Annotated in this window: 39 protein-coding genes (1 of these 39 running past the window's edge); 17 read left to right on the top strand and 22 right to left on the bottom strand. The window is 42.2% G+C overall.

The genetic code is table 11. From position 1 onward, the window contains the following. The 3 genes in view from N477_RS05195 to N477_RS05185 are tightly spaced (at most 29 nt apart) and all read left to right on the top strand, a layout consistent with a single transcriptional unit that may run on beyond the window. Positions 1-751, top strand: the 3' portion of a protein-coding gene (locus N477_RS05195) for a cellulose binding domain-containing protein (RefSeq protein WP_063360495.1). Its footprint begins 1,046 nt before the window's first position; only the last 751 of its 1,797 coding nucleotides appear in the window; its start codon lies beyond the left edge, outside the window; the stop codon is at positions 749-751. 12 nt (positions 752-763) lie between these two features. Then, positions 764-3,934: a DUF1592 domain-containing protein gene (locus tag N477_RS05190; RefSeq protein WP_063360496.1), complete on the top strand. Its 3,171-nt coding sequence runs from the start codon at positions 764-766 to the stop codon at positions 3,932-3,934. Positions 3,935-3,963: 29 nt separating this feature from the next. Next, complete coding sequence (locus tag N477_RS05185) at positions 3,964-5,190, top strand: DUF1552 domain-containing protein (RefSeq protein ID WP_081216338.1); 1,227 nt, start codon at positions 3,964-3,966, stop codon at positions 5,188-5,190. 495 nt (positions 5,191-5,685) lie between these two features. On the opposite strand, the gene N477_RS05180 is transcribed toward N477_RS05185, so the two are convergent. From N477_RS05180 to N477_RS05155, 6 genes are all read right to left on the bottom strand, one after another. Further along, positions 5,686-6,681 carry a transposase gene (locus tag N477_RS05180; RefSeq protein ID WP_196760583.1) on the bottom strand — a complete coding sequence of 332 codons (996 nt, stop codon included), beginning with the start codon at positions 6,679-6,681 and terminating at the stop codon, positions 5,686-5,688. A 211-nt stretch (positions 6,682-6,892) separates the two neighbouring features. After that, positions 6,893-7,636: a class I SAM-dependent methyltransferase gene (locus N477_RS05175; protein WP_063360497.1), complete on the bottom strand. Its 744-nt coding sequence runs from the start codon at positions 7,634-7,636 to the stop codon at positions 6,893-6,895. Between the two features lie 1,102 nt (positions 7,637-8,738). Beyond that, complete coding sequence (locus tag N477_RS05170) at positions 8,739-9,029, bottom strand: hypothetical protein (RefSeq protein WP_063360498.1); 291 nt, start codon at positions 9,027-9,029, stop codon at positions 8,739-8,741. A gap of 332 nt (positions 9,030-9,361) precedes the next feature. After that, positions 9,362-10,006 carry a DJ-1/PfpI family protein gene (locus tag N477_RS05165; RefSeq protein ID WP_063360499.1) on the bottom strand — a complete coding sequence of 215 codons (645 nt, stop codon included), beginning with the start codon at positions 10,004-10,006 and terminating at the stop codon, positions 9,362-9,364. Positions 10,007-10,070: 64 nt separating this feature from the next. Then, a complete protein-coding gene (locus tag N477_RS05160; RefSeq protein ID WP_231098051.1) occupies positions 10,071-10,625 on the bottom strand; it encodes an HAD family hydrolase in 555 nt (184 codons plus the stop codon). 209 nt (positions 10,626-10,834) lie between these two features. Beyond that, on the bottom strand, positions 10,835-11,335 hold the full coding sequence (locus tag N477_RS05155) for a lipocalin-like domain-containing protein (RefSeq protein WP_063360500.1): 501 nt from the start codon (positions 11,333-11,335) through the stop codon (positions 10,835-10,837). 783 nt (positions 11,336-12,118) lie between these two features. Between N477_RS05155 and N477_RS05150 the strand changes: the two genes are divergently transcribed. Together N477_RS05150 and N477_RS05145 are read left to right on the top strand one after the other, a co-directional pair. Next, a complete protein-coding gene (locus tag N477_RS05150; protein WP_155731802.1) occupies positions 12,119-14,833 on the top strand; it encodes a hypothetical protein in 2,715 nt (904 codons plus the stop codon). Positions 14,834-15,241: 408 nt separating this feature from the next. Further along, entirely contained in the window at positions 15,242-17,824 is a 2,583-nt protein-coding gene (locus tag N477_RS05145) for a M1 family metallopeptidase (protein WP_063360502.1), read from the top strand. Between the two features lie 241 nt (positions 17,825-18,065). Here the strand turns inward: N477_RS05145 and N477_RS05140 are convergent, their stop codons facing one another. Both N477_RS05140 and N477_RS05135 read right to left on the bottom strand, forming a co-directional pair. Continuing rightward, a complete protein-coding gene (locus tag N477_RS05140) occupies positions 18,066-18,248 on the bottom strand; it encodes a hypothetical protein (protein WP_063360503.1) in 183 nt (60 codons plus the stop codon). Positions 18,249-18,436: 188 nt separating this feature from the next. Beyond that, a complete protein-coding gene (locus tag N477_RS05135) occupies positions 18,437-19,033 on the bottom strand; it encodes a hypothetical protein (protein WP_155731801.1) in 597 nt (198 codons plus the stop codon). Between the two features lie 217 nt (positions 19,034-19,250). On the opposite strand from N477_RS05135, the gene N477_RS05130 reads away from it, so the two are divergent. The 3 genes from N477_RS05130 (at position 19,251) to N477_RS05120 (ending at position 22,185) form a co-directional block, all read left to right on the top strand. After that, on the top strand, positions 19,251-20,153 hold the full coding sequence (locus N477_RS05130; protein WP_081216340.1) for a formylglycine-generating enzyme family protein: 903 nt from the start codon (positions 19,251-19,253) through the stop codon (positions 20,151-20,153). A 110-nt stretch (positions 20,154-20,263) separates the two neighbouring features. Then, on the top strand, positions 20,264-21,166 hold the full coding sequence (locus tag N477_RS05125; RefSeq protein WP_081216341.1) for a formylglycine-generating enzyme family protein: 903 nt from the start codon (positions 20,264-20,266) through the stop codon (positions 21,164-21,166). A gap of 104 nt (positions 21,167-21,270) precedes the next feature. Next, positions 21,271-22,185, top strand: a complete 915-nt coding sequence (locus N477_RS05120; protein WP_081216342.1) for a formylglycine-generating enzyme family protein — start codon at positions 21,271-21,273, stop codon at positions 22,183-22,185. 16 nt (positions 22,186-22,201) lie between these two features. On the opposite strand, the gene N477_RS05115 is transcribed toward N477_RS05120, so the two are convergent. Together N477_RS05115 and N477_RS05110 are read right to left on the bottom strand one after the other, a co-directional pair. Next, positions 22,202-25,009, bottom strand: a complete 2,808-nt coding sequence (locus N477_RS05115) for a hypothetical protein (RefSeq protein ID WP_063360505.1) — start codon at positions 25,007-25,009, stop codon at positions 22,202-22,204. A 218-nt stretch (positions 25,010-25,227) separates the two neighbouring features. Next, the gene (locus N477_RS05110; protein WP_063360506.1) at positions 25,228-25,863 is read right to left on the bottom strand and encodes an ABC transporter substrate-binding protein; all 636 of its coding nucleotides are present in this window, start codon (positions 25,861-25,863) and stop codon (positions 25,228-25,230) included. A 241-nt stretch (positions 25,864-26,104) separates the two neighbouring features. Between N477_RS05110 and N477_RS05105 the strand changes: the two genes are divergently transcribed. Further along, entirely contained in the window at positions 26,105-26,626 is a 522-nt protein-coding gene (locus N477_RS05105) for an acyloxyacyl hydrolase (protein WP_063360507.1), read from the top strand. A gap of 36 nt (positions 26,627-26,662) precedes the next feature. On the opposite strand, the gene N477_RS05100 is transcribed toward N477_RS05105, so the two are convergent. The 4 genes from N477_RS05100 to N477_RS05085 are packed head-to-tail and all read right to left on the bottom strand — an operon-like array spanning position 26,663 to position 33,437. Next, complete coding sequence (locus N477_RS05100) at positions 26,663-27,670, bottom strand: zinc-binding dehydrogenase (protein ID WP_046356489.1); 1,008 nt, start codon at positions 27,668-27,670, stop codon at positions 26,663-26,665. Between the two features lie 38 nt (positions 27,671-27,708). After that, the gene (locus tag N477_RS05095) at positions 27,709-29,127 is read right to left on the bottom strand and encodes a TolC family protein (protein WP_063360508.1); all 1,419 of its coding nucleotides are present in this window, start codon (positions 29,125-29,127) and stop codon (positions 27,709-27,711) included. Between the two features lie 2 nt (positions 29,128-29,129). After that, on the bottom strand, positions 29,130-32,258 hold the full coding sequence (locus N477_RS05090; RefSeq protein ID WP_063360509.1) for an efflux RND transporter permease subunit: 3,129 nt from the start codon (positions 32,256-32,258) through the stop codon (positions 29,130-29,132). Positions 32,259-32,267: 9 nt separating this feature from the next. Beyond that, positions 32,268-33,437, bottom strand: coding sequence for an efflux RND transporter periplasmic adaptor subunit (locus N477_RS05085; protein ID WP_063360510.1), 1,170 nt, complete (start codon positions 33,435-33,437; stop codon positions 32,268-32,270). A gap of 124 nt (positions 33,438-33,561) precedes the next feature. Here N477_RS05085 and N477_RS05080 point away from each other — a divergent pair, with 124 nt between their 5' ends. Continuing rightward, a complete protein-coding gene (locus tag N477_RS05080) occupies positions 33,562-34,509 on the top strand; it encodes a LysR family transcriptional regulator (protein ID WP_063360533.1) in 948 nt (315 codons plus the stop codon). A 44-nt stretch (positions 34,510-34,553) separates the two neighbouring features. On the opposite strand, the gene N477_RS05075 is transcribed toward N477_RS05080, so the two are convergent. Beyond that, complete coding sequence (locus N477_RS05075; protein ID WP_063360511.1) at positions 34,554-35,087, bottom strand: dihydrofolate reductase family protein; 534 nt, start codon at positions 35,085-35,087, stop codon at positions 34,554-34,556. A gap of 78 nt (positions 35,088-35,165) precedes the next feature. Between N477_RS05075 and N477_RS05070 the strand changes: the two genes are divergently transcribed. The 4 genes from N477_RS05070 to N477_RS05055 all read left to right on the top strand — a co-directional run bounded on the left by N477_RS05070 (position 35,166) and on the right by N477_RS05055 (position 39,704). Then, positions 35,166-35,729, top strand: a complete 564-nt coding sequence (locus N477_RS05070; RefSeq protein WP_063360512.1) for a TetR/AcrR family transcriptional regulator — start codon at positions 35,166-35,168, stop codon at positions 35,727-35,729. Between the two features lie 164 nt (positions 35,730-35,893). Further along, positions 35,894-37,792 carry a serine hydrolase domain-containing protein gene (locus N477_RS05065; RefSeq protein ID WP_063360513.1) on the top strand — a complete coding sequence of 633 codons (1,899 nt, stop codon included), beginning with the start codon at positions 35,894-35,896 and terminating at the stop codon, positions 37,790-37,792. 98 nt (positions 37,793-37,890) lie between these two features. Then, a complete protein-coding gene (locus N477_RS05060; RefSeq protein WP_063360514.1) occupies positions 37,891-38,985 on the top strand; it encodes a sensor histidine kinase in 1,095 nt (364 codons plus the stop codon). Next, entirely contained in the window at positions 38,973-39,704 is a 732-nt protein-coding gene (locus tag N477_RS05055; RefSeq protein WP_063360515.1) for a LytR/AlgR family response regulator transcription factor, read from the top strand. Before N477_RS05060 ends, N477_RS05055 begins: the two co-directional genes overlap by 13 nt. Positions 39,705-39,789: 85 nt before the next feature. On the opposite strand, the gene N477_RS05050 is transcribed toward N477_RS05055, so the two are convergent. Then, the gene (locus tag N477_RS05050; protein WP_063360516.1) at positions 39,790-41,850 is read right to left on the bottom strand and encodes a winged helix-turn-helix domain-containing protein; all 2,061 of its coding nucleotides are present in this window, start codon (positions 41,848-41,850) and stop codon (positions 39,790-39,792) included. Between the two features lie 171 nt (positions 41,851-42,021). Here N477_RS05050 and N477_RS05045 point away from each other — a divergent pair, with 171 nt between their 5' ends. Beyond that, on the top strand, positions 42,022-43,269 hold the full coding sequence (locus N477_RS05045; RefSeq protein ID WP_063360517.1) for an alpha/beta hydrolase-fold protein: 1,248 nt from the start codon (positions 42,022-42,024) through the stop codon (positions 43,267-43,269). A gap of 77 nt (positions 43,270-43,346) precedes the next feature. Here N477_RS05045 and N477_RS25890 read toward each other — a convergent pair whose 3' ends face one another. Next, entirely contained in the window at positions 43,347-43,520 is a 174-nt protein-coding gene (locus tag N477_RS25890; RefSeq protein WP_155731800.1) for a hypothetical protein, read from the bottom strand. A 176-nt stretch (positions 43,521-43,696) separates the two neighbouring features. On the opposite strand from N477_RS25890, the gene N477_RS05040 reads away from it, so the two are divergent. Next, positions 43,697-44,887 (top strand): DUF418 domain-containing protein, encoded by a 1,191-nt coding sequence (locus tag N477_RS05040; RefSeq protein ID WP_063360518.1) that lies wholly within the window; start codon positions 43,697-43,699, stop codon positions 44,885-44,887. 51 nt (positions 44,888-44,938) lie between these two features. On the opposite strand, the gene N477_RS05035 is transcribed toward N477_RS05040, so the two are convergent. The 4 genes from N477_RS05035 to N477_RS05020 all read right to left on the bottom strand — a co-directional run bounded on the left by N477_RS05035 (position 44,939) and on the right by N477_RS05020 (position 55,346). After that, positions 44,939-47,710 carry an Ig-like domain-containing protein gene (locus N477_RS05035; protein WP_063360519.1) on the bottom strand — a complete coding sequence of 924 codons (2,772 nt, stop codon included), beginning with the start codon at positions 47,708-47,710 and terminating at the stop codon, positions 44,939-44,941. Between the two features lie 121 nt (positions 47,711-47,831). Then, complete coding sequence (locus N477_RS05030; RefSeq protein WP_063360520.1) at positions 47,832-50,474, bottom strand: glycosyl hydrolase family 18 protein; 2,643 nt, start codon at positions 50,472-50,474, stop codon at positions 47,832-47,834. 24 nt (positions 50,475-50,498) lie between these two features. Then, positions 50,499-52,109: a lytic polysaccharide monooxygenase gene (locus N477_RS05025; protein WP_063360521.1), complete on the bottom strand. Its 1,611-nt coding sequence runs from the start codon at positions 52,107-52,109 to the stop codon at positions 50,499-50,501. A gap of 66 nt (positions 52,110-52,175) precedes the next feature. Next, positions 52,176-55,346 (bottom strand): glycosyl hydrolase family 18 protein, encoded by a 3,171-nt coding sequence (locus tag N477_RS05020; protein WP_063360522.1) that lies wholly within the window; start codon positions 55,344-55,346, stop codon positions 52,176-52,178. Positions 55,347-56,006: 660 nt separating this feature from the next. Here N477_RS05020 and N477_RS05015 point away from each other — a divergent pair. Then, complete coding sequence (locus N477_RS05015; protein WP_063360523.1) at positions 56,007-56,474, top strand: DM13 domain-containing protein; 468 nt, start codon at positions 56,007-56,009, stop codon at positions 56,472-56,474. A 692-nt stretch (positions 56,475-57,166) separates the two neighbouring features. Here the strand turns inward: N477_RS05015 and N477_RS26255 are convergent. Further along, positions 57,167-57,671 (bottom strand): hypothetical protein (locus N477_RS26255; RefSeq protein ID WP_196760582.1); only part of this gene is annotated, 505 nt, incomplete at its 5' end.

Raw genomic sequence — 57,671 nt, 5'->3', positions numbered from 1 at the left:
AACGATAAACTTTAAAGGCGATGAATCTTCTGATTTAGACGGTGATACACTCACATTTAGCTGGGACTTTGGAAACGGACAGACTTCAAGCGAGCCAAACCCTACTTATATTTATGAAGAAAAAGGCACATTTAGCGTCACGTTAACGGTCAACGATGGTGTTATAAGCACAGTCAGCGATCCAGTCTCTATTCAAGTTTCAGAACCTGAGGCGCCGCCCATCAGCACGCCATTTATATTAGACCCTCAAAGCTCTCATCTTTACTTTGTATCGACCAAAAAACAGCACCTCGTTGAATCACACACATTTAACGATATCAGTGGCAGTATTACACCTGAAGGGGTAGCAAGATTAGCCATTGACCTGAGCAGTGTAGATACCGCTAACGACACCCGTGATGGCAGAATGAAAGAATTTTTATTCGATACCGAGTCATTCCCAACCGCTGAAGCCCTGCTTGCTATTGATTATGCTGCGCTCGTTGCACTTCCTATTGGTAGCACTGAAATGCAATCCATCTCAACCACACTCAATCTCACTGGCGTTATAAAAGAAGTGAACGCTGATGTCGTTATTCGACGTCTTGCAAACAATAAAATTATGGTGCAAACCCTAGCACCAATTGTGCTAGACGCCACAGACTTTGGTTTAGAGCCTGGAATTGAAACACTCAGAACATTGGCAAACTTATCGGTGATCAGTTACGCAGTGCCCGTGAGTTTTAACCTTGTTTTTGAAGCGCAGCAATAGGAGGGAAAGAAGATGAAACGCAATACATTAACACGCTTTTTTACCTTGACTGATACTTGGTCTCATACGCCTAAAATCGCCAAGTTCGCTGCCTGTTTAAGCCTACTAACCAGTGCTTCTTTTGTTCAAGCGGCACAGTGTTCCTTCACCATTCCAGACAATTGGAACAACGGCTTTAAAACAGAGATTGTCATTGATAACCCGTCAGATCAGGATCTCAATAATTGGTCCATCGAACTTACATGGGATCAAGGTATTTCGCTGCAAAACAGCTGGAATGGTGATTTCAACTGCCATGATACAGGCTGTACCATTTCGTCACAAAGCCATACCATACACGCCAATCAGTCATTTGGTTTAGGCTTTGTTGCCAATAAAAACGGCTTAACTGGTGATGTCACCATGACCTTAAGTGGTGATATTTGCACAAATTCAGAGCCCACTACGCCACCGGATGATGTAACTGAAACGGGTTTATGGCAACTTGATAGCACCGCGTCTTTACTGAGTTATGTGTCAGTAAAAAAAGAACACGTTGCAGAGTTAAATCAGTTTGTTACACAAAACAATGAAGCCCCCGCTCTATCTGGTAGTATCGACGCCGATGGTAACGTAAAACTGGCCGTTGATCTAAGTACTATTTCGACTGGTGTGGATATTAGAAACAGTCGAATTTTAGACTTACTCTTTGAGACAGATTTACTGCCCGTCGCTTACTTCAGTGCTCAAATCGACACTGCATTGTTAAGTAATTTAGAAATTGGCCAGCCCGCTATTCAAAATGTGACTGGTGAAATGAGCTTACATGGCATCAACCATCAGATGACGCTTGATGTGTTGGTTGTCAAACTTGCTTCAGGTAAAGTCAATGTCAGCACGGTTTCACCCATGATCATAGATAGCAAAAGCTTTGAAATGGACTATGGCATAGAAGCTTTGCGTGTTGTTGCCAATCTATCAAGTATTGGTGAATCTGTACCTGTCTATTTCAACCTGACTTATTTGACTGCTGAGCAAGACAGCTTTGAGCCAGTTGCTATGGCAGAAAAGCCAGCGGCTCCCACAGAGCTCAGTGCAAGTGTGCTGTCCATCGATGCCAAAGCACAATTAAATTGGCGTGATAACAGCAATTACGAAACCAATTATCTGGTGCGCTTCAAAAGCTTGGATGGACGTTGGCAAACGGCTGCTGAGCTGGCATCAAACTCAAGTTTTTATGAATCAGGGCTACCTGAATCAGGCGAGTTCGATTACAAGGTCATTGCACTCAACAATTCAGTACCTTCAGAACCAAGTAATATTGAGCGTATCGTTGTCACACAAACAGATCCTGTCGCCCGAGGTATGCAACTATATCAAACGGGATGTGCAGGTTGTCACGGCTCAGAAGCAGGTGGTTTAGGATCATTCCCAGCGCTTGATACTGAACGAGATATACAAACGATGATTGATACCATAGTCACTACCATGCCTTATGGCACACCAAGTGCGTGTGATGAGCAATGTGCGACAGATATCGCGGCGTATCTGCAAACTCTTTGGCCTGCACCTTTGACCTGTGATGTCGGTGTTGCCCCCGTGGCATATGGGGCAAGACAGCTGAAGATTTTAACCCAAACTGAGTACCAAAATACGGTCGAAGACTTGCTTGGTGTTAATTTTGAGGTATCTGATGGCTTATCCCCAGACTCTCAAATTGGCTTTTTCATCAACAATACCCATGCTAGCGTGCAACCTTCTAACTACAGCAATTACCTGTTAGTAGCTGAAGAGCTTTCACAATGGGCCGCTGAGAATAACTTTTCACCAGCGCTAAACTGCGATGCGGTTAATGAAGACTGTGCAAATCGCTTAGTGGATGAACTTGCACCGCAAATCTTCCGTCGCCCATTAACGCAAGATGAAGCACAAAACTACAAATTGATAGCAACGGGCTTTTTCCACAGTGGAGATATTGAAGCTGGTATGAAACTCGCCTTAGAAGGATTACTGTCTTCACCGCAATTTATTTATCGCCACGAATTAGGCGAACCTAATCCTGATAACTCAGAACTTGATGCAGATGCCTTCGAGTTGACGTCATGGGAAATGGCGACTTTCTTGTCATACACATTCACGGGCTCCACACCTGACCAACAACTCTGGCAAGCAGCTGAACGTGATGAGCTTCGTGATGAAGCCAACATCATTGCCCACGCTAGCCGTCTAGCTGACAGCGCTAAGTCTGTGCTTGGTGACTTTGTGGGCAGTTGGCTTGGCACAGGTAATTTAGAAGTGGCAACCAAAGATCAAACCGTCTACCCGGGTTTTGCACAATTGGTCCCAGCCATGAAAGCAGAAATGAACGAGACCTTCTCGTACATCATGACCCAACCTGATGAGAAGTTCAGCTCGCTTTATACTGCAAACTTCACCTTCGTTAATCAGTTACTTGCAGAGCACTACAATATTGCAGGTGTCACTGGCGAAGAGTTACAAAAAGTCGATGCAACTGAACGCGGTGGAATCTTAGCCAATGGGGCATTTATGGCGCGCTGGGCTGAGGTTGCCGAGTCCCACCCTATTTTGCGCTCAGTACGCGTGCGCCGCCGTATGCTGTGCCAAGATCAACCCGATCCACCAGCAGGTACCTTTGAAGCCAGAGAACAAAGACTGGCAGAACTCTCTGATATGTTGCAAGACCCATCCACCACTAACAAGCTTAAGTATCACAGCTTAACAGAAGGTCAGCCTTGCTCTGCTTGTCACGAAAAGTATATCAACCCAATGGGATTCGGCATGGAAGACTTTGATGCCGTGGGCAAAATCAGAAGTGCAGACAACAATGGTAATACCATAGATGCATCCGGTACCCTATTCGCCCCCGAGAAATACGCAGAAGTCAGTGAGTCCATCCCATTTAATGGTGCTAAACAACTAGGTACCGTGATAGCAGATCTGTCATCAGCCCAAAGTTGCTTACCACAGCAAATGTTCCGCTACGTCATGGGCGTAGGTCACGACTCACTCGACCCTACTAGCGACGAAGACAGACGCCTATCCGAAACAGAAAAAGTCGGTTACATGTGCGAAATAGACACGCTCACAGATGCCATGATGCAAAACAGCCCAAGAGCCATGTTGGAGAAGTTTGGTTCATTGAAATCTGTCCGTTATCGCAAAGCTTGGTCCAGAAATGAATAGTGCGGGTCACAATACAGAAGGTTAATAAAATGAAAGACGAACATTTAAATAACATGATGATGTCGCGCCGCAGACTACTAAAAGTGTTTATGGCATCGGGGATTTCTACCGCCCTGATCCGCACTTCGCCATTAGTATCGGGCCTGTTGTTTGCCAGAGATGCAGATGCGCAAACCGCAGGGCTGCCAAATAAAACCGTTTCCATTTATATACCTGGCGGGTCCATATCATCTCTTTGGAACCCAACAGGTAGCGGTGAAAATATGCAGTTGGGCGTGATGTCCGCAGGCTATGAACCGGTCAAAACAGAATGTAACTTTATGGTCAACATGTCACATTCCAACGCAGGACACGGCCGTATGCCAATTTTACTGGCACAAAACTGGGGCAGCGATAGCTATGACGTGACAATGGGTAATGCACTTGGGCCTAACTTGCCGTTTCGTTATCTTAACTTGGGTGTGCACAGTAATGGTCAAGGACAATTAACCAAGGACAATCGCAACCACTTGCCGTTCCAAGAAAACCCGTTCACCGTATTCAAAATGGTGTTTGGCAGTGCACAAGGCAGCAACAGTAAAACGCCTATCATGAATGCGCATATGTCAGCAGCCAATGCGATTAAAAACCGATTGGCCGGTTATGAAATACAAAGGATGAATGACCACCTCGATGCGATTTCAGATACTCAGCGCCGTTTAGATGATCTATACGGCGGTGTATCTTGTGGCATCGCACCGGATAACACTGAGTTTCCTTTAACCTTTGATACCTTCAGCCAACAAGCTCGTTTGCAAGCAGATATTGCCGTAGCTGCCCTGCAATGTAACTTGACAAGCTCGGTATCATTGGCATTTGGTAACCATCAGGCAGAATTCCGTATTCCTGAATTAAATTTCCAAGGCCACTATCACAATGCGATTCATGGCGGGAGCAACGGCCAGCCGAACTATCCGTACTACACTGAGATGCGCAGCCACTTAGGTAGTCTAAGCGCGTACTTAATCCAAAAGCTAAAATCAGCAGGCATACTGGATAGCACCGTCGTATTAGAAACATCAGATATGGGACACGCAGATAAACATTCTGCCAACCCATGCTCGTACCTTATTGCTGGCGGTGGTGCACGTATAAACCGAGGCGTAGTCAGTAATATGGGGTCAGGTTACAACCAACATGATGTGCTGCATACAGCTGCTAAAGCGTGCGGTGTTGACCTTGGATTTGGCAAGGAGATCCCTGGGATTATTGTTTAATAGGTGATGACTTTATAAGCCCCTTTGATTAGGGGCTTATTCATTTGCTTAGCATCAATTGTTCAGTTAACTAGAATTACCAAAGCCATCTTTTGTCAGAGAACAGTGACAAACCAAAATAAATAGATAAGCGAAAAAACACAACATACTCACATGGCACTTTTAACAGAAAAACGATTGTCTGATATCTTTTATCGTCCCTAGTGATTGACTTTGATTAGGTGGGGAATTTGTTTTTATCAAAAAAATTAATGGAGAACTTGCTAAGTATCGTTTGGATTATACACTTCAACACCTTTTCCATTTATTAATAAAAACGGACAGACACTTTTAAAAAATAAGATAATCAATACAATGTATTTAAAAGTGAAACCTGTATTACAAAAAAATCATCAAAAACTCACTATGTGGAATACATAAGTTTCATTTAGGAATATTTTCATTTTATAAAGTGAGGAAAATCTAGGTAAGCAATAAGGCTAAGACCACTATTTACTAGCCAACCCCCTTATACCAATTCACATCATTTTTAGCTGCATGCGCCCTTAATACAGTTCGCGAACCTGCAAAGTTGCCATAGTGATTTCCAAAATTTTGTACTCTATCCAACCAAGCCGCTTCTTCAATTTTCAGTGATACCAGAATACTGGGCATGCTCTTTGGTATATACCCCTTCTTTTTAGGGTGAACATGACGGCCCGTCCAGTCAACTAGTTCAAGGTAGTCCATCAATGTGAAAGGTAATGTGTGTTCGTGCTCTGTTTTGCCAAACTGTTGTAGTGATTTCGGTTGCTTCGCTTGGTAGCCAGTTTTGTTATTTTGATTTGATTTTTTTGCACTTTCTTTGCTGTATTGGAGATGCTTTATACGCTCTTTAATCGATGTAAAGTCACTCTCCTCTAGCTTGTTTGTCACGTTCGCTCGAATTGGGTTTAAATCTACATAAGCCATGCAGCTGAGCAACGCAGTTTCATCTAGCAAGGCTTGTGATTTGTACCTTCCTTCCCAGTATTTACCTGTACAGTTGTCTTCTTTATTTGCTTCTTTTGCAATGTATTCATTGAGGTTTTTCATAAACCAGCTAATGTCATACAGCCTTGCTCGCCACTTTTCAACTAACTCAGACACGAGCAGCAGCTCCGCCTCACTAAGAGCATCACCGTTTATTTGTCTATCAATGACTGGACTACCTTTGTATAACTTGTACCACCTAGCTATCACCTCATTATCTGACCAACAAATTGCTTGCTTTCTATTCACTTTAACAACCAAATGATAGTGATTACTCATAATGGCATAAGCCGTTATTTCAATGGCAAATACGCTACTTAACAGCTTTATCCGCTCTACCAGCCATGTACGCCTATGGTCAAAGTTTTTACCTGTGTATTCATCTTCTCCACACAAAAAAGCACGGCGTACACACCGTGCTATTAAGTGATAATAAGACGTTGACGACAAGTCAATCAGTGCTTTCCTTGCTCTTGTCATATCTATTCAATTCAACTTTAACTGGATATTTAAACAGTAGTCAAACAACATGATTAAAGCAATAAATTTATGTCTGTCCAAAATTGCCCCCAAAATTGCCCTCCCTGTGCGTCACCGGTCTAACAATCAAAAAGTTATCATTTGTAACGGTATACCAAAAGAAGAAAATTTGTGACTGTCCAATGTTATTATCCAATGTTATTACCTGTGACTACATTTTTCGCTTTTTAAATCGGTAAGCAAATCGGTCTTGTAAACCTTCAAAATGTCCCCAAGGCTTAGTGTGATCATCTTGCTTATTTCTTAATACTTTGGTTTCACCATCAAACACAAAACCCGCTTTTTCCATTTCAGCTTTAACGAAATTCTCTCCAATCCGATGAAGATCACCTATATTAGCCAGCCCTGAATCAGGTTTGGCAGCGTTATCTAATATAATCACACTACCACCAGGCTTTAATGCTGCTTTTAAATTAGTTAATAGCTCATCACTCATTTCGTTATTCAGATACATATCATGCAATACAAAAAAAATGATAATTGCATCTAATTTATCGGATTGGATTTTGTTCTCAGTAAGCACCTTTCCATGTTCATTTAAAGAATGCTCTCTAAGAGAAATAACATTTGGGAGTCTATTGTTTTCAAGTCGTTCTTTTTTGTATAGAAAGTGTGCGTAGACTTTACCTGACTTACCCACTAAAAATGACAATAGCTCAGTTGTATATCCGCCCCCAGCACCAAGTTCAAGGACTTTATCGCCAGCTTTTATTTGAGTAAAAGGAAGAATATCTATTGGTTTTCGCTTCTCATCGTAAGCGAAGTCACTTTTTAGTCTCTCTGGGTTGTTAACCACCCCCTCATATACATTGCTAGCATTAATTTGAAAAGATAATGAAAAACCTAACATAATGAGTGATATAATGTTGAATAGCTTAACCTTACTTATTTTCATTTATTATTCCTTATTTTTTATTTCGTAAGACAGTAATTAACAATCACTTATATCTATACCTTAACAAAGTGCCAGTAAGCTTCAAACAAAAACAAGTAGCACCCTCACATATTTTCCTTGTCTTTTTATTCAAAAAATATACAACTCTTTTTCTTAGAGGATAATTTTAGAAATTAATTACATCTCAGATTGGTAGGCAGAGGATTATTACCAAAACTCTCTCGGACACAACCCTTCCGGTCCCACCTCTGGCACAAAGAAGGTTTTGCGAGGAAGAAAATTTGTGACTGTCCAATGTTATTCCAATGTTATTCCAATGTTATTCCAATGTTATTCCAATGTTACTCCAATGCTATTTCAATGTTATTCCAATGCTATTCCAATGTTACCTCAATGTTACCTCAATGTTACCCCAATGTTATTCACTGATTAGGGCTAAGTGAGTTATGGCTAACAGTATAAATGGAGCTGCAACCCCAAGCGAAAGGTGACTGTGCAAAATATTAGAGCCTGCATCAATCTATATGGTTTCAAAGGTTCTGAGACAACTTACAACCGCACAATCAGTTGACAGAAGACATCCGATGAAGTGGTAGCGGCGCCAGCTACGGAATATGTGATGTAATTAGCTCTACTCGCGATGATACTGTTGGTGGCACATTGAAAAGGGATAGGTGATGCTGCCGGAGTTCAAAAAATAAACCATGAGCAAACACTAAGGCTGCACAATTTTTCTGGAAATCATATCTTTGTCATGAAAATCGTTTCAGGTTTAGTAGATACGGATGCTGTGCATGACTTACTTAATAATTTCAGCCAGCTTATTTATAAAGTATAACCATAATAAATGGATAAGCTGAGATACAACAGTCTGAGCAGAAACTTTTTATAAACAGGGATATATGTCTGCCTTAAACTTATTCCGATTATGAAAGCAAACCAACACATAGAAAACGTAATTTAATTAGCACCAATAAATTATCAACTATTTTGATAATATTGGTCAAAAAAAATCGTTACATTTAACCTGATAGACATGTAATAAACATGGCCATTGGTAATGGCCATGTTAAGTATTAATGCGAGATTAATCTAACTTTGCTTAAAGTCGACCGTAAGAGTACCACTGAGTGTCAAAAGTGTATATTTTTCCATTTATGTGAATTGGACCTAAACACTGAATATATCCCTTATGACGATATCTGATCATATATCCCTGAATTTCAACATGAGAAGCTGACACATTGTTCATAGACATCGGTGTAGAACCTGCATACTCATATTGGCAAGTTGTAATTGGGCCATAATAAGAAGTAGCGTTTACAGAAACTTCGTCAGATGCTGATACTGCCAGCGATGATAATAACAATAATGGTGCAATATATTTTTTCATTTTTATTTCCTTATTTTTTTATGATATCCACTCAAGATATCCATTTAAAAAATCACATAATAAAAAAATAAAATCAACACATGGCATTTCAAAAAAAATAACATCAAAAAACAACAACCTATAACCTATGCGAAAATAAATAACAAATAAAAACATAGATATGCAATTATAATTTTTCACAATAAAAAAGAACACTTTATTGGTGAACTTTTTGTTACTCTTAAAATTGAGGCTCCAACTGGCGGTTAGGGTAAATAATTTCTTTTTTCAGCCATGTATAACACACACATACGTACTCATTAATAGCGCAATAATCTAGGCAGAGTACAATGTCACGCGCTATGTGTCTCTCTTAACGCTGAGTTCTGTTCATTTGCCAATTCAGCTGAATGAATAGTTGTGGCAATCAAGTCTTCAAAAATGGCGAATTGGCCAGCTGGGATCAGTTGGTTTTGGATATTTCTCCGTTTGTTTGCATCAAATAGCCGCTCTGCTAACCAACCAATTAAATATACCAATGAAAGGCAGCCTCCGGCAGTGGCTATGTTTCCATTTATGACAAGTGGTAAGTCCTGAACGTCTCCTCCCATACTCTGTAGAGTAGGCTTCGCATCTGGGTTTGTAGTCAATGGCTTGTCTTTTAATAACCCAAGTTCATAAAGTATAAAGGCACCCGCGCAAATCGAGCCAATTAGCTGCTTAGTCGGGTCAAGCACTAACTCTGACATAAATTCAGCATCTTTAATCGCTGCGGGAATACCCCGCTTGCCACTGGTGAGCAGCACTACATCTTTGCTCTCAACTTCTGAAATATGTCCATCAGTTTTCACCGTAATACCAAGTTGAGAGCTATGCTCAGGGTTAGTGCCAAGTATACTCACTGTCCAACTATCGGATGTACGACCTAGTAAGTCATACATAAGAAAAAAGTCCACATCTGTGAAATCATCAAACAATACAACACCCACTTTATACATCAAACTTTATCCTTTTCGCTTCATTTTTGGTAAGCGCAACTATAAGCTTCCTTTTAATAATCAATTACAGGCCAATATATTTTAGTATTTCTCTTGGCTTTTTAAAATTCATAATTGACTGGTTATGTTCTAATTTATTCCCTACTAAAACAAAGTTAACTCCCAGCTCTTTACACGCTTTCAAATCCCAGCAGCCATCTCCAAAATATGTAAACGATACTTTTTCTTCTCTAACTGCTCTTTTTTCAGCAATTTTCATAATCTCGATTCTTGAATAATGATCATTAGCAGATGCAATAGGGATATTGGATGTATCAATACCAGCAGATTCCAGTTTTAAAATAGCACTTTCGTACCAACCACCAGTTGCAAGTGAAATGACAACATCATCCATTTCTTTTAAGTTAGAGATAAATTGACGAGCACCAGGTATTTCAAAGACTGGGTTATTTTCAATTCGAGTTTGTATTATAGATAAAAAAGCACGCTTAATATGCTCAGAGATACGCTCACGACTTTCAATATGCTCTTCTTTAAAAAACTGATTAAGGATCCCACTATCTGTGACATGTTCATAACGAGACCAATTAGTATCAATATCAAACATTATATGTTTCAAATTACATCTCCTTTGCTTTACCCCCTAATCCATTATATTTACTCGAGTTTATATAGCCTTGTTATAAGTGACTGGCACAGCTCAATATGATTACATACTCTTTTAAAAATTTTATTTTTACCCAAAGGTAGATAACCAAACCATGCTATTTAATGAACAATACTAAGAGCACCTAAACTTGTTATTTTTGTTTATATCGCTTTTAGTGTTTATTTAATACGTTTGAAAGTTGCACGCAAGTATCCATCTTGCTCCCCTAAACCCAGCTTAACCAGCGGGTAGGCCCCTTCTTGGATCATAGTGTCTCCAATTATCGTAACTTTAAAAGGAATGGATACCCCCTCATAATTTGGAAAACTGGAATAGTCAATATGTTCAGTCAATATATTATTCTCGTAGCTATAGCGACCCAACGATCCCCCAAAATTATCAAACGCGACCGCTTTTTGTTCTTTGGTTAATTGATATGAGTTAAATCGAGGCCGATTAGTACCGATACTTGAAAACGCAAAATGACTATCCGTAAATATTTTTATCATTTCACGACTTTTACCATCAAAAGTAGTGTATTTCTGGTCACCTATAACGAGTGTTTCAAGTTCTAGTTGCCATTCACCTTCAAGGGTATCAACTTGACTGTTATTGTTTGTAGCTTTACATCCGCTCAATAATCCTGCTGCTAGTACTAAAGTAAATAAAATTCTCATCATTCATACATCCATATTATTTTATACCATGATTGTAAGCATTTAATCACAAGACAACATCATAATTCACCCACAGTGTTAGCCTTGGCTTTTACAAGGTGAGGAAAAAGCCGGAGCCATAATTTAGTTTATAAAATAACAAAACAACAGCGACTTAAGCGAACAAACATAACACAATTTTCATTTGTTTAGATACCCATAAATAATTTGTCCTGCTGTCCTATATTGAAGACTACCGTAGTGCACAGCCATCTATTCTTGGTTGTATCTCTTCACCTAAACCGCTATGAGAAAGCTTATCAAGCAATATAAGTCTAAATACACAATATAGCTCTCTGCGTCAGCATCACTTCCTTGATTGACTTATTATAAGCTTTTAAACCTATAAATTCTTTTTAGCTATTTTTGCAGCATTTGATAAATACCTTCAACTGATTGCTACACTCAGTATTTTGCTAATTGAAAAACACAAAAAGCACGGCCTACACAGCATACTATGTAAGCGATAGATTTGAGCCTCCCCTTTATGTGTGGCTTTGTTGTTTTACTACTCCTGCCTATTCATTTGCAGTTTGACCGACCATATGGTTACAGTATTACAATTGAGCACATTTAACACAACAAGGAGAAAAGGAATTGAAGTCGTTAAGTTTATTAAGTTTAATGCTGATTATGTTCAGTGCCTGGTTGCCAATGCAGGGAAAAGCTTTGGAGGACATCCAACTCTGTGACAACACAAAAGTCTATAACAAGGGAGATATTTGCGAATACCACAAAGTACTATATATGAGTACACATTGGACCCAAAACACCTTACCAGAACAATCCAGTGTCTGGCTGAGGCTCGATATCCAGAATGCTACCGATTGGACCACGCAGAATACGTATCAGCGGGCCAGCATCGTTAAGTTTAACAATGCGCTATTTGCCGCGACGGACTGGAATATTAATAACTGCCCTATCAAGCACAGTGCTTGCCCCGCAGAAGCCACACATTACAATAGCTGGGTTCAGGTCAATATCGAAAATAATGAGCCTGTGGCCGATATTCAAGTAACTTTGACCCTTAAAGATGATGGTCAACCACTGGATAACGGTGCAATATTAATCAATAACGTTTATCAAGGCTTAACCAATGATAATGGAATACTAAGGTTAGAATACCCTTTACCAGATGGCAGCACGGAAGTGGAAATCCATCACCAGGGGGCTTCAATAAGACAATATATTACTCCCGGTAATGCCTATCAGTTTACACTTATTTTTGATGATGACATTGAAGTGTATACAAAAGACGTTGAGCTTATTGGCGTGCCCGATAAGATCACACCCGATACTGATTTGGCGCTCTCATTTAAAAGCCCACGCTATGGCAATCTTCTCACGCAATATATCGAGGATATCTCTATTGGGCAAGTATCAATTGGAGCTACAGAGTACCTTGATGAATTGGTCAAACTAAATGAGCACGGAGTACTGCTTATCAAAGATAAACCCGCATTCTTGGATATTCTGACTCGTCTAGGAAATGATCAACTGGAACTATGTTACACCGCCAGTAATGATAACCAACAGTTTTTTGGGAAATGCGTTGAAACCTACTTTGCAGCAGCAAAAATTAAGCTTGGCGTCACACCACACGCTGCACACCCCAATATTGACTATTCAAGCGTCAAACTCACTGCACTTCATGAACAAAGTGGATTTAGCTTGGATCTGAAACTGGATGAAAACGGCAAGTACCAATCAGGGTTTATTCTGGGAGGCCACTGGAAACTGCAAGCACACTGGCGTGCAATGGACGGCAAGACCTATAATTCCGTGGCCTTCGTGGAACTCGGGCTGTTTATGGATATTAGTCTGCACCTCAAAGGTTATCAAGAAGCCACAAGTATTGATAGCTATTACACTATACATGCGCAAACCCCTTCCCAACCTGTTGCTTTGCCAAACAGCACTGAACAAGCGCAAGAGGCCGCTGAACCGACCAAAGAATTGATAGAGGAAGCGATTGAACAAACCACCCAGATAGTGGAGTCTTACTTACAGTCTCACTCATTTGGTGAGCCTTTTTCAGAAGCTGGCAGTCAACCGCCCAGGATGCTTTTTGTCTCTTCAAAGAAAGGCGGTATTCAACTGCCTTTCCCCTCTGAATATGAATATACCATTGACGCATCTGTAAAAACGATATCGCTATTTTATACCATGAACACCCTCGAGTTCACCGATGTCTATTTAGGTGAAAACCATACCCCACAAAATGACGTCTGGTCAGTCTCATTGCAAGGACAGGATGGTATGCCGTTTTACCTACAATCAAGAGGCGTATTATCACAGCAGTATATTGAGCCTATTTTGCAACCAGGTTCACGGGGAATAATGAATACCTCTGTGACGGAAGTCTTTAATCTGGAATACCTGCCTCCAGGTGAGAAAAAAATTAAAGTACGCCTTACAGCTAAAGATAAGCCGGGTACCTCTGGTAATCACCCAACCAATGTTGGTGCTGTTTTGATCGTTCCCAATATCACCATTGATCATGTTAAAGAGAACCTGCGTGTCGGTAACACTCGCTACGTTAAAAATTACGCTTCGATACCAGAGGCGCCCCAATTAAATACCTTTCAGCGCACTTTTGACTTGGCAGTCAGTAAACTCAACGATGTCACAATTGAAAGGGTCAAAGTATACCTAGTTCCACCGATTGGCGCTGGCGATGAAATACTGATCACAGACGCGGGAGTCGGCAGCCCCTTTGTTACAAATTTAGGCAATGACAATTACCGAGTGATCACCACTTTTAAGCAGCAGGCTATATCAGGTTTATTGCAAAATGCCGCTTTCCATAGCTTTAACTACCGGTTTGAAGTTCACGCAGAGAAAAATGGGACAGAGGCCGTGGCCCGTAAGTACACAAATAATAAAGTAGCACTTTGGTCATTGCCCAGCCACATTGCACGTTTTGGATCACGTGATCACGGCGGTGATGGCTGGGCTTCAAAAGGAACTTATCTCTGGCTCCATGACAATTCCCACCTCATCACTAAAGTCAATGACATCTCGGGAGAGCATGGCCGGAATATCGGTCACAAGACTCATAAATTAGGCACAGATATAGACACCTTGCATTTTACTGAACGAAATAGAAATGGAACGCGAAACTATAAAGCGATGAGATCGGATGTGATCAAGGCCTTAGAAGGCGACGCAGTCGCTAAAGAGAGAGTGATTGAATGGATCAGTAATCAAAGGGCTGGCTTGGCCTTATTAAGACAAAACAACGAGGTAGCACGTCTATATTCAGGGACAGGAAGAGCTTTTTCAATGTTGCCGATGCATTGGTTAAAAACCTTGATGTTAACAGGCCAGTTGACGGCCAATAGTCAAACTTTAGATACGGGTCTAGGCAGCTGGAGTGGTGCGAAAATAAGGTTTAACACCATTCATGACAACCATGACCATATTACCTTAGATAGAAAAAAGTTGGTTATAAGCCCCTAAACTGATCATTACTGTGCCTATCTACCGATGGGTACACCGTTATACGCTAACAGCTTTTTATACTTTGAGACCAATAGTCTGAGCCAGCTGAAGAAAATAATAAGGTCATACCTGTCCATTATTACTACTTTTGATACTTTCTCCAAGCTTAAATCAATGGCTATACATTAGCGCTAATTAACATACTATCTAGCGTAAACACTTTGAAAGATTATGTTACATATATTCTATATCTCACTCAAAGCACCTCCACAACACAAAAATAAAATAAACCAACTTTAAAACATATAGTTAAAAAATAAAAATACCAAACATGTGACTTCCCTTTAAACCTTAAAAGAATAATTAACTTTTAACTTGTTACAGCTTGTGTAAACAATTAGTAATAACAACAAAAAAGGACAATTAATGTTTAATCGCACTATTTTATCAACTGCCATTTTTCTTTCTCTTACTGCTTCAGCTAATATGAGCGAAGACTACCGATTAGCTAAGGTTGCAAAACCAATACAGCAACATGTTAGTTTAGATGTAGACCCTGCTAAAGAGCGTTTTTCAGGGCAAACCACCATTGACATTCAAGTTTTAAAAGACACGCAATTTATTGAATTGAATGGACTTGATTACGCCATTGAATTTGCCAAACTACTCGGCGATAAGCAATGCGATCTAAAAGATACAATGTTGAAGACAGGAAAAGTGAAACTTGCTTGTGACACGCATATCCCAAAAGGGAAATACACCTTAAAAATTGCATTCGATGCGCCTTATAATCGTCAAAGTGTTGGCCTTTATAAGTCGATTGATAGAGGTGTGCCATACCTATTTACACAATTCCAAATGAGTGACGCAAGGCGTGCCTTTCCCGTATTTGATGAGCCAGAATTTAAGATCCCTTTTCAACTCACCATTACCGCGCCATCTTCACAAAAAGTGTATGCCAATACGCCTGTCATTAAAACCGATTCAAACGATGGAAAAACAACGCACTACTTTGATAAAACGCCCCCTCTGTCATCTTATTTAGTCGCGCTGGCTGTCGGGCCTTTTGAACACGTCCCCGTTGAAAAAATGTCGGTGCCGGGCAATATTGTGACGCCACATGGAAAAATTGGTATTGCACACTCTGCGGTTAAAGAAACGCCCAAAATCCTTAACGCACTAGAGCAGTACTTTGACATTCCGTATGCATACAAAAAGCTAGATCAGGTCGCTTTACCTGAATTTCCTTATGGTGCGATGGAAAATGCAGGGTTGATCACCTATCGCGAAGAAATTCTCCTTGTTGATCCCATTATTCAGCCCCGCAGAGATTTCAATACACATTTATACGTTATTGCACATGAACTTGCACACCAATGGTACGGTAATCTAGTGACCTTGAAATGGTGGAATGATATGTGGTTGAACGAAGCATTCGCAACTTGGATAGGTGGCAAGGTGGTCACCAAGTTATACCCTGAGCTAGAGCGTGATTTGTTGCTGCCGCAGCATAATGCCATGGTACGAGATGCCATGATCACTACCAAGCCTATTCGTAAGCCCATTAACAGTTCAGACGATATTATGGATGGACTGGGCCTTGCCTACTCTAAAGGTAGTGCGGTACTTACTATGGTTGAAGAGTGGATAGGCCATGAAGTCTTTCAACAAGGCATGCGTAATTACATAAAAAAATATGCCTATAAAAATGCAGAAGCAAAAGATTTATGGTCTGAGCTTAAAGCGGTCTCTAAAAAGGATGTTCCGGGTGTTTTAGACTCTTTTGTCTCTCAATCATCGTTCCCTTTAATCGATTTTACTCAGTCAGGCAAAACGCTCACACTCACTCAGGCTCGATTTTTACCTAAAGGGCAAAAGGCTAAAGAACAACTTTGGAAAGTGCCTGTCTCTATCAAATATGGTGATAACAAAGGCAATGTAGCCACGAAAAGAGTCCTACTCACTGAGCAAACTCAATCAGTTACACTCGATTTTACACCGACTTGGGTGTACCCTAATGACAATGCCATTGGCTACTATTTGTGGTCCATGCCAGAAGCACAATATCAAGCAGTGTTGACACAGGCTGACAAAGCATTAAACACACGCGAAAAGCTTTCTTTAATCGAAACTGCCAAGCAACTTATGGATGCAGGTAAAATTAATGCCTACACCCTACTCGCTTCTCTTAACACATTCACCAATGATGCTCACCCGAAGGTTGCCGCCAATGCGTTAGAGGGGATTGTAAGTAATATGCGCACCTTTGAGACAGATAAAAACCAATCTCAGTGGCAGTCTTTAATTTCTCAAAAAGTGTCCGATGCTATCGAGCTGTATGGCTTTGAAAAACAAGCTGGCGAGTCTGACACTGTTTCTGAATTAAGAGCAATGGTGTTCAGACTGGCTGCTTTTGAAGTGCAAGATACTAACATCATCGCTGAAGCACAAAAGCAAACAGTTCAGTTCTTAAAAGATCCCAGTAAAGTAGACCCATACTTAGCGAAAACTTATCTTGAAATTGCGGCTTACTTTGGCGATCAGGCACTACTTAATCAATTTAAATCAACAATAGAACAAACAGCCACCCCAAGTGTTCGCGTTAAACTGTTATCGGCCCTCGGTTACTTTAATCAAAAAGATCTTCAGTCCCAAGTACAAAGCTACCTGTTAACGGATAAATTAACGGCATCAGATACGCCTGCCGTACTTAGAGGGTTAAGCTATCGCCCAGAGCGAAAAGCAAAAATGAACCAGTGGATTTTTGAAAACTTTGAGCAAGTCGCAAAGCGCGTCCCGCCCTATGTGGTTTCTTATTTACCTTACATTTCAATGCCAAAATGCCAAGAGCAAGGCTTTAAAGCTATTAAGTCATTCTATGCATCAAAAATTGAAGCATTTCCTGGGATGGGTAAAAGCTTGCCAACCGCAGAGCTCAGACTAAACACGTGTCTATCTTTACAAAAAAGAGAGCTCGCCTCAGCTGAGCGGTTCTTAAAACAACTATAAACCTCATGTTGAGTAATAGGGCTGCCCTATTACTCAATACAACTTATACAAACTATTTCTAAGTATGAGTCAGTTACATATCCATCTAAATATGATTGAGTTTTATCAAGGTGATGAACACCGCAGCATAACCGATTTGTGTGGAAGAGGCAGGGTTATTAATAGGTTAACCCCTGAGGGCTAAGTTGGTTAATAATTTAAACTTAAGGCTCCCAACCTAGTTGGGAGCTACACTCTTAAACTAGCAAAAGTCCGTAAAGACGCATGTTTCAAACAAATCAGAATGTTGAGGAACGCGATTGCCAGCATTATTTTGAGCGAGTCTTTTACCGTGACCACCACCAATCTTAGGTGTCAGGTTCTGGTTTAGAGATGATGCTTTAGATAAGTTTTTGATATTTTTCTTATTTAACTTAAATTTCATTTTCTTTCCTTATGATTGATTAAGTTCCCATTGATGGGACTTTCAACGTAACACCCCTGCAATCATTTTGCAACACCATGGTGTTCTATGTAATTTACCAAATAACTTAGGCTTCCCAGAATTCAAGTTCCACGTGCGCCGCTCATATTGAAACCTAGAATAAACTTTAAATTGCGTTTAATCTCAGGTCACCGTGTACGTCTGGCAGACATTGCTCTTCTATTTAACTCCTTAACCAAAGGGCTTATAGTGCGCAGCTTAGACTTAACTTTTGGTTCAAACATTAACTCTGACTCGATCCCACCATCGTTTTTTATTTGAACTCGTATTAATCTCCGATTTCTCATGACGTGCCTCACTCTGATAATATCTTTTAGCTCTACCCGTTGTTGTTTATCGTTTGTTATAAATAGCAAAGCATCCCCTTCGTCATAAACTAGATCAGCAGTGTCCCTAAAACACAACTTAAAAAAGACTAAGCCAAAAGCCACAACGAAAACAGGTGTTATGATGAACTGAAGTGCCTCATAGACGAATACTGATGAGAAAAAAATAGCTGGAGAGATTGCAAAAAACATACAAAAAATAATGCGAAAAATAGCATTGCTGTAAATTGAGTCTGCAGAAAGTTTCCTGTGGTGGGTGACTGGCTCTCGCTTTTCTTTTTCTAAAATTAACCTATCGATTTCCTTTGCAATATCAGGGGGTTTCTCCCGATCTACAGCCTCTGCTGATAGATACAAATCATCAAGAGAATATGTTGTGAAATCGATTTTTCGAGTCATATGCTCCACCCTTTGTAATAGATATTCAAAGTGCTTAAGCACCTAGCTCTTTCAAACAAAAGCGCACATTTAAACTAAACATGACAATATATAATTATTTCTAAATTAGCAACAAACTAAGCCTTTAAAACTAATACTTTATAACTATTCACTTTCTCCTTTACCCAGTCCCTGATATGCTAGCGCATAAATTAATCATACTAAGGATAAGTAATTAATGATTAAAAAAGTCTTCGACAAAACCGCTTTTAATTTTCAGCCCTATCGTACTAAACAACTCATACTCGTTCCTTTCGCAAGCATGTTGCTAGGTGGCTGTGATGAGATTGCTCAGCGCATAGACAAAATCACAGGGGAGCAAGACAAACAAGTTCAGGCTTTGATTGCGCGTACCAAAGCCCAGATGATTTTTGTTGAAGGCGGCAGCTTCATGATGGGAGATGGCGGCGCGCCCGATGGATTGCCATGGACCCGATTTACTGATAACAAGCCTGCTCACAAGGTCACATTAACCAGCTACTCTATGGGTGCTTATGAAGTCAGTTATGGGGACTTTGATTTATACACTGCGGTACATAATCTCCCAAAAACAGTCTGGGACGAATGGGACAAAAACGAAATTTGGCGAGGGCCCGAATATCCAGCTGGCGTGAGCTGGTACGGCGCAAAAAACTACTGCTTGTGGTTAGCTAAGCTTACAAATTTACCCTTTGATTTACCGACTGAAGCACAGTGGGAATTTGCAGCTCGTAACCGAGGCGAAAATCTGTTTTTTGCAACGGATAATGGAGAAATTAATGAAGGTCGAAATTACGAATTGAATACAGACTACGCTGAACCTTCTGGTACCTACCCACCAAGCCCACTTGGCTTTTATGATTTGAGTGGGAATCTTAGTGAATGGGTAGACGATTGGTGGGCTGAAGATTATTACCAAAACTCTCCTGAACATAACCCCAAAGGACCAATCACTGGCAATCAAAAAATCTTGCGTGGTGGAATGTTTTTAGAATCCCCAAGAGGCAGTAATGTTTACAAGCGTCAAGAGTCCAATGAACTTGACTTTGCTTATCGAGCTAGGGGGTTTAGGTGTGCCCTAAACCAATCACAACCTCTTTAATTTAAAAAGCCTAAGCCTCAAACCTCATACTTTATAATGATTCACTTTCTCCTTTACCCTGTCCCTGATATGCTAGTACATAAATTAATCATACTAAGGATAAGTAATTAATGATTAAAAATGGCTTCGACAAAACCGCTTTTAATTTTCAGCCCTATCGTACTAAACAACTCATACTCGTTCCTCTGGCGAGCATATTGCTGGGTGGCTGTGATGAGATTGCTCAGCGCATAGACAAAATCACAGGGGAGCAAGACAAACAAGTTCAGGCTTTGATTACGCGCACCAAAGCCCAAATGATTTTTGTTGAAGGCGGCAGCTTCATGATGGGAGATGGCGGTGGGCCCGACGATTTGCCTTGGACCATCGCGACTGATAACAAACCTGCACACAAGGTCACATTAACTAGCTACTCGATGGGCGCATACGAAGTCAATTATGGGGACTTTGATTTATACACTGCGGTACATACTCTCCCAAAAACAGTCTGGGACGAATGGGACAAAAACGAAATTTGGCGAGGGCCCGAATATCCAGCGGGCGTGAGCTGGTATGGCGCAAAGAACTACTGCCTGTGGTTAGCTAAGCTTACAAATTTACCCTTTGATTTACCGACTGAAGCACAGTGGGAGTTTGCCGCTCGCAACCGAGGCGAAAACCTGTTTTTTGCAACGGATAATGGAGAGATTAATGAAGGTCGAAATTACGAATTGAATACCGACGACCCTGAGCCTTCAGGTACTTACCCTGCTAGCCCGCTTGGCTTTTATGATTTAAGCGGAAACCTAAATGAATGGGTAAATGATTGGTGGGAAGAGGATTATTACCAAAACTCTCCTGAACATAACCCCAAAGGACCCAACACAGGCGAGAAAAAAGTCATGCGTGGTGGGATGTTTTTAGAATCCCCCGGAGCAAGTAATGTATATATTCGACAAGAGTCTGATGAGCTCGATATTGCATATCGCGCAACTGGGTTTAGATGTGCCTTACATCAATCACAACCTCTTTAACTTAAAAACGATTAAACCTCATACTTTATAACGATTCACTTTCTCCTATACCCTGTCCCTGATATGCTAGTGCATAAATTAATCATACTAAGGATAAGTAATTAATGATTAAAAATGGCTTCGACAAAACCGCTTCAGATTTACTGCCCTATCGGACTAAACATCTCATACTCGTACCTTTCGCAAGCATATTGCTGGGTGGCTGTGATGAGATTGCTCAGCGCATCGACAAAATCACGGGAGAGCAAGACAAACAAGTTCAAGCTTTGATTGCGCGCACCAAAGCCCAGATGATTTTTGTTGAGGGCGGTAGCTTCATGATGGGAGATGGCGGTGGGCCCGACGATTTGCCTTGGACCATCGCGACTGATAACAAACCTGCACACAAGGTCACATTAACCAGCTACTCTATGGGTGCTTATGAAGTCAGTTATGGGGACTTTGATTTATACACTGCGGTACATAACCAGCCAAAAGTGATGTGGAACGAATGGGATAAAAAAGAAATCTGGCGAGGCCCCGAATACCCGGCGGGCGTGAGCTGGTATGGCGCAAAAAACTACTGTCTGTGGTTAGCTAAGCTTACAAATTTACCCTTTGATTTACCCACTGAAGCACAGTGGGAGTTTGCTGCACGTAACCGAGGGGAGAATATGCCTTTTGCCACTGATACAGGATTACTAGACCTTGGTGTTAACTTTTCACCTTCGGTTAGCGATGATAGCTCTGCAATCAGCGGGACGTACCCACCGAACCCGCTAGGCTTCTATGATTTAAGTGGCAATATGATCGAGTGGGTTAATGACTGGTGGGCAGAGGATTATTTCCAACATTCTCCTGAACATAACCCCAAAGGACCCAGCACAGGCGATAAAAAGGTCATGCGAGGCGGAATGTTTTTAGAATCGCCAAGAGGCAGTAATGTTTTTACACGTCAGGAACTAGACGAACTCAATGTAGCCTACAGAGCAAGCGGCTTTAGATGTGCCTTGAATCAATCACAACCTCTAGATGGTTAGACACACCTTTAAATTGCTATGCTGTTGCGCTGAATGGTTCTGACTTCACCATTGCTACCTCAACAGAGCCCTCTTTAGCACTGAATGGCAGCTGGCGCTGCCATGCATCAAACTGGGTTTGTTGAGAGAAATCTAAAATACTATTTAGTTGGTCTAGCCCCTCTTGCTTGGAACAATTTGTCCCCCCTTCACCCATATGCCGCAATACTTTGTTGAGTTCATGCCTACACAATATATGCTTTAAAATAACCAAGATGGCATTTTCTCTCTGCTCATTAAATCCTGACCAACTGTATGAGTCTGTATCAAAATAACTCGCCAGATTACTATTAGCTAAGGCATTTAAAAAAGCGCCTTTGGCCTCTGGCGGTGTAAACTTCAATACCTCAGGCTTCGCAATTATCTGATTAGCCAACTTTTTCACTTTAACGTGCTGCACTATTTGATTTCGCCACGCCATATCAACTTGTAAACTGGACCTGTATAGAAACTCGACTGCATTTTTTCCAGTATAAATCTGCAGCATAACCGCCTTGTACAACACCTTAAACGCCAAGGGCTGTATAAAGGTCAAATAATCATAATCTTCATTTTTCAGCTGGTGATATACAAATTGTACTAATGTTAGCAGCTCATCCACGCCTACTTCACAGACAAGCTCTCCACCTGCGCCAACGCCCCACACAAGACTGGCTTTTGCTTGGATCTTAAACTTGCCATCCTCGTAGCCAATATAAAAGCCCCATTGGGCACCTGCGCCTAAAGAACCTTGCGCTTTGCCACCTATCTTTGCAAGATCACAAAATGCTGGACGCTTTTTCTTTTCTGGATTGTCCCACTGTAAGGCGCCTGCCAATTCACACCCGCCGGATACGCCAACAAAAGCCTCTGCTCCCCCTTTGACTGGCTCAAACATGCGGTCAGCTTTACGCATTTGCTTTTTCTCCTGCTCACTTAGACCGTTCACCATCATTTTGCCTTGCTTGAGCGAACAGCCCAAATTCACTGATGCTTGTAATTTTGCCCCAGCATAGCCAAACACGGATACGGTTGCACCTAGCCTCATCGCCCCCAAATTAACTTCGCGCTCTTGGATGCTGTTTTTGAGCGGCATCATAAATGTCATTTCATATCCGCGCTTACTGGGTAAATAGCCACTAAGCTCCGCTTTTGCCTCCCCCACGGCAAAGTCTGATTTAAAATCGCCTTGCAAAGCAAAAACGCCATCTTTGGGATTAAATGCTGCGGCAATACTGGCACCATGTGTATAGCGCATCAACCTAGCATCTGCGCTGGCATCAAAGTAATCGCTTTTTTCAAACCCTTTTATACTGAGGTTTTTGTTTAACTCTTTAGCCCAATCGCCCCACACTGCGGTGTAGTCATCGAGTAGCTTGTGATCAAACTTAAAACTGGTCTTTAACTTACTTAAGTCATTCTTTAGGGCTTGAGCGAGTTTATCTTTATCAAGCTCTCCTTTGTCATTGCTAAAACGTCGGCCATCGCGAATATCGGTTTTAATTTTATATTTGCGAGTGTGGTTCGCGACTTTATCACTGCGTACATAGGTATATTTATTACCTTTATAACCTATCACTTCTGTGATGCTATTCGCGCTTGGCCCGCTCACTAAAGGCTTTAATGCACTGTTGAGCTCTTCTTTGGCTTTAACCAAACTTTCGCTTGGTCCTTGACCAACAACATCTTGACTCTGCCCAGCGATACACTGCTTTAAGTTTTCAATTAAGGGGTTCAGCTCGGCTCTTTGCGCATCTAAAATATCCGCCAGTGACTGGGTAACGGCAACAAAACTATGATCCGCTGGGATATAAATAATATCTACAATTTGTTGCTGTTCATTTGACTCAACAACCGAAAATTGAATGCGATGACTTGCGCCATCCGCATTGGCGGTAAGCTGGTACTGGCCTTCAATAAGCGGCAAGGCAAGCGTGTACTCATATCCCGTATCAGGCTGATACTCACCCTCAATACGTTCTAACTCTGCGTGCAGTGTTCCGGATGTTGGCCCTTGCCAACTAACTTCAACAGAATGACTGTTATAAAACTGACCTTTGACTAGCACATCATAGCCAGTATGTACTTTTATGGTGTCACCGGGTTTAGGTGGCTTTTTAGCGGTAATTTGTGGATAGTTAAAGCCATATATTCGGCCAGTGTCGAGTGTCCCTGTGTACAGGTCCACCACACTTTCAACGGTTTCACCGGGTCGCATCACATGGTGTGCAAAACGCTTTTTAGTTTGCGCACTTTGCTTTAAAACCAAGGTTTGCGCGTCTTTTGGCTGACTGATGATCACCGAGGGGGCAATGGTATCTGCATTTTTCGGCTGATTTTCAATGTGCTCTTTTGGCAGTGCACCAGCGGCGACCGCCGCTGCATCTGATTTAAACATCGCGCTTGTCGGCTTGGCCGGCGCACCTGTTACAGCTTGGGTTGATACGCTCACGGGCGGTTTTTTAATAAACGCATACGTATCCGCTGATTGACTTTGTAACGCGGTACTAATTCGCTGTGTGCTGTTTTTATTAACACAATACAACTGTTTGTCTGCGTGCAAATCAAATCCGGTATGCCAGTATCTTGCTGAACTTACCGGTACACGTATGTAGCTTGAATAGTGTGGCTTAAGCCCTGTTAAAATATCACTGGGTACACCCCGCATGGGTAATTCACAATAAGGGTTTGGCGGCGCAGGTTCGGCGCACAATACTGGGTTGTCTTGCGCTGGTAAAAAGGGGGATAAATGTTGCTTGTCTTGTTCGAGTTGTCCCAAAAAGTGCTGCTGCTTTAACAACGTCATAAAAATGCTTCCTTGTAAATTTACTGCCAAAAAACCTATATGGATTGGCAGTGTAAAGCACAAAAAAACCTTTTCATAGAGATGCAACTAGGGCAAAAAAACCGACAATTTGCCCATTTGCAATAATTGTTCAAACCCACGCTTCCCTACTACTTAATTCGTAAGGCCTGCACACCTTGTTGCGCAGGTTTGTTAACCTTTAAGGTGCAACAATCTTTTTAAATATTATTTGCTTGTGCTTGTCTTAGCTCATGATTTAACTGCTCAAAACCAATTTCACTGATTTTTAATACCAAGCTTTGACGCTTAACACTTAACTGCGAAACATGGCGAGAGATCACATCATATACGCGCCACTGACCTTGCGTATCTTGTTTAAACTTAAAGATAAGTTGCGAGTGTTCGCTATTGGGCTTATTGATATCAATGGCCGCCTCTGCAAACTTTCGGCCCTGATTAGTTTGTAAAGACTGCAACGACACATCAGCGCCTTTATATTCCACCAGCACTTGGGCATACATATTTACTAGTTGTGACTCAATCAGCCTTGTAAACTCAGCGGTTTGCTGTCTATCTAAACCGCGAACATGCTTACCTAGTAATTTTAAAGAAGAAAACTCCAAGTCTAAATGCGGTGCAAGCTGTGCATTAACGACTTGCATGGCAAACATATCTCGTTCGTTGACAGGCAACAGAGCCAGTTGCTCAGTGGCTTGTTTAAACTGTAAGCTCAAGTCTTGTGCTAATACATCTAGCTGACTAGCTGTTTGATTATCACTCTGACCGTGTGCAGAAAAACTTAGGCCGAATATCAATACTGCTATTAAGGCAAATGCTAAAAACCAAGTGCGCATTGTGTTGCTCTCTTTTGTTGTTAAGGTGCGATTAAGGTAAGTGTACACCTCCTTTACAGTTAAAAAAGTCAACAAAATAGCAATTGATTGATGCCAATAATGCACAAATTAATAATTAACAGAAAAACCAAACACTTATATTAATGATGCCAAATCAGCACCAATAAATTGCTTTTTAGTTTCTATTTAGACATAAAAATAACGCGCACAATAACGCAAATTCTCTATTGAACCACGCGTTATGAAACACTTATCAGGCTTACTTTTATCTTTGGTTATGTCGGGGTCAGCCTTGGCTAGCTCGCCTCATGGTTACGGAGTACATTATATTCATGGAGAAGGAGATGTACGGGGCGTAAAGCTTGCTTATCAGTACCATACAAAATCATGGCTGCCCGACAATTGGCATCATGTTGATATGTATTTCGAGTCAAGCGTCAACTTTTGGCGTTTTGGTGACAGCGGCAAGTACGACCAAAACTTTGTCTTAGCTGTATCTCCGGTGCTCCGATACCCAGTCATGACACTCTATAACAGACCTTTGTCTATCGAGTTTGGCATTGGCTTGGCACTACTTGAAGATACTGAGTTTGCAGGAAAAAACGTCAGTACCCATTACCAGTTTGAAGACCGATTAGGGCTCGTTTACAACTTAGGAGAAGCCAATATCGCGATGCGATATATTCATTATTCTAATGCTGGCTTTAAAAGCCCAAACCCGGGCTTGGACTTTTTATCTCTTTCTTACTCATCCAAATTTTAAGCATAAAAAAAGCCACAACCTAGGTTGTGGCTTTTTTTATACGTGTTCGATTTTAATCACTGGCCGCTTTTGACACGACGCGGTGAGCAAGCAGGATAAAGTATCCTTCACGGCCTGCGCGCTAAATTCAATGAGTTCTATATCAGGTACTTTGATCTGACCTGATTTCACATCAGCTAGGAGCTTTTGCCCCATAAAGCATAAGTGCTGCTGTGCACAGAGGTTATTTGCTAGCCAAGCACCACCAATTGACACAACACCAATGTTTGGCGACTTCTCAAACAACAGCTCTTGAGGGATTTCACTAAACCCATTCAAACAGGCTATGCGGCCACAAAAACGTAAATGTTCTAAGTCTGTCACAAACGAGTCGCCGCCAGAGGTGTTTAAAATGCAATCAAAACCCTCAGGGCCAATCTCGCGCTTAATTTGGTCGCACACGTTTTCTGACTCACAGTCAAAAGCAAAGTCAGCGCCTAACTTACGCAGTCGTTTATGATGCTCTTTTTGTGCAAAAGCAAAGACTTGCGCGCCCTTTTGCTTTGCGTATTGAATGGCAAAATGCGACACGGCACCCTGTGCGCTATTGATGGCGAGAGAGTCACCCTCTTGTAACTTTAACTTTTCAATGGCGAGTAAAGCAGCCATACCAGCATTCGGTAAGATCACCGCCACTTCTGGGCTAATATCGGCTGGCAATTCAGAAACTGCGTGATTGGGTACCACCGCAAACTCTTTTAACATGCCTTTTTGTGCCAAGTTCGCATTAAACAACACTCGGGTGCCCGCTTTTGGAAATACCCCTTTACCAGCTTGGATCACTGTACCAACGGCATCCAACCCCAATATATGCGGGTATTCCCATTGGCTAAACCCATCTCTTGCCATTTTTGCATCTAAGTGATTGAGCGCAACATATTCAATGGCCACAAGTAATTCATTACTGCCTGGCTCAGGCATGGCGTGTTCGCTCATTACTAAGTCAAAGTCGAGCCCGTGCGAACGTAATTCAAGGGCTTTCATCTTCGTGTTTTCAATAGACATAGTATGTTGTATCTCCAAAAGTGGCGCTGTTGCAAGTATTAAATACTTGCAACCAAAGCCTTAGACCATTGTCCGTTTAGTTCACCATATACACTTACCGACGAGCTAAGTAGCATATTTCTCATGGCCATTTGCGATTGTTGCGCTATTAAAACATCTTGTCGCGCATCCAACAACTCAAGATAGCCCAATTGCCCCTCTTTATATCCTGCGGTTGCTTGCTGATAAGCACTTTCGGCTGCAATCACTTGCTCATGTGCATAATTTACTTGCACTTTAGCTTGTGACAAGGCACGTAATGAATACTCAGCCTGTGCCAAAACATGGGTTAAGGTTTGACGGTAGTCATAGTAACTCGCCTCGCTCAGCGCCGCTTGCCTGTCTAACTGTGCCAATAATTGTGGGTAGCTAAACAAAGACCAGCTCAACGTGGGGGCAACCTGCCAGCTAGATTGGGTATCATTAAAATTAACCCCAGTTGGGTTGAGCACCCCAGCAAATGCCGAAAAACTAATGTCTGGATATAGCGCTCGCTCTGCACTTTGCGACAGGTAGCTTTGCTGTTTAAGCTTGGCAATTGCACTTTGTACATCACCGCGTTGCAGCAATGCATCTGATGCCGAGTTTACGTTAACGGCAATCGCTAACGCTTCATAGCGGCTCTGCTCTAATGCATGCAAACCTAGTTTATCAGTCGACTTGTTGGTCAACACTGCCAATGTCTGCTCAACTTGAGCCAGTTCTGTGGCAATGTGCGGTAAGCGTTGCTTGTGCTCAAAATATTGCGACTTGGTGCGATTAAGCTCCAGCTCTGTTGCCACGCCTTCTTTAACACGGATCTCAATAATGGCTATGGATTCTTCAAGTGCTGTCAGTTGCGCTTGAGTCAAGGCCTGAGTTTGCTTCAGCGCCTGCCATTGCAGGTAACTCTGTATGGTCGTTGTGACTAGCTCTCCTGCCAGAGCTTGATACTGGCCTTGCTGCGCCTCTGCTGCGGATGCGGCTGCATCCGCCAACTTGGCAATACGACCCGATAAATCCACATCCCATGTTAATGCACCGCCACTATTTAGTGATTCATTAATTGGGCCTTGCATGCCATTAGTAAGTACTGTGGTACCGCGCTGGCCAACAAGATTAATATTACCTTGTGGTAAGCGAGCGCGCTGAGCTTCACTTAGCCCCGCCATTGCAGCGCGCAAACGCGCTGCAGAGGCTTTGAGGTTTTGGTTGGCAGACATCACATCCACCACCAACTGATTTAAGTGCGTGTCTTCAAGTTGCTGCCACCAATTGGCTTCATCCGAGCGCGTCACTGTGTTGAGTACCGCTGTGCCGTCAACTTGCGAGTTAAATGCCTGCTGACTTGCAACCACATCTTGCTCGTAGGAGGTGCTTGTACATCCTACCATTGCAGCAACAGTCAGACTTAAAATAGACAGTTTAATAATGCGCATGTTTATTGCTCCTTTGGCGTTACTAGACGATAAAATACAGGTGTAAATAGTAAGCCAAACACGGTTACCCCTATCATGCCGAAAAATACTGCGTTACCCATGGCTTGACGCATTTCTGCACCCGCGCCTGATGCTAATACCAGCGGGATAACACCTGCGGTAAACGCGATTGAGGTCATTAAAATTGGACGTAATCTTAGTCGACATGCTTCAATTATGGCCTCTAAATGTGTCGCACCTTGTACGTGCTTGTCTCTGGCAAACTCTACCATCAAGATGGCGTTTTTCGATGCCAATGCCACCAATACAATCAAAGCAATTTGCGTAAAGATATTGTTGTCACCACCTAGCATATACACACCAGCAAGTGCCGAGAATATCGTCATTGGTACGATTAAAATAATCGCCAGTGGTAAACGCAAGCTCTCGTACTGCGCTGCCAGTACCATAAAGACTAAAACCACAACCAATGGGAACACATACACCATGGTATTACCTGCCAAAATCTGCTGGTACGTGACTTCAGTCCACTCGTACGCCATGCCTTCAGGTAAGGTATTTGCCAGTACTTTTTCAATGGCTTGCTGCGCTTGATCTGAGCTGTAACCCGGCGCAGGGCTGCCGTTTAGCTCTGCTGTCACATAACCGTTATAGTGCATCACACGATCAGGGCCAGTGGTTGCTTCAACGGTAACAACTGAACCTAATGGCACCATGTTGCCCGCGGCATTACGCACTTTCAGGTTATTAATTTGCTCTTTTTTCGCTCTAAATTCAGCATCAGCTTGCGCTTTCACTTGGTAAGTGCGGCCAAATAAGTTGAAGTCATTGACATAAACAGAGCCTAAATATACTTGTAAAGCATCAAATACTTCCTGTAATGGAATACCTTGGATGAGCGCCTGCTCGCGGTCGATATTAATGTCCATTTGCGGAACCTGTACTCTAAAGCTGGAGTAAAGGCCGGTCAGTGCTGGATCTTGCTGCGCCGCACCTATGGTCGATTGTAACGCTGCAAACAATGCTTCAAACCCTTGGTTGCCTCTATCTTGAATTTGCAGTTTAAAACCACCGGTTGTGCCCAAGCCTAAAATTGGCGGCGGTGGAAATACCGCAACAAATGCCTCATCAATGGCTGCAAAGCGCATATTCAGCTGCATCGCAATTGCCTGCGCTGACAAGCTTGGGTCGTTTCTGTCTGCAAAGTCATCCAGTGGCGTAAACACAATGCCGCTGTTGGTGCTATTAGTAAATCCGTTTACAGATAAGCCTGGGAATGCAACCGTGTGTGCAACACCCGGCACTTGCAGTGCAATTTCTTGCATCTGTTTAATGACTTCTTCAGTGCGGTCTAAGCTTGCTGCATCTGGTAATTGCGCAACGGCAACCAGGTATTGCTTGTCCTGCTGTGGAATAAAGCCGCCCGGTACAGACTGGAACAAACCAATGGTTGAGCCAACAAGTGCAAGATAAACCACACCAACAACCACACTCATACGGATAAGCTTTTTAACGATGGCTTCGTAGCCTTTTGCACCTTTATCAAATAAACGGTTGAATGGCTTAAATAACCATGCACCAAATAGCTTATCAAGCATGCGTGTTAATCTGTCTTTTGGCGCATCGTGCGATTTTAATAAAATAGCGGATAGCGCAGGTGACAACGTCAGTGAGTTAAATGCTGAGATCAGCGTCGAAATCGTAATTGTAAGCGCAAATTGCTTGTAGAACTGACCCGATAAGCCCGTAATAAATGCCGTTGGAATGAATACTGCGCACAGTACAAATGCAATCGCGATAATTGGGCCAGTCACTTCCGTCATGGCAATTTTAGTGGCTTCGTATGGACTGTGGCCATCTGCAATATTACGCTCTACGTTTTCCACAACCACGATGGCATCATCCACAACAATACCGATTGCGAGCACTAGACCAAATAAAGATAAGGTATTAATTGAAACACCTAACATTTGCATCACGGCAAACGTACCAATCAAAGATACCGGTACCGCAATCAATGGAATAATAGAGGCGCGCCATGTTTGCAAGAACACCACAACCACTACAACTACCAATAGAATTGCTTCCATTAAGGTCATGATAACCGCGTCGATTGAACCGCGAACAAAAACAGTTGGGTCGTAAGCGATTTCATAAGTCATGCCCGCTGGGAATGTTTTCTCAAGACGTGCCATGGTTTCACGCACATCATCAGATAATTCAATGGCGTTGGTGCCCGGACGCTGGAAAATCGGCATTGCAAGGGCTGGCTGGTTATCAAGCATTGCACGCAGTGCATAGTTTTCTTGGCCAAGTTCAACTCGAGCAATGTCTTTCAAGCGTGTCAGTGCGCCATTGTCGCCCACTTTAATGATCACACTTTCAAACTCTTCAATGCTCTCTAAACGGCCTTTTACATTTAACAAAATTTGAAATTGGTTTTCTTCAGGTGTTGGCTGTGCGCCCAATGAACCTGCTGCAACTTGTTGGTTTTGCGTACGCAGTGCATTAACCACATCAGAGGCCGTTAAGTTACGTGCAGCCAAAGCGTCTGGGTCTAGCCAAACACGCATTGAGTACTTTGCACCACCAAATAGCTGCAAGTCACCCACACCCGGTAGGCGCTTTAGCTCATCTTTGATGTATAAGTCAGCGTAGTTTGCCATGTAAGCAGTATCTTGCTCACCATTGGGTGATACCAAGTGCACAACCAATGCAAGGTTGGGTGATGACTTTTGAGCAGTGACACCTAGGCGCTGTACCTCTTGCGGTAAACGCGGTAATGCATTGTTCACACGGTTTTGTACCTGTACCTGCGCTTGGTCAAGATCAGTACCTAGTGCAAACGTGACAGTCAAGGTTAAACGCCCGTCACTGGTAGCTTGCGAGCCGTGATACAACATATTCTCAAGACCATTGAGCTCTTGCTCAAGTGGCGTTGCCACAGTCTCTGCAATGACTTTTGGGTTAGCACCTGGGTATGTTGCGTTAACAACAACTGTAGGCGGCACAACTTCTGGGTATTCACTGACCGGCAGTTGAAACAATGAGATAGCACCTGTGATGATAAAAATCATCGACAGCATGGCCGCAAAAATGGGCCTATTGATAAAAAAGTGGGAAAATTTCATAACGCTCTCTTAGTTTGCCGCACTGAGTAATAAAGAAGAGTCAGACTGTTTTAAAACAAACTGAGTATTTTCAAAGGCTAAACTGACAGAATTCGGGGTAATTGGCATACCTGGGCCGACACGCGCAGGACCATTAACAGCAATGCGATCGCCCTCTTCTAAGCCCGACTTAATGGCACGAAACGCACCGTAACGCTCGCCAAGTTCAACTAATCTGTACTGCAAGACATTGTTTTCGTCGATGGTCAGGACAAAACGGTTTTTAAGATCTGTACCAATTGCACGCTCAGGCACAATGGCCATTTGCTGTGCATTTTGTGCACCGATTGAAACGCGAGCAAATGCGCCCGGCTTTAAGTGATGCTGCTGTGCATCAAATACTGCACGCACTCGTAATGTGCCAGTGTTGGGATTAATTTCGTTATCGATAAAATCAAGCTTACCCGCTACTTGCTTGGTTTCGCCTAAGCGCTGAAGCTGTACTGTGATCTGATCTTGTACAGAGACACCAGCAAATTGGCGGCTCCATGTGCGCTCATCCACATCAAAATACGCGTAAATTTCATCGTCAGAAACAATGGTCGTTAGCTCAGTTTCACCCGCTTTAACATAGTTACCTGTGGTGACAACCGCGCGAGAAATAGTGCCGCTGATAGGCGCGGATACTTGGCTAAACTCTAAATCTAACTGCGCGTTTTGCAGACGTGCCTCAATGGCATTTTTGTTTGCAATCGCACTGCGAAGGGTTGCACTGCGCTGCTCTGCCTCTTCTGTTGAAATGGCATTTTGTGCAACCAAACGATTTGCACGCTCTGCTTCACCTCGTGCTTGCTCTAAGCTTGCCTCAGCACTTTTTAACTGGGCGTTTAAAGTATCAATCTGAGCTTGGAAAGGTCTTGGATCAAGGCTAAATAATAACTGACCTTTATTGACGCGCTCACCTTCGGTGAATGCCATACGTTCAATTTGACCGGATACACGCGGCTTAAGTAAAACGCGTTCAGGCGCTTCTAAACGCGTGGTAAATGTGTGCCAAGATTGAACTTGTTCAAGCTCAACGCTTGCTACGTCAATGGTTAAAGGTGGCGGCTGTTGTCCTTGCTGTGCATTGGATTGACCACATCCACTTAAAACAAGGGCAAGGGCCACAGCACTGAGTGTAAAACCTAACTTTTTCATTTGTTGCTCCGCAGAAAATTAATATGCGGACATCGTACGCCTGTTATTAATGACGAAAAATAGTGGTTTTTTAAAAACATTAATGCCAGAATGGCACCAATAAACATTTATAGTGATGCCAGATATGGATACAACCAGTCGATTGATCATGTTATTAGAAGTCGTTGAGCAAGGCTCTTTTTCAAAAGCTGCCGAAATCAGAAACATCGATCGCTCAGTTATATCTAAACAAATCAGCAAATTAGAAGAGGAGCTTGGTGTACGTCTGCTCAACCGGACTACCCGTTCGTTTTCATTAACTGCCGCTGGCGCTGAAATGGTTAAAAAAGCTGCTGAGCTGAGAGTGTTGCTACAAGACACAGTGCAAATGGCAGAGAACTATCACCAAGAAGCCCGAGGTTTATTGCGTATCACCTCATCAAGTTACATCGGTAAATACTACCTGCTGCCGGTGATCAATGATTTCCAAAAGCGTTTTCCGCAAGTCACCATAGAGTTAAGATTAGATGACCGCGTCATCGATATGGTATCAGAAGGCTTTGATCTGGCGTTTCGCGTTGGTGAACCAAGAGATTCCTCATTGATCGCACGTAAAGTGGCGCGAAACCGTATGTTGATTTTAGCCACACCACAGTTTATCGAGACCTATGGTGAGCCAAAAGAAATGTCTGATCTGGCTGAACTGCCAGCTGCTGCCTACTCAAGTAACCACATCCGTTTTGAGTCTATCAGCTACATTGATGACAAAGGCAAGCCTCAAGAGCAGCCTATTACGCCGGTGTTTAAATCTAACGATGGTGAGGCATTACTTGAAAAAGTGCTCTCGCATACTGCGTTTTGCACGGCGCCTGCATTCTTCTTTGCCGATCATATCGATCACGCGCAGCTAGTACCTATGCTGACACATGTGAATTTACCTGATTACAGCGCCATGTATGCAGTCTACCCGCACCGAGATTTACCGGTCAGGACGCGATTATTTTTAGATGCTGCACGGCATTATATTGGTGAAGCAGTGCCTCGTTGGGAGCACAATATCCCGGGTCTAGATAAGATGTATTTGCCGAAATAACCGAGTCAGAAATCAAGTAACCCGCTCTATGAGTTTGATATAAACTACAGCTTTCTGACAAACGTATTTTGGCATATGCCATTTTCAAACAATTCACTTTCTGTGCAACTGAAATGAAGTGGCTCGGCTAACTCACCGAATAAACTCACTCCGCCCCCCAATATGATAGGGATAGTTGTAATTATCATCTTGTCAATCAAGTCTGATTTTAAAAAGCTTTGAATTGTAACGCCACCGTCTATATACAAATCTACATACCCCTGCGCATTCAATTTATCTACCAACTGGGGCAACCCTCCACTGACTAACTTTACTTTGTCTTCATAACCTGTGGGAACACACCGCATGGTATTGCTCAAAACAAACACCGGCTTTGTATAAGGCCAATCGCAATCAAAGCCGCAAACTAACTCAAAAGTATTTCTGCCCATCACTAACCCGTCAATGGCAGCAATGTGATCGTCATACCCCAAATCCAGTTTTTGGGTGCCAGGAATTGAATGTAACCACTCAATTTCGTTGTTTTTATCTGCAATATAGCCGTCCAAGCTTGTTGCAATAAATACGATGTTCGCCATGACATCCTCATAGTTGATTTAAATAATAACTCCATTATTCTACGATGTAGAATATATAAATCAAATTAAGCATTCATAATGAGCAATACAGCCAAAAAGCGCGGCCGTCCCCAAAAGTCCCAAAGTGCACTAAGTAAAGCAGCTATCATTGGTGCCGCAAAAAATTTGATGGCAACAACAGGTAATATTCCCAGTATCCGCAAGTTATCAGCACAACTTGGGGTCGATGCGATGGCGATTTACCATTACTTTAAAAACAAAGATACCCTGTTAGAAGCGATTACCACCTCGCTAATTGAAGATATTTATACACCACAAAACTCAGAAGATTGGCAACAGGAGCTCAGTGCCCTATGCAAAAGTTACCTTGCGATACTGAGCCAGTATGACGGACTATTACACACTTTACTGAGCATGAAATCTGACAGCCCCGCAGAGGTCTTTATTAGCCGGTTTGAGCAAATTATCAGTGTCTTAGAACTAGATAGCAGCCAGTCGGAAGTTTTCTTACATCTGTTAGTAGACTACCTCCATGGGTTTTCACTGGCTATGAGCTGCGACAAAGGGAACACACTGAAAATTAATGGCATTGACAAACAGCTTGCATTTATATGCCACTACTACCAACACTTAAAATCATGAGCCCTATGACTTTAATACACTTTTTAAAAAATAAGTGACTGATGTAAGCAAGCTTAACCGCTCACTTCTATTTTAAGACCGCTTAACTAGACAGCCACCCGCTTGGCACCTTTCCCATACTCAATATAACCAAGTACTTACAATAACAAAAAAAGGAAAATGCCATGAAAAGAATGAAACTAATAAATCACATAAAAACCATATGTATCACTATGGCCACGGCATTGTTGCTCACAGGCCCATGTGCCAATGCCAATGCCAATGTAAATCTAGACCACAATGAAGGCGACAATCGCTTATCGCAATTACTAACAGACATTGAACAAGTACGAACTGTTCACAACATACCCGCTATAGGTGTCGCAATTGTTCAGCAAGGACAATCACCAATTACTCAAGGCCTTGGCTACGCCAACAAAGAAACAAATGAGCTAGCCACTGATAGACACTTATTTAGATTTGGTTCTGTCACCAAATTACTGCCCGGTATTGCAATTTTACAACTGCAATCCAAAGGCCTACTAGCACTTGATGACAGATTAAAAGATATTGCACCGAGTATTCAATTTAAAAACAAATGGCATAAAACCCACCCAATCCAAGTCCAGCACTTATTAGAGCATACCACAGGCTGGGACAGTCACGTGGCGGAGCAAAAAGCGCTAAATGATGATTCACTATCACTTGAGCAAGTGTTAAAGCTTTACCCTGAAAGCCGAATAAGTCGCTGGGCACCAGGCACGAGAGAAGCATATAGCAATACTGGCCCAACCGTTGCCGCGAGAGTGGTTGAGATTGTGACAGGCATGCGTTTCTCGGACTATGTTAATGAATATATATTTTCGCCACTATCAATGAAAAATAGCTCATTACTTAAACCTAAAAACTGGAATGAATTAGGCGCAATACCCTACTTAAACAATAACCTTCCTGTAGGCTACGAATATATGGCAACACGGCCTGCCTCTTCTTTAACAGCTTCAATGCAAGATATATCAAAACTACTTATGCTATTTTTGCAACCTGAACAATCCGGAGTGCTCTCTCCCGCATCAGTATCTCGAATGCAAAAAATAGAAACAGAATTAGGAGTTAGTCTAGGTTTAAAATCATTTAAAGGATTTTCACACAGTAAAGACATAATTAAGGGACAAACATTCTACGGACACAACGGTGGGCTTCCTGGGGTAGTGAGTACTTTTAGATATCAGCCTCAGTTACAAGTGGGTTTTGCAATTGCCATGACAAAACAAAATGGCCCAGCATACCGAAAAGTAAAAAAGTTAATCACTGAATACTTACAACTACCAGAAAAAGTGAATCATGAGCCAAATTTACCTTTGAGTTATCATTTTTCCGACGCCAGTGGCCTATACACGCAAATTAATACAAGTATGAGTTTAGGCGATATCGTCGCCTATTTTAGCAATGCCGTGATTGTAACGACTCATAAAGAGCAACTATCATTTAAATGGCTACTAGGTGGTTATCAATTATACTATTTTCAACAAGATGAGCAGCCCATACTTTATAACAAATATGGTACAGCACAAGTTGCTTTTGCAAAAGATCCAATTGCAGGAAATGTGCTCGTTCGCAACTCTAAAATATACAAAAAAACACCTGCTTGGGTATTCTATGCAAAATTAGCATCACTCGCTTTAAGCGCAATAATAGTGCTTTCTAGCCTACTGTACCTAGTTTTTTCCATACCAGTCAGTGCTGTAAAAAAGCTACTAGGTAAGCCAAAATCAAACTTTATAATTTGGAAAGCGTTAACACTTACAGCCTCTTTCATCGTTACGCTTACAGCGCTTCCTTTCATACTGTTAAGTGACTACATGTTACTAAATAGTATGAGCTGGGTTTCACCTCTAGTACAAGTTTGCTCAATACTATACCCCTTACTCAGTTTTGCTGCGGCAGCTTTTTGTTTGCAACAGTGTAAAAAAAGCATTAAAAGCTTTGTACATTATTACTTGGTAAGTATAGTAGCATCACATTGTGTTTTATCATTATTTTTAATGAGTTATAAATTAGTAAATATCCAATTGGCATCTTAGGGCAATCATCGATATGGGCGAAAATTCGCCCAAACTTGAATTTACAAGCCTGGCTTTTAACCAAGAACAACAATAAAAACTAATTACAGGCGCTTTCTATGTACTTTTTCCCACGAACACCTCTTTATTGGTTCTATCATTTTTCCGCACTCATTATGGTCATCAGTGTTGATTTGGTTACCAGCATTGAGCAAGGTGAAATTAATATACATGTTTTAAAAGTATCTATACTGTTTGCCATTTTCTTTACTATTTCCACTCTCATATTTAGATATATATTCAACACTCGTGGTTGGGTCTCGGCCCAATATCAAAAACAAATACCCAGCTTATTAATAGCGGGAACAGTGTTATCTATTTTAGTTACTTTTTCGATAATTACAGTCTGTTATTACGTCGATTTTTATAACTCTATTTATCTTCGCTATATTGGTGAAAACGTGTCTTTAATTAATGCGTACACATCCAGATTTATGTTAAGGCAATGCTTACAAACTCAATTATTCATTTGCTCTTGGATTTTTATTTATACAAGTATTAGCCACCAAAAACGGGCTATATCTGCAAAGCTACAAAGCTTGCAATTTGAAAACTCACTCAAGTCTACACAATTAGAAAGTTTAAACACGCAACTAAACCCCCATTTTTTGTTTAATACATTAAACAACATTCGCTTTATGATAGCCGAGTCAGTCGAAACAGCCGATGACATGATGGTCACGTTGTCCGAGCTGCTACGTTATGCACTGGAGGTTACGAAACAAGATAAAGTATCTCTTAACAGTGAAGTTCAAATGCTAAATAAGTACATGCAACTAATCAAAATACAGTATGAAGAAAAGTTAATTTATCATACTGAGATTCAAAGTGGCCTATCAGAATATCAAGTACCGCCCATGATGTTACAGCTATTAGTTGAAAATGCAGTTAAGTATGGCATAGAAAGCTCAAAAACTGCTGGAAAAATCAACTTATCTATTACTCAATCAAAACAAAGTTTAATTCTTCAACTGTCTAATACAGTCCCGAAAGAGATCAATACTACAACAACCAGCATGCAGATTGGCCTAGCAAATATTCGGGAGCGGTTATCACTACTTTATGGCCCTAAAGGATCCCTAGAGACACAGCTTAACGATAAGCAATTTATCGCGACTTTAACTTTGCCTAAGGAAGTGACATGTTATCAGTAGTTGTTATTGAAGATTCAAGGTTAGCCCGTAATGGCTTGATACGGTTACTGGAGCCCTTCGCAGAAATAGACGTTATTGGTAGTGCAGATTGTGTTGCTAATGCATTAGAGTTGGTCAAAAACTTTAGGCCTGAAGTACTCTTTTTAGATATCCATATGCCTGGAGAGAGTGGCTTCGATTTACTAGAACAGCTAGATTATTCTCCAAAAGTTATTTTTACAACGGCTTACAATGAACATGCGTTGAGGTCATTTGACTATAACGTTGTTGATTACTTATTAAAGCCAATAAATAAATCTCGTTTATGTGACGCTATTACCAAATTGACAGCATCAGACGTGGAGACACCTTCTGGCACTTTTCAAGAGCCAGAAGTTGCGACTATGACTATGCAAAGTAAAGTATTTATTAAAGATGGTGAGCAATGTTATTTACTTCCGATAAAAGAAATCGATTATTTTGAAAGCTGTAAAAACTACACACGAGTTTTCTTTTCTAATAGAGATGCGTATATAAAAAAGCCACTGAACAGTGTATTAAAACGCTTACCTGAATCAGACTTTTTTCAAGCGAACCGTCAGCAGATCATAAATCTAAACTCAGTGACTAACACTGATTTAGGAGTTGGTGACACATGTGAAGTAACGCTCAATCATTGCACCTCAATTTCAGTTTCTAGGCGCAACTTACAAATAATGAAGGCTAAATTAGGTTTCTAATTTTAAGAAACTATTTTTTCCTCAACTTATGCTGGAAACTAATTTCATCTTGTGCACCTATTTAACAATGTCTAAAAAGCGGGTGCTATTCAATCAATACAATTTCTTTTTTCTGAGAGATGCGCTTTACAAACAACAACTGAGTGTCATTGATATCTGAAATCGACGTAATACCGTCATCGATTTGCTTAAGCACTTGAAAGGTATGCTCTTTTAAATTATAGCGCCACAACATATTGCCTTTTGTCAGCCCAAATAAACGACCATCTCGCTCAACAAAGCCGGCCTTATGCGTATGCTGATTTAATAGCGCCAAAGCCACCACCTGGCCCTGATTTAAATGCCAAAATTGACCATTTGAATCTTGATAAACCAGCTCATGAGGCTTCAATAGCACTGCATCTTGTATTGCCACTTTAAGCAAATTCTCTATTTCCCCCTCTTCATTTCGAGTTGATAGATGTACTATCGCTTCTTTCTCATAAGCCAATAAAGTATGCATAAGCAGGTTCGACTGATATACCCCTACGAACCTTTGCTCAGATAACAAGCGTTTATAATTTCCAGTTAAGTCATAGAGGTACAGCCCTTGGTTAGTCGCAACATATAACTTATTTTCATCAGCGCTCCACTCCACAGACGATGGATATTCAGCACCATTAAACTGTGTCAATCGCCTTGGCTCTCCTCCACTCGACAACCAAACTTGTTTTCTTCCTGAACGCTCAGAGATAAACGCGAGGTGTTCCGTATTTTGACTCCATTTCCCTTGTTCTTCTCGCCTTGTAGAGCGAACACTGGGTTTTGACTCACCCAGCACTTGGCCATCAACATAAGGCATAGTAATTAAGTCCGAATCGTAAGTACCGTAAGTGCCCACTATCACATTGCTATGTGGGTGGAAATTAATGCTGTAAATATCCTGATAGAGGGGCAAGGAGATAGGCTTTACACTGCCATCAAAGTCCAGTTCAAACAAGGATTTACCACTACCATAAAGCAACCTTTTTGAATCAGGGTCAAAATTGGGGTAAATACGTGAACTGCCATCAAATGACGCGGGAAAATCAATGATATTTTGCGCAACAAGCTCACCTGAGGGTTTTAGCAAGCTCAATACTTGCCCTCCTTCTTGGTTAAACCCTATCACGGCCAATAATTGATGAGTGGGTGAATACCTTAATACATATAAATGTAAGTTTTTATCTTCAAAGAGCGTGGCGACTTGATGGTTATTTATATTGTGCAACGCAACACGTAACTGATTGTTTTGTAAATCAAGTGTGGCAAATGAGTCTGCAGTTAACCACTGCGGATGATACATTTTGGTCGGCTTACATGATTTTAGTACATGTGGTGTTTGCGGACTTTTCAAGGCTTCAGCAAAGTTAATTGCCACCAAATCCCAGCAGTTTGTTACAGTGTTTTGGTATTCAATGGGCTCATGCTCACATGCTCGGTTTTGCAAAAAGCCCAACTTTTCCCCATCTGGTGAAAACGTAAACCCCGTGAATTTAGCCCCGCTCAGTGTCAGCTTCATTGATTGCTCATTTGCAAGATCTTTGGCCCACAGCTCACTCTCGCAACTCTCTAGGTGACGGTAAAATACCAAGTATTTACCATCAGGTGAAAATACTCCCGCGCCTTCTTGTACATCACTGGCAGTCATAGAAGTCAGTTGAGTAAACTCAAGCGTCTCACTCTGCGGCTTTGCAAAATAAAACACACCAATCAAGCTGAGCATAAACAATACGATTGCCAAAAAAAGTACAGGCTTTGTGGCTTTCTTTGCATGTGTGTGCGCCTTTATTTCTGGCTCGGTTTGTTGCTCGACCCATAAAACTTCAGCTTCTAAGCTATAACCTTGCTTTGAGTGCGTTTTAATGATGGCCTGCGCTTTACCGTCATCGCCAAGTGCCTTTCGCAGTTCAGCAATAGCACGCTGTAGCGAATTAGGTGACACAACAACGCTTTTCCAAACCTCGTCAATCATCTCATCATGGCTGACCACTTGTCCCTGTCTTTTTGCCAAGCAATATAAAACCGCAATTACTTTAGGCGGCAAGACCTGCGGTTGGTTTTTATTGGTGATTTGATTTCTCGCGGTATCAATAACTCGCTCGTTTATTATTATTTTTTGTCGCACGTATTTTAGCCTAGCTTTTCTTATCAGTGCTCACGCATACCCATAGTAAAACACAAATAAGCAATAATTTCATAAAGATATCATGATGATTTCAGGTCGATTTCATGTTTCCCTTGCTCAGTTTGTCACACTGTAGCCTCGAATATCACAATAATAATTCAGGAGCGTAACATGCAATTTGTATGGTACATATTATTTTTCATCGCGACTTTTTGTACACAAGCTAGCGTAAAACCAATCACAGAAATACCACTTATCGTTGGCAAAACGCTCAGTATTTCCTCCAAATATATAAAGGAAACACCAAACTTTGATGTGTATTTACCCTCGGACTATCACACCACATCTGAAAAACGTACCTACCCACTGGTTGTTACGCTCGATGGTTGGCTAGTCTCTGAGGCAACAAATGGTATTTTAAGCCACCTCGGCGACACTGCTTCCATGCCGCAAGCCATTATCGTATCCATTCACTCCCATAATAGGTTTGCATGGGGGCCTAAATTGCATGCAAGTTTCAGTGGATGGAATGGCGACGTAGAAGGCTTTTCACAAGGGCGCTCGCAAGACATGATTAACTACTTGCAAAAAGAGCTGTTTCCATTTTTAAAAAGTCAGTACCGCATCAATGATTTCCGTATTTTCATCGGTGCATCGCCCACTGCGGCATTTGGTTTGCATACCTTAAATGCAGCACCTAATCTATTCAACGCGCATTTCTTATTTGCTGCAACCGATGTACTGGGATTGGGCTATACACCTGATACCACCATGATTGATGCAATCGCTAAAAGCTTCGAGAAGACCCCCGACAGAACCGGTTTTCTCTATGTCGCGTCAGCAAAGCGAGAAGCTGAGAGAAACCCGGTCAGATATGCCCTTGCCAAACAGCTTCGAGAAGCGCTCGCCCCTTACTCAAAAACATTTAAGTTAAAAGTCGAACACATCGATGATTATGGTCACTACCCCATGATAGTGCCCGGCTTATTAAACGCCATTGGCTTTGTATTTCCGCGTAAAGACTGGGATATAGGTATTAAATTCATCGAGTTCACAAATAACGGGAATCAAACACTGACAGATATCCTCGCGCATTATCAGATGCTTAGCAAACAAGTGGGTTTTGATGTCTACCCCAACTTAAACCTAAGCAACAATGCAGCCTGTATTCGTGCTATCGCACAGCGCTTACGAGGTCAAGGCCGCTATGGCGAAGCTGATGCGTTATTTAAGTATTGGATATCACACTCGCCAAGCTCTGCGTCAGCTGTCGCTGGACTTGCCGTCAGTAAAGAGCTACAAGGTAAAGCAAGTGAGGCACTGACACTCTATCGTAAAGCGTTAACACTATCAGAACCTGAAAATACCAGAAGAAAGGAGTGGTTAACGGATAAGATAGAAACACTGACAAAAAAGTAAATTCTGCCCCTCATATAATGAGTTTGTAACCCATGAGGACCTGTTCCGTCAGGTCCGATTTACTGACATTTAAGCGCTTAATTACACTTATAGCCATTAATTGAAACAGGGCAAGAATAGTTCGGATCAGAAATTGGCCCACATCCCATCGCAGAAATACCACCTGCTATTTGGCGTGTTTTTTCTTGATTTAATGAAGCCATTGTCTTAGAAAGGTTTTTTACGCTCTTTTTGTTCATTTTTAATTTCATTGTTATTTCCTTTACTTTGTTGAGCCAAGATTGGCAAAACCAGTGTGTCGCTAATTTGAACAAACAGGCACTAGACAATCGTCTAATAAACAAACAAGTTCACAAAAACGTCATATAGTCATATTCTTCTTTTATTGAGATAATATAACAATTACCAATTGATAAAGGATGCTATCATGGTCATGCCACACACACCTATACCAAGTTATGGTCGGATACCGCTTCTAGACACTATCCGCGGGTTTGCCTTATGCGGCATCATATTTGCCAATTTAATGAGTTTTTTTGGATTTTATTCATTAAATTATACTCAAATAAGCCAGCTTCCTTTTGCTGACAGAGCCACGTTATTTGTCATTGATTGGCTGGTTGAGGGTAAATTTTATACCGTGTTCGCCATATTGTTTGGCGCAGGATTTGCGCTATTACATGAACAAAAGCAAGGTGCTCATTTTGCTTCGTATTGGCGCAGGAGAATGGGTGTTTTATTGTTCATTGGCCTCATCCACATGTTTTTTATCTGGCATGGCGATATTCTTGTTTTGTATAGCCTTTTAGGTATGACACTGCCTTGGTTTATGCGCTTGTCTGCACCGCGCTTACTTTTTATCGCCCTCACCCTCCTGTTAATACCTTTACTTATTCACCTCATGGCCATAATCAGCAAAGATGCCAGCTTTTGGTCAGCTCTAAAACTGATTGCGCTAAGCTTAAAATCAAATCTCGGTTATGCGCATACCAGCTTGCTGAGTATGCGCACCTCAACCGAATTTATGGACGTGTTTGTTGCAAACATTTATAGCGCTATCCCAAGACCTATGTCTTATCTTATTACGGGAAGGCCCCTTCAAGTTCTAGGGCAATTTTTACTTGGGATTTATTTTGTCAAAACGTTTATGAAACAGGGTCGTATCAACATCGTTATTTCGTGGCAGGCAATTACTTTTTTAGCGCTTACAGGGCTTTTGCTGAATTTAGTGTACGCCGTAGTCAAAGCCATGACAGGTAGCCCGTTTTCTCTTAACTTAATTGGTTTTGTGCAAGGTGTGTGTTACCACCTAGGCTGCCTATTCTTAGCATTAACTTATCTTGCTTGCATCGTCAAATTCATCGATAAATGCCACAACAAAGTTGCACTTGGGCTTAATACTTTGGGACGTATGTCACTGACCATGTACTTAATGCAAACCACGCTCTGCGTCATGCTGTTTTATGGGTATGGCTTAGCACTGATGAATACTTTGCCATTTTATTTGATTGGAGTATTTGGTGCTGTCATTTTAGCTGCGCAAGTATCTTTTGGGCTGTGGTGGCTTAATCAATTTCGACAAGGGCCGGTAGAGATGATGTGGAGAAAGGCGTTGTAAATATGTAAAAAAGGGCCAGTAAGCTGGCCCTTTGGTCGATTCAAGTGGAGGTTATTTACACTCGCCTAGGTGTTTCCATACTGCCCAACGGCTAGAATATTGCGCTGGGTTTTGATTGCGTGTCCACCACTTCGCTTGATATAACTGTCCATCAAGGCTGGCTTGCTTACCAGATGTATACACGCTACTTGCCTGCCATGCTGGCACATCACAGCTCGGTTTACTGCCATTCACTTTAAAGCGATTTGTCGAAGACTGTGTACTCAAGCCTTGTGCATCCGTTGCAATGGCAAATACACTGTAACTCCCCGCCGCTGTAGTCTTAAAGTTAGCACTGTATGGCGCTACACTTGATGCTGCAACTTGCTTGCCATTCACAAAGTAAGCAATTTGCTTTAAATCATTGTCTTTGTCACTGGCGACAACTGACAGTGCAACTTGCTCACCAACATTAAATGTACTGCCATTTGCAGGGCTCGTTAAGCGTACGCTTGGGGCCTCTGGTGTTGGTTGTGGCTCAGCATTTGTTACCGTAATGGTACGACTCACAGTCGCGGATTGTGCCTCATCATTATCATATGCAACCGCTGATAATTGATAGGTGCCTACTTCCAGTGGTTGATAGTTAAATGCATAAGGAGTGCGCGTTAGCTCAGTTAGCGCTTGACCATTGACGCTCACTGCAACTTTAGCAATCTCACCATCGCTGTCATTGGCAGCAAATCGCACCGACACTGACTCACCTAATTCAATCGCTACATTACTTGATGGCGATGTAACTGAAAGGCTTGGCGCTTGGTTTGGCTTATCAGCCACACCGCCACACTCTAGCCCTTTTTTCCAAACACCCCAAGAGCCTGAGTTGCTGGCTGGACTTTGGTCTCGGTTCCACCACTTCGCCTCATATTCAAAGCCATCAAATGCGACTTTGTTACCTTGGGTATAGACTTTACCACCTTGCCAAGGTGCTGTTTGGCATTGGCTTGGATCGATCAGGCTAAATGACACGGGGGCAGCGTCTGTTGATAGGCCTTCATCATCGGTTACTTTGGCTGTCACCGTATATATACCTGTTTTTTCAGCACTAAATTGGGTCTCAAACGGCGCTTGAAGATCGGTATTATACAGTGCACCATTGACGAAAAACTCCACCTTCTCTACGGCTCCATATTCATCTTTAGCATCAGCTTTAAACGTAACGTCACTGCCAATCAGGTAACGTCCGTTGCTTTGTGGGCTAGTAATTGAGATAGTCGGCGCTTTATTTTCAGTACAAGCAAAAACACCTACCGCTTTAAAGGCTTCTCCCACGGCTTTAGTGTCGTAGCCCAAGTCAGCCGCAGCATCTGTTACGCCACAGGCAAGCGATTCAAACTTACCATTGTAAACCCAGAAGTTTTTATTGGCATGAAGCATCACTTCATAAGCTTTTTTAACCCCCCAACCTTCACTATTTGCAAGTAAATAGAAAGCGCGATTGAATACACCCGAACTGTGGTGAACACCCATGCCTATTTCAAACTTGCTGGCGTGACCGATAGAACGGCCATCTCGCTCTGGATTCTCCATATAACGAAGTGCCGTTCTATTTTTAAAGATACTCGCGCCAATCAGCCAGTCAACTTCACAAGTGCCATCTGGCTTTTGGTTCATAAAGCACTCAAGTGCTTCAGAAGTCATATCTGAAAATGACTCATTCACGCCACCAGACATATTGCTATAAACCAATTTAGAGTTTTGATGCGTGACACCATGACCGATTTCATGGGCAACAACCCCTAAAGACGTAAATGGATAAACGCCGTAGTTATCTAAGTCACCATCACCAAAAGTGACCTCTTTACCATTCCAAAACGCGTTCAAGTAATCTTTACGATAATGGATTCGCATTACAAGGTCGCCCGATAATGCACGGCTGTCGAACCAATCATTAAACATGTCTATGGTTGCTTGACCATAAAACATCGCGTCGTTGAGTGGTGAATAAGCACCATTTACATGCTTATGAGTATTTTCGTGACATGGGAACTGATACGTTTGTGTATTCGTTGTGCCATGTTCCATATCGATAACACGAATGTCTGTATGAGACATTTCACAATTTCCATTCCCCAACTCCTTTGCGTGGAACTTTGGCATATCATCACCATAATAATGCTTGCCAATTTTCTCATTACCCCCCGGACCCATGCCAATTTTTGAGTGATTAAGTGTTTCAATGCGCGACAGCACTTCACCGGAATGTGCATCAATTGCAAACTCTGGGCGCATTGGTGCATGTTCAGTTTCAGCAAATAAAGTCACTAAATAAGCGAGTTTTGCCTTGCCTTGATGAGGGTAAATAACCAGCTCAACCTGTTCATCTGATGTTGCAAGCAGCTCAGTAATTTGCTCTTTTGCAAACTCAATGGCTTGCTTATCAGAAATGCTCGTTTTAACCGTGGCAAGCGAGATATCTGGGACAACAGATCCACTGATTGAGGTGATTTCTCCTTCAGGTTGAAACCAAACACTTAAAAAGTTTTGTTCATTATGGTGAGTGACAATTTCACCGCCGTACACACGCACACCTTTATAATACTGGCTGCGGCGCATGTGGCGTCCGTCTTGTGTTGTTTGGTGGGTGATAAACTCTAAATCTTGCTGTTCGTCATTTGATGTCGCTCTAAAAAAGCTTTGATGCTGTGACAGCTGCGATTTGATGTTTGCTTTCAATTGTTCATTATTGTGCAGGCTCACAGGCTCGCTGGCCAAAGCCGCGAACGTTGAAAAAACACCAACACTTGCCGCGACCAGTAGCGCTATTTTTTTTGCTTTTAACATGGATATTTACTCTGTACTTGTTGTTATAGTAAGAAGGTGCATCCATGCACCAGAATGAACTCGGTTTGAATAAACTTGGTTTGAGTGAGCTCGGTTCGAACGAGCTCAGTTAACTAACCTGTTATAGCTTGCGCCAAACAGAGTTGCTGCCCGGAGTTTGACCGCGTGTCCACCAGCGAGCTTGGTAGGTTTCACCATTGTGAACCACTTTGTCACCACCGGTATAAACTAGGTCACTGCGCCAATCGCGTACTTTGCCATCATCAGGAATGATCTCAGCCCATACGCCGCCGTTACTTGGCACCGCACCTCGGGTCCACCAACGCGCTTTATACTGAACACCTTTGTACCAAACTGTGTTGCCACCGGTGTACACCTTGTTTGCATCCCAAGTTGTCTTGCCATCATCTGGCGTCGGCTCTGGATCCGTTTCGACATTCTTAATCGTCACATTAAACTGACGCGTCACGCTGTGCTCACCATCAGATACCACAACGGTGCCTGTGATTGTCTCAGTTTGTGTGACTTCACCTGCTTTTACCGTGACAGTGCTGCCTGTGCCAACAATCGTGTGACCCGGAAGTTGCCATGCAAAGCTCAGTGCTTTTCCTTCAGGATCGGTTGCTGATACGCTGATAGACTCGCTAGTGTTTTCATCAAGGGATATCGCTGAAATTGTCCCAACTACTGGCGCTTTGTTTTCTACAACAGGTGCTTTAACAATGACTTTTACTGTGCGGTTAACCGTGTTTGCATCATCACTGACAGCCAAGTTGACGGTGAACACAGAATCACTTGTGACACTTGGTGCTGTCACGATAACGCTGTCATTTTCACTTTGCAGATTTAAGGCCGCATCACCTTGCCAAGAAAAAGTAAGCGCTTTTCCTTCAGGATCGATAGCTTGAGCCGTTAGAACATGAATATCGCCCGCATTTAACGTAATCTGGTTCGTCAGTGTCACAACAGGTGCTTTATTCACTGGCGTTGGGTTAGTGACCTTACCCGCAAGGCCTTCGTGCATTGCATTTAAAATGTCACCATTGTCTGCATCGATTTCCCACGCAAATAGACCCGCTAAATTATGCTCACGTACATAGCGACCTTTTGCGCGCACAGAGCGAGGGCTGTCATAGGTAACCAAGGTGCCTTTTTGGCGATTCCAGACATATGCTGCTTCAGCTTGCTCATCGTACCCTACTTCAAAACCATTAATACCTTGCTCATCATGACCAATCATGTGTGCTTTTAGTCCCTTGTAGTCGATAACGCCTGCTTCCCAAACACCTTGCGACGTCGAACCGCGTAATTTACCATTTGCTGGCGCAGTCATTGGGTTATCAGCAATTTGTGCATTTTGTGGATATACGCCTTCCCAACCACGACCATACATCGCAGTGCCTACAACTAACTTTTCACTTGGCACACCTTGGGCCAAGAGCAATTTAATGGCATTGTCTAGCGTATATGCTGGGCCTTTTCGCGCTTCGCCTTTATCATCAACACCGGTGCCGTTACACTCATCTGTAGACATATGAGAGCCACAATAAATCGCAGTCTGGTGACCTGTTACATTGTTCCAACCACCTGCAAAGTCATACGTCATGGCAAAAATGTAGTCCATGTATTGCGCGGCTTGCTGATAATCAACGTCTTCAATTTTGTCGTAACCAGTACCGATTGCTGAAGTCAGCTCAAACTCTCGACCCATCTCAATCTCGAGTTCATCCAACATCGCACGAAGCTCTTTCATCAGGATGATGTAGACTTCACCATCTTTGTCTGAACCTAAATCTGGGTTTGCACCATCACCGCCTGGGAACTCCCAGTCAATGTCGATACCATCGTAGAATTTCCATGTTTTAAGAAATTCACGCATTGAATTCACAAAGGTGTCACGGTTTGCTTTCACATCAAAGTCAAAGAACGGATCTGAGAGTGTCCAACCGCCCACAGAAGGTAAAATTTTCAAGTCTGGGTTACGCTGCTTCAATGCCATTAGCTGTGCATATGTACCACGAATTGGATCTTTAGAACTGATCCCCGGTAGTGCTTTTTGCACCGCAGCCCAAGGGTCATGGATCACTACTTCATAGTCTTTTGAGCTACCACAGGCTAACTTAAGCGCTCTCAAACTATTGCCGTTTTCGATCTCTGCCAGCGAGTCATTTGGACCACATACTGGAATAAAACCATAAAGTAGGTGGGTTAAGTTATCTGCAGGAATTTGTGTCACATCGAACTTACGGCCATAAATACCCCATTCAACAAAATAAGCACCGACAACCGTGTTTGGATCTGTGTCGAACTTTTTATTGTTTGGATTTACATTCAGTTTAAGTGGCTCTAAGTGACCACCGTCTGTATCGGCGATCACAATTGGCTTTGAGGCAGACATCGAACAGCCAGATGCATCGCACAATGCGATTCTTAATTCGTGACGACCGGACTTGTGGTACGGAAAACGAATTGTGCCACCGGTTGTGCCCTCAGCGAGTGTGCCTTCATTCACCACTTCATTGTCAAAATATACTTTATAGCTATCGCCGCCTTTCCCTGACCATGCATTCCATTCAATTTGAATATCCACCACGTCTTTGGCTTGGATCAGTTGCTTGTATGACCCTCGGCCATAAATATTCACGTCAACAAACGAGTAATTTTGTGGTTTCCAGTTAATGCTTGGTGTTGATGGCGCAGCCACAACAGCGGCACTTGCAAGCGCTGCACCGACAGCTGCAGCAGTAGTTAAATATTTAAACATTTTTGAATTACCTCTATGATATTTTTATAGTTTTTTCCAAACGGAATGTTGATCAGGTTGCTGATTACGCGTCCACCAGCGAGCTTGATAGCGTGCACCGTTAAAAGTCACGACTTCACCGCCTCGGTAGGCTTTGCTTGACTGCCATGATGTATTGCCTGCATCTGAATCATCACCACTTGGTACTAACTCCCACGCATGGCTCGACGTTGGTAGTTGGCCGCGAACCCACCATTTAGCACGATAAGTTTTGCCTTGATAAACCACGGTATCGCCAGCTGTGTAGATTTTGCTGGGCGCCCAAGTATCACCTGTTGGCTTGTCTGGCGTGCCAGGATCGGTATCGATGTTTTTAACATTCACAACCAGTGGGACTGTTTTGCTTAAACTGCCATCTGACACGGTCACTTTGCCGTCAAAGCGCGTATCCGCGTCCACCTTTGGCGCAGTGATCGTGATGGTTGAACCTGAACCGGTAAAGCTCAATGCACTTGGTAGCTGCCAATCAAATTTCAGGGTCGGCTGCTCATCATCAAATGCATGGACATGCAAGTGCTTGCTCTGCTCTTCATCAATGGTGATTGGCGCTGGCGTGTGCACTGTTGGTGCGGTGTTTTTCTGCTTTGAAATCACCGATAAGTTATAGCTATATGACTTGTCTGATAAAAAGACTTGGTTGCTCGAAATCGCCTCAGAATTAAACTCAATATTACCCGATCTGTCTTTCACACCGATGCGCACAATGTCAGCAAATTGCGTACTAAGATTTAAAGCAAACTGACTTTGCCAGTGTGTTTCATTGGCTGAAGTGACATCGAGACGCTCTTGAATAAGCTCATTACCATTACCGTTGAATACTCTGACCCAAACCGTGTCTCCAGCACTTGCCTCTTGACCTTGCTTGACAAAATAATCGACTGGGAACCAAGTATCTGGCGTCGGCGTTGGCTCAGTACCACGCACAATGGTCACATCACTACAGTTATAAAAGCCTTCACCCACCACATCATCACGCTGCCAGCGGCTGTATAAAATCGCATCTCCAGAAAACTTTTCTGGGATCGCAACTTCCATCTCGTAATAGCGCTTGCCATCTGGTGCCATGAAAAATGCAATATTGCCATGCTCTTGCACCAGCTCTAAGTCACTCCAAGCAAGTGGTTTTTGCTTAAAATCCGTACCCGGCTTGGTTAAATAAAACTGCCAAAAGCTGGGGTTATGCGGTGTTGTAGCACGGTAGCGAATTTTCACTTGGCCATTAGCGTTTGGCTTTATCTCTGTTGCCTGCCACTGCGTTGACGGAATATTCATCCCCGCTTTTTGGCTATCACCTGCGCCACACAATGTGCCATCTGGGATATTTGCTTCAACAGCGGCTTGGTTACGAAAATCTGCTGTATTTGCTGCAAACTCATGCTTTTGAATAAATTGCACGTGTTCTGATTTAAGGTATGCAGCACGGCATGCAGCATTGGGGATTTTTGAGCCATCTTTTGGCCACCAAAATCCACCTTGCTCCTGACAGATTGCTTGCCTCGCTTTGGGAAAGTCCATATAGCCATGCGCGTTCACTTTACTAATGACGCCCACACCTATGGCTACGCCCAGCGCGCATAAGGTTACTTGTTGTCTCATAGTTTTCTCATTTATTGATTGTAAGAGTGATCCGCAGATCACTCCGGTTGGGAATAAAAGTGGCCGTTACAGGCTACACACTTTCTGCCATGCGCCACCGTTACTTGGTGTGCCATTTGTCCACCACTTGGCTTTATAAACAGCGCCGTTGTGGATCATCATGTCGCCGCCGACAGCATGACTTGGATCACCTGCCCAGTTGGTGCGAGGCCAGTTTGGATACGTGTTGATGTTCTCAATTTTCACGCCTTCACACTGCTGCCCATTTGGTGGGTTTTTATCGCCGTCACCCGGATTTGGATTGTGTTTTTTAGCGACTGGCAGATCTGGATATTCAGAGGCAAATGCATACTGCTTACCGTCTTTTTCAACAATAAAGTTCACAGGGCCTGTGATAGGCATGTAGTACATAACTTGTGCATTCACAGTCTCACCCGGGGCAAAAGACTCAAGCTGACCACCCCATTCATTTTTAAATGTGATTGAAAAACGGTGGAATTCATTTTCAAAACCGCCGATGTTATTGCCAGCAGAATTTGATGCATCATGCTCTACACGCATACCCAGCTTTTTGCGCGCATTCCAATTTGACTTGAAAATAGCCGAGGTAGATGTGGGTACATTGAACGTTATCGTTGCACCGGTCAGGTCAATCTCAGAGTTATTAGTAAAGGCAAACGTTGGGCGAATTGGGTAGTTTTGGTCACCCACCGGGAAATCTTTCGCTTCAAATGCAATATCAACTGCTTCGGTGGGTACTGCAAATGCACTATCACCAACATGATTGTCATAGGCCACACCACTTTGGTTGAAGGTGTTGTATGCCAGCGCTGTCATTGTCGAGCCCATGAAGTACTCGCCTTTATCAGCGTGATAATCAAAGTCACCAGCAAGCTCCCAGAACATGACACCACCCAGCCCCTTATCAACGACATAGTCTAATTTGGTTTTCATAGACTCTGTGTCTTCCATCGATAGGAATACTTTTTTCTCGGCGTTATACAGCCATGGTGCAACAGCAACTTCATCGTAATGACGTACGTAGTCACCGCGCAGAACATCATCTGCATCGGTTTCCGGTGTTAAGCCATAAACTTCTAAGTAACTTGGCTTGATCCCATGCTCAAGGTTTTTCGCATGCCAAAGTGGGTTGGAACCGGCAGCCACTTCTTGACCATTTTCAATGTCATGCCACAGGTTATCAATACCAATTGCACCGTTACCGCATTTGTTCTTCTCACCAATGCCTGTGCCTTTTGGACAATCGCTTTGGTTTGGCAAAGGTGCGCGGCCCCATAAGCCATTTTCACCACCGCGTACGTCTTTAAAGCCACGAGTGTAATATGGAATACCAATGTTGATACGTCCTGCTGGTAATGCACCGCGGAAATAGTTTACTGCCCAGTCGGTATTCAAATAACCAATGCCACCAAACTCTTTAGTGCCGTAGACATTCCACACCTTAAGCTCTGTGTCTTTCCCCGTATCGTAAAGCGGCGCATTGTGACCAACATGATCGTTCCACGCACCGTGCAAGTCGTACGACATGATATTTACGAAGTCTAGATACTGTGCTGTTTGGAAGGTTTCCATACCACGCAATAAATAGCCTGATGACGGAGAAGCAATGGTCAACATATAGTGTTTATCGTCTTGCTCACCTGCTTTATCAAGCGCTTCACGTAATTCTTTCATCAGCACTTGATAAGATTTGTTTAGCCCCGCACGTCTTGCATTACTCACAGGAAAATCTTCTGGGTGACCGGAGTCTTTCATTGATGATGGGTATTCGTAATCGACGTCTAAGCCATCAAAACCATAAGTTCTTAAAAACTCAACAGAGCTTTTCACAAATTGAGCAATACCAGCATGGTTAACGCTGCCATCAGCATTCGTGGTCATCGTATAGAAACCACCGTTATTCACGCGTTTACCAGTTTCGTCGAAATAGCCACCAGTTTCAGCCCAGCCACCAACCGAGATCATGGTTTTCACGTGTGGATATTGCTTTTTGTATTTATTCAGCAGGTTGAAATGCCCTTTGTAAGGCAAGCTAGGATCCATTTCAGCACCAGCAATACCTGGCCAAGTCATATTGGTTGCCGCATTACCGTCTGCATTCGGGTTACCAATGCTGATCTCATTTTTATCATTGACGTGTGCAAACGCGTAATTGATATGCGTAATCTTGTCCCATGGAATGTCTTTAACAAGGTAGCTTGGCTGATCGTTTTTGCCGTGGCGCCAACTTGTGAAGTAGCCAATCACACGTCTTGGATGGTCGGCGCCCATTTCTTCACGTCCTTCACTGTCATAGATATCACAGTAAGACGGCGTCACACCCGGCGTTTGGTATAAGCCCGCAGGGCGACAATCGTCATGTGAGCTTTGACCATCATCTTTCGCTTTCACCGTAAAGGTTCGGCTTATTTTTTCTGATTCTAGACCGTGTTCATCTTTAGCGACTAAGACAAATGTCTGCGGACCTTTTGCAGTGGCTGTCCATACATATTCGAATTCATTTTGAGATGTACTGACTACTTCGATGCCATTCACAGAGAGTGATTGAGTCAAACCATCTGACTCTTTATCATTTGCAATCAAAGTAAATACAATCTGGCTACCCACTTCTAGCTCACTTGGTAATTGAGCAGCTAAGCGTGCAATCGGTGCTGTATTTTGATCTTTTGGCGGCAACGCCTCAACACTTACTTTGCGACTGACTGATTTTGCAGTAGCACCATCGTCATCTAACGCAACACCATGGAACTCATGTTTGCCCTGTTTCGCTTGCCAAGAAAAGCTATATGGCGCTTGGCTCAGTACTTTAACCAATGCATCATTGTGGTATACCGCAACATGCTTCACTTCACCATCGCTATCATTAGCTGAAAAATCGATGATGACTTGTTCATTTTCAGCCACGGTGATATCCGCGATTGGTTTGAGCAATTTAATTGAAGGCGCTTGGTTAATAGGCTCTGCGCTACTGCACTCGCCTAGCTTCGTCCACTCTTGCCATTGGCCAGATTTTAGTTTTGGTGAAGAACGGTTCCACCAATTTGCTTTATATGCAACGTTATCTTGTTGCACCTGATTGCCGCCAACATAAATTTTACCTGCTTCCCAACTAGCTAGACTGTCACAGTTTACCTCGGCAAAAGCCGATGCACTGATCAAACCCATGGTAATGGCACTGAGCTTGAGTACCTTATTTGAGGATTTTGACACGCTCATTTGATTATTTCCTAATTTGTATGATTTTTGTTTATAAAATTACATTCAGTAACAATTTTACCTAATGCAATACTGAGCAGCGGCGATTGTACCGATCCAAAAACACACCACAAGGGATTAGGATAAATTAAAAATAACAAACCAAATAACTAGAAAAAAGACCGTTTTAGACAAAATCATGAGTTACGTAACACATTGATATTGATTGTTTTGTTGACAAATAAACAACAAAACACAAAGAGTGAATGTTAACTTAATTAACATGGTTTTTGTTTACTTTTATTTACAATATGGCGAGGACAAACCAGAAGTTAAACCATTATTATTAATTAAAAATAAATTTCTAATACTTTTATTTGTACTATAAATCACCTAATCGTTATGTTGATATTTGATAAATAGAAATAAAAAAAGAAACAATTATAGATTTATAAAGAATACTTTAGTATTTTCATGCAATTACTAAGGTGCTGCACTTTTTCATGTGGAGTTTTAATTAAACCGCAAAATGTCAATCATCTCTTATCATTACAGAACGCATTTTTTTGGAATGTTTTTTTATTAACAAACAAATTAACACAAATAAAACATACAAGTGTTTGACTCCTAGAGTGGTCAAGCTAAGGTTAAGTTACATTCATTTACTAGAGCATATAGAAGATGCGATTTTTGTTTAAAGTTTTGTTTACTGTGTTTATTTTTTGTGCCGGATTTGCACTGGGGGTATATTCTTTACCCATCATGATGGCTCCGCCAGCCCCCACACAAACAGCGCTCTCAACGGCGTCCAATCAAGCAAAGTTCACAGCCATGTTTAATAAAAATCTAAAAGGCTCAGACTTTTTGCATTTCGGTGAAGGCAATGTGTTTATCGGGGAGCAAAATATCGCGTTTGAAGGCAGGCTGGCACCAGGCCCTGACTATCGGCTATATCTATCACCTACATTCGTAGAAAATGAAGTTGAATTTGAACAGCATAAAAACACAATGCAGTTTGTCAGTATGGTTTCGAGCTTTAACGGCTTTATTGTTGATGTGCCAACAGGCATTGATATAGAAAAGTTTTCGACTGTGGTCGTGTGGTGTGAAACGTTTGGTGAATTCATTACTGCAGGAAAGTATCAGTAACTAAATGATATGGTTCAAGGGGCCAAACAGCCCCCCTATTATTGGATCATTAGCCACTATCGAAATTAGGATCACTGCCTTTTTTGCAGTGTGCATCCAGCCCTTTATTTTAGCCTATCGCATGACCTCCCTAGCCCTTGAATGCAAAATTAGTAATTTGTACATCCTGTCGTATAAGGAGCTTGAAACAATGACGATATACTTACCAACTTTCACACATATCTTATAGCACGCTTGGAAGTGGCTATGGGCATCACGTAAATATAATGGTTACAATGGAACTCAATACATTCTATTGTAGTCAACCGAGTTTAGCTCATTGATTGGTAATGGTACGAAGTAATCCGCGTTTGTGTTTTGAGCTTCATTCGTATAAATACACTGCGAAAAGATAGGAAGTTGGATATAAAAAGTTACATACTTTGTATTTATTGTTTCTCCGTATTTATAGTCAATGGGCCAGCCTTATCCAGTAAATGATTCAGGTTCAAGCAGCAAGAGGGGTATAAATCACATACTTTCTACTAAAGTAACGGTACATTAGAACAAAGGGGCTTGCATAACAGTTAATCATACTCACTGTAATGATAGATATATCAAATACAATGAAATCGATGAAGTGTATCTATTTCATTTAAGATAAATATCATACGGGGAGTTAATAGATCTTAACTCCCCTAACAGACTTACATTTAGTATCTATGTCCTAATATTGATTCACACCCCTCAGCATCATATCTCTCTGAACCTTTATAGAAAGCTCTCACGTAGCCTTTAAATTCATATTGACCATGACCAAAGAGCATCCCCTCAAACTCAAACTTAGTACCATATTTGATCATGTTTATTCTCTGCTTTAGGCCTGTCGACGCAGATCTCAGCTCTAACTCTATACCTGAATAGTCAGGCAAATCCGGATAGTATTTTCCATATTCGCCACGTGCAATATACTTGTCGTAGTAAGTTGCCTCATCATTTAAGGAACTCGCGCCCACTATTAAGGACGAGTTTGTTCTCACACACATACTTAAATATGGTTCAAAGTTACCTGTTAGATATTGATCTCTTTCAATATATAATACACCATAATGCTCAAAACCACCTGTTTCTGGGTTACGCTCATTCATAGGGAATGTTTCAAAATCGTCCGGCCTTGTGCCGTATGAATCACCTGCGCCGAATGAATCGCCTGCACCG

The organism is Pseudoalteromonas luteoviolacea H33-S (assembly GCF_001625695.1).
Classification (GTDB): Bacteria; Pseudomonadota; Gammaproteobacteria; order Enterobacterales; family Alteromonadaceae; genus Pseudoalteromonas; species Pseudoalteromonas luteoviolacea_B.
The sequence above is the reverse complement of the archived record's forward strand: the minus strand, read 5'-3'. Positions and strand labels throughout refer to the sequence as shown.

What these genes read in the sequence shown, in the direction of transcription:
- N477_RS05190 (WP_063360496.1), top strand. Translation starts at nt 764, where the DNA reads ATGAAACGCAATACATTAACACGCTTTTTTACCTTGACTGATACTTGG.
- N477_RS05185 (WP_081216338.1), top strand. Translation starts at nt 3,964, where the DNA reads ATGAAAGACGAACATTTAAATAACATGATGATGTCGCGCCGCAGACTA.
- N477_RS05180 (WP_196760583.1), bottom strand. Translation starts at nt 6,681, where the DNA reads ATGACAAGAGCAAGGAAAGCACTGATTGACTTGTCGTCAACGTCTTAT.
- N477_RS05175 (WP_063360497.1), bottom strand. Translation starts at nt 7,636, where the DNA reads ATGAAAATAAGTAAGGTTAAGCTATTCAACATTATATCACTCATTATG.
- N477_RS05170 (WP_063360498.1), bottom strand. Translation starts at nt 9,029, where the DNA reads ATGAAAAAATATATTGCACCATTATTGTTATTATCATCGCTGGCAGTA.
- N477_RS05165 (WP_063360499.1), bottom strand. Translation starts at nt 10,006, where the DNA reads ATGTATAAAGTGGGTGTTGTATTGTTTGATGATTTCACAGATGTGGAC.
- N477_RS05155 (WP_063360500.1), bottom strand. Translation starts at nt 11,335, where the DNA reads ATGATGAGAATTTTATTTACTTTAGTACTAGCAGCAGGATTATTGAGC.
- N477_RS05150 (WP_155731802.1), top strand. Translation starts at nt 12,119, where the DNA reads ATGAGTACACATTGGACCCAAAACACCTTACCAGAACAATCCAGTGTC.
- N477_RS05145 (WP_063360502.1), top strand. Translation starts at nt 15,242, where the DNA reads ATGTTTAATCGCACTATTTTATCAACTGCCATTTTTCTTTCTCTTACT.
- N477_RS05140 (WP_063360503.1), bottom strand. Translation starts at nt 18,248, where the DNA reads ATGAAATTTAAGTTAAATAAGAAAAATATCAAAAACTTATCTAAAGCA.
- N477_RS05135 (WP_155731801.1), bottom strand. Translation starts at nt 19,033, where the DNA reads ATGACTCGAAAAATCGATTTCACAACATATTCTCTTGATGATTTGTAT.
- N477_RS05130 (WP_081216340.1), top strand. Translation starts at nt 19,251, where the DNA reads ATGATTAAAAAAGTCTTCGACAAAACCGCTTTTAATTTTCAGCCCTAT.
- N477_RS05125 (WP_081216341.1), top strand. Translation starts at nt 20,264, where the DNA reads ATGATTAAAAATGGCTTCGACAAAACCGCTTTTAATTTTCAGCCCTAT.
- N477_RS05120 (WP_081216342.1), top strand. Translation starts at nt 21,271, where the DNA reads ATGATTAAAAATGGCTTCGACAAAACCGCTTCAGATTTACTGCCCTAT.
- N477_RS05115 (WP_063360505.1), bottom strand. Translation starts at nt 25,009, where the DNA reads ATGACGTTGTTAAAGCAGCAGCACTTTTTGGGACAACTCGAACAAGAC.
- N477_RS05110 (WP_063360506.1), bottom strand. Translation starts at nt 25,863, where the DNA reads ATGCGCACTTGGTTTTTAGCATTTGCCTTAATAGCAGTATTGATATTC.
- N477_RS05105 (WP_063360507.1), top strand. Translation starts at nt 26,105, where the DNA reads ATGAAACACTTATCAGGCTTACTTTTATCTTTGGTTATGTCGGGGTCA.
- N477_RS05100 (WP_046356489.1), bottom strand. Translation starts at nt 27,670, where the DNA reads ATGTCTATTGAAAACACGAAGATGAAAGCCCTTGAATTACGTTCGCAC.
- N477_RS05095 (WP_063360508.1), bottom strand. Translation starts at nt 29,127, where the DNA reads ATGCGCATTATTAAACTGTCTATTTTAAGTCTGACTGTTGCTGCAATG.
- N477_RS05090 (WP_063360509.1), bottom strand. Translation starts at nt 32,258, where the DNA reads ATGAAATTTTCCCACTTTTTTATCAATAGGCCCATTTTTGCGGCCATG.
- N477_RS05085 (WP_063360510.1), bottom strand. Translation starts at nt 33,437, where the DNA reads ATGAAAAAGTTAGGTTTTACACTCAGTGCTGTGGCCCTTGCCCTTGTT.
- N477_RS05080 (WP_063360533.1), top strand. Translation starts at nt 33,562, where the DNA reads ATGGATACAACCAGTCGATTGATCATGTTATTAGAAGTCGTTGAGCAA.
- N477_RS05075 (WP_063360511.1), bottom strand. Translation starts at nt 35,087, where the DNA reads ATGGCGAACATCGTATTTATTGCAACAAGCTTGGACGGCTATATTGCA.
- N477_RS05070 (WP_063360512.1), top strand. Translation starts at nt 35,166, where the DNA reads ATGAGCAATACAGCCAAAAAGCGCGGCCGTCCCCAAAAGTCCCAAAGT.
- N477_RS05065 (WP_063360513.1), top strand. Translation starts at nt 35,894, where the DNA reads ATGAAAAGAATGAAACTAATAAATCACATAAAAACCATATGTATCACT.
- N477_RS05060 (WP_063360514.1), top strand. Translation starts at nt 37,891, where the DNA reads ATGTACTTTTTCCCACGAACACCTCTTTATTGGTTCTATCATTTTTCC.
- N477_RS05055 (WP_063360515.1), top strand. Translation starts at nt 38,973, where the DNA reads ATGTTATCAGTAGTTGTTATTGAAGATTCAAGGTTAGCCCGTAATGGC.
- N477_RS05045 (WP_063360517.1), top strand. Translation starts at nt 42,022, where the DNA reads ATGCAATTTGTATGGTACATATTATTTTTCATCGCGACTTTTTGTACA.
- N477_RS25890 (WP_155731800.1), bottom strand. Translation starts at nt 43,520, where the DNA reads ATGAAATTAAAAATGAACAAAAAGAGCGTAAAAAACCTTTCTAAGACA.
- N477_RS05040 (WP_063360518.1), top strand. Translation starts at nt 43,697, where the DNA reads ATGGTCATGCCACACACACCTATACCAAGTTATGGTCGGATACCGCTT.
- N477_RS05035 (WP_063360519.1), bottom strand. Translation starts at nt 47,710, where the DNA reads ATGTTAAAAGCAAAAAAAATAGCGCTACTGGTCGCGGCAAGTGTTGGT.
- N477_RS05030 (WP_063360520.1), bottom strand. Translation starts at nt 50,474, where the DNA reads ATGTTTAAATATTTAACTACTGCTGCAGCTGTCGGTGCAGCGCTTGCA.
- N477_RS05025 (WP_063360521.1), bottom strand. Translation starts at nt 52,109, where the DNA reads ATGAGACAACAAGTAACCTTATGCGCGCTGGGCGTAGCCATAGGTGTG.
- N477_RS05020 (WP_063360522.1), bottom strand. Translation starts at nt 55,346, where the DNA reads ATGAGCGTGTCAAAATCCTCAAATAAGGTACTCAAGCTCAGTGCCATT.
- N477_RS05015 (WP_063360523.1), top strand. Translation starts at nt 56,007, where the DNA reads ATGCGATTTTTGTTTAAAGTTTTGTTTACTGTGTTTATTTTTTGTGCC.